Origin of the sequence: Streptomyces sp. 15-116A, from assembly GCF_025290915.1 — a bacterium.
Classification (GTDB): Bacteria; Actinomycetota; Actinomycetes; order Streptomycetales; family Streptomycetaceae; genus Streptomyces.
The window spans coordinates 1-55,235 of sequence record NZ_JAOCQE010000010.1 but is presented as its reverse complement, the minus strand read 5'-3'; the positions used below and the strand labels follow the sequence as shown (position 1 = coordinate 55,235).

The window sequence follows — 55,235 nt, the reverse complement described above, 5'->3', positions numbered from 1 at the left end:
GCGTCCGGAGACGACAGGCGGGCCAGGACGCGCCACGGCTGGTCGAGCCGCTGCCCGGTAGCACTCACCAGGTGGACCTCGGCGTACTCCCCGGTCGCCTCGTGCAGCCGCTCGGCGAGCCGTCGCGCGGCGATGTTGTAGAGCTTGCCCACGTGATACACGGGATTCTTGCCGTTGGCGCCCTCCAGGTTCATCGGCCGCAGCGGCGGGATGAGCCCGTTGACACGGTTGCCGCGGCCGACGACTCCTTCGTCGCCGGACTCGATCGAGCTGCCGGTGTAGGTCAGGTACAGCTCGTCCTTCTCGGGTACGTCGCGCGCATTGAGTCGGAATCGCGCCTCCGCACCGGCGAGCCGGAGGCCCGCGAGCCTGTGGCACTCGGCGAGCACGCTCTCCGCGTTCCGCACGTACTCGGCCCGGCTGGCGACGAACCGCGACTTCTGCGGGACGCAGAGCACGACGTCAGCCTGCTCACCATCCCAGTAGCCCATGAGCTTGACGTCCGACCCGCACCAAGCGTGTGTACGGGTGAACTCGCTGTCCCCGGAGAAGTGGTTCACCAGGTCGCGGACGAACGACTCGAAGGTGTTCTCCGGCGCCCAGCCCGTCCCCAACGAGGTGTCGTTGGACAGCCGCACCCGCCGCTCACGCAGGTCCTCGATCGACCGCGGATTGAACCAACGTGTCCGGTCGGGCACCTCGTCGCCGGTGAGAACGGCACCCGGGCTCGAATTGCTGGTGATGTTGAAGACGATATCGAGATGGTCCGAGACCTCGGGGAGCCGCTCGGCGAAGAACGCCCGCACCTCGGCCTCCACGATCTCCTCGACGGGAATCCGCTCCCCGCCGCACATGGGCGCGGCACGGCCATTGACGAGCACCCTGACCGCGGAGGTCATCCGGCCGGCGCCGTACCGGACCTCGCTCGCGCCGCCGAGGAGAGCGAGCTTGTCGAAATTGTGGTGCAGCACGGCACCAAAGCGCTCGACAGTGTGGTGGCTGTAGGCGCGGGAAAGCCGCTCGGCGAGGTGGTCGGCCAGGGTGTCCGGGTGACCGAGGCCCTTCCGTTCGACGATGGTCGTCGCGTCCGGTCTGGCCATGGCCGTGTCGATGACAAGGTTACTGTTGCCGATGATCGTGCTGGTACGAGGCATCACGAACTCCCGTTTGGCGTGGACGAAAGGTGGATGAGCGCAGGCGTCGACGCGCCTGGTCGATCAGTGAGCGAGGAGTCAGCGCGGGACGCCGGCGGCACGCAGGGCCGAGACAGCCCGAGCCAGCGACGCGTACGCGGCTGCGGCCTGGTCCTCGGCGGCAAGCCGGTCGACATCGCGGGCCGCGATGAGGTCGATGTCCTGAGGGCGACGGCGATCAAGCCAGAGCAGCAGGCGCCAGGCCAGAACAGGACCGCAGAACGGCAGCCGGGTGATGAGATCGATCGGGACAAGGCTGGGCTTCACGCCCGCGTAGAGCAGGTCGCGTACGAGGTGGAACACTACGTCGGCGTAGTCGACGACGGCAGGCCCGCGGGCACTGGCCTCCCAGTCAACGACGCTCAGCCGGTGGTCATCGACCAACAGGTGCTCGGGCTTGAGGTCACCGTGAAGGTAGACGACGGGATGCGATTGAAGAGGCTGGAGTGACGCGGCCAAGTCTGCCCACCACGGTTGTGGTCGGCAGCGAGGAGAGAGCTGGTTGAGCAGGAAGTGGTGCTGAAGCGCAGGGTGCCCTCCTTCATTGGTCCAGCCGGAACCAGGCGTGAGCCCGGGCGTAGGCCGGTGAAGCCTCTCCGCCAGACCAAGGACGTGGCCGACGTACTCCTCGACCGCCTGGCCCGTACGAACGCTGCATGGCACGCCAGGCAGCACGCGGAACACCGACCAAGATCCGGCGTCGCACCTGCCCGTGGCCAGGACTTCCGGTACTGACAGACCCCAGTGAGCCGCACGCCGGACCGTGTCTGCTTCCCGGCGCCGCCGGCCCTCGGGGTCGATCCCCACGTAGACCTTCAGCAGAGAACCGCCGTCGGCTGCCCGCTGCGTCCTGGAGTACGGCTTGACGGTTGCACAGCCGAAGGGGCCGTACCGGAGCTCGGCCGTCCGTAACGTCACGTCGCCCACGGGCACAGGTCGCCTCCTGTCAGGGGAGTCATTCCAACGGTCGGACGAGTGCGAATCCGCCGGCGCGCTCACAGCCTCAGCCCCGACAGCAGGTTCGCGACCGAAGCCGTGACGTCCTTCACGAACGGGCCGACGTTGCGGGTCCCAGCGAGGTAGAGGCCGAAGACCGCACACACCAAGGCGTGACCCGCCTTGAGCCCACCTCCTCGGCACAAGAAGACGATCACGATGCCGAGGAGCAGCAGGACAGCGACATCGACAGCCACCGCGGAGCCCCTTCCGACCTCGTACGGACACTGGAGACCGAGACGGACTCTGCGGTGACCGCGTCGGTGTGACCATGACAGCGGCTCGGAGCTGTGCGGAGTATCACAAGCTGTTGCCGAAGCTGCTCATCAGCAGCTCATGGCCGGTTGGTCTGACTTTTCAACATCCGCTTACACACGGGTTCATGACAGGCAGACTTAGGCTCCGGATCATGACCAGGGATGCGCAGGCGGTAGGAGCGGTGGGGAAGAGTCGCCCGGGGTGGCGCCCGGACAAGCCCGGTCATCGGTTCACCATGGCGTGCGGAGCGGGAAGCCTCCTGGCTCATCGCCGGACTGGCCAAGGCAGCACACACTGCCGTCTACGACCGGATGTTCCGGCACGAGGAAGCCGACCGGACCATGCTGCCCGCATGGCAGGCGCACACCACGGGTTTCCGGGACTGGGCCACTCCCCCTCCGCATGCACGCGCCTGGTCGAAGCCCCTGTGGTGGCTGCGCAAGGCCGTCTCCGGTCTGGCTGTGCGGATGGGGTTCCTCGACGTGGGGCTGAGGGTGCACGGCAGCAGGTCCGCTGTCCTTGCGCTTGCCCGAGGTATGACCGCACGCGACGACATCGACGTTCGCCCTCTTGACGGCCGAGGACGCCTGGGGACCGTACAGCACGGGGAAAACGCCCTCCACCGGGGGCTGACCCGCATCATGGGGTCGTGGTTCGCCACGATCGTCCTGGTGGACCTCGCGCAGAAGGCCGCACCTGCGGGGGCCGCCGTCTGCTGGCTCGCAGCCCTTGCCTGCACGTGTGTGGTCTGGTGGAACGCACTTGGCCTGCCGCTGGCAAACACCCGGCTTCGATCAGCGGCGATCTCTCTTGCGCTGACCGCGCTCGCGATGGTTGTCGCGCTGGGCATACCGGGATGGATCACCGGCATGACGACCATGCAGGCCGTCGTGACGGCAGCCGTCACCTACTACACAGTCGGTCTGGTGCTGCTCGGCCGCCGGTGGAAGTGGCAGGTCCTGATCGCCAGCGTGCTGCCTCTGATCGCCACCCTGGTGGTGGCCGCGCTTCCGCTGACCGATCGGTTGTTGCACGACGTCTACGCCGATGAACTCGATCTGACGTCCGCCGAGACAGAGGTCAGCAGCATCTGGCAGCTCGCCGCTGCGGTGAAGCTTCTCTCACTGCCGCTTGGAGCGATTTTGTTCGTCGCCGCCGGATGGGGAATCCTGCGGTACTTCCACTTCATACGCCCTCGCAGTGTGACAGCCGGCGTGGTCGCCACTCTCATTCTCACATTGGCCCTGATCACGGCCGCCTCGAAGACTCTGAATTCACCGGCAGCAGCAGCCGACAAGCTGAAGCATGCCGCCACCCGTGGGACCCCACCGCCTCCGTACTTCGGCATCAGCCCGGAATGGGCCTGCGTCATTCCCACTGTTCCAGCCGGCCGGCTGACCGAGGAGGGCGGGACCCTGAGGCGCGGCGTGCCGTACGTCTCGTTCGGCATCGCCGATGGCCAACTGGTTCTGTGGAATGGCCAGGCCGGGAAGCCCCTGCGGATCGACGCTGATCAGGTGAGAGTGGTTCCACAGCGAGACGGCGCCCGGGAATGCGCGTAGGCCACACTGGCACACGTCCGTGAGATTTCGGCCACTCACCGGTGGTGGCCGGCTGGGGCCGCGTAACCTCACGGACATGGGGGCATCAGCCGGCGCAGATCGCCGAGCACTACGGAGTGACCGAGGAAATGGCCCGGTACCGGTACAACACCACTGGCGTCGCCGAACAGGCCGGAAACCGCTGACGGTGCCGGAGGTACGCGCTTTCGGTCGGCCGCTTACCGCCGGGACGTGGAGCGGGAGCAAGCAAGTACTTCGGCTGGCGGACTCCGTGGCGCATGCTGGATGGCCACCAGCGATGCACGACGCGCGCGTACGAGCGGTGTGACGGTACGTCGATACTCAGCGGGACGCCGCACCACGGACAACGCGTAGGCCCGCAGAGGACAGGACACCCCCCTTCCCTGGGAGCCATCTGGGAGCCAACCCGCTCCCCGAGTCCCATCCCCGCCCCGCGCCACCAACCGAGCCCACTGCTCCGACCTGCGAAAACGCCATCGAAGCTGGCAGTCTCACCAACCGAACCTCATTCGGGACGATGAGGTTGTGGGTTCAAATCCCGCTACCCCGACAGAGAAACACAAGGTCAGAGATCAGCACCGGGCCTGGTGTGCTGTGCGGCCCTGTGGTGGAGCCGCACGGGAGCCAACTCCGGACTCCAGCTCCCAGGGCAGCTCCCGCGAGAAGCCGCACCAAGAGCGCGGACACCCCGAGTGGGCCCCTCTAAAGTGGCATGACCGCGTTCGACGGAGCAGAGATCAGAGATCAACGAGCCCCGGAGAACAGAGGGTGGCCGGCGCGTCGGATGCGAAGGGTGCCGGAGACGACGGAGTGGCAGCGTGACGAGGGGGGCCGGTGGCCAGGCGGAGGGGACGTGAAAGCGGCAACGCGGTGCGCATTGCTTTGCGTGCGGTGTTAGCCGGTGTCACGGGTAGCGTGATCGGTATTGCCGCGTACTCGATCAGTCAGACCGGCGGGCAGCGGCTGTCGGTCATCGTGGGGTGCCTCATCGGTGTCGCCGTGGCGCTCGGTCTGGAGCTGTACCGCAGGTCCGCTCAGCTGACCGAGGTCCGCCTCGTTCTTCTCGGCAACGAGATGTCGTTCACCACCAAGACGGACATGCGTCAGGCCGCTCAGCGGATGTTCTTCCAGGCCGCCACCCGGGTCGCCACTCGCCCACTGGAGGACGGCAGCGGAAACCTGCGCGAGGCCCTGACCTCCCTCAAGACGCTCTTCGACCTCTATCGCGAGCCACTGGAGGGCCACGCGACCCCTCCTCCCCCGGCCAAGGGGGACTCGGTCTACGAACTTGCCCTGGACATCCTCAACTTCGAGCTCGCTCCGTTCCTTGCCAAGTGGCACCCCAGACTGAAGGACTTCGAGGACCGGCACCCCGACCAGGACGAGTCCGAGTGGCCGCAGAACGCCGCTTTCCGGGCCGAGCTCCGCCAACTGCAGGAGCGGCTACGGCCGTACGTGATCGGGCTCGGGGAGATCGCCGGCATCCGTGATCCGGAGCGGCATCTGCGCCCTTCGGGCCGCTCTGCGCAGACCCGTCCCACGGTGCCGCAGCAGGACGGGACGAGACCCGGCCCGCGGGAATGACGTCCCCTGCGGTGAGGTCGGACAGCCGACGCGGTGTCGCATGATGGCAAGGTGACGATCTTCATCGTGCAGGCACGGGCACTTCGTGAGTCGGCCCCGGACGGCCCAGCAATCTACGCACCCCCCCCCCATCGGTTTTTCGGCCGTCGGGAGGGAGGGAAGGCCCCGTCGGCTGAGGTCCCCACGAGGAGGCGGACATGATCACGCCCGGCGCCTCCGTACGGGAATGGGACGTCTTCATCAGTTACAGCCGGGCCGACGCCGACAAGGTCAGCGCGCTGGTGTCCGCGCTCCAGGCACGCGATCTGCGTGTCTTCGTCGACGACACCGCCGTGGACGACTTCGCGTCCATCACCGCGACCATCACGGAAGCGTTGGCCCACTCCCGGATACTGCTCGCCCTGTACTCCGCTGACTACCCTCAGCGGCGAGCGTGCCAGTGGGAGCTGACCTACGCGTACCTGACCGGGCAGCGGGAGGGTGATCCCCGCCGGCGGACACTCGTACTCAACCCCGAGCCCGCTTCCGACCATGTGCACCCGGTCGAACTGCGAGATGCCCGTCACTGGCCCTGGCCCACCACTCCGGAGGGGCTCGACCGCCTCGCAGCACGCGTGGCGGACCACGTGGGCACCGTCACCACGTTCATGGGAGACGCGGCGGACACACCCGTCGTTCCGTGGCTGCCCGCGCCGGCCCGCACGGGCTCGTTCCGCTTCACCGGCCGCCTGCCCGAGCAGTGGCGCCTCCACACGGCCCTCCACCGTCACCGTGCTCCGCTGGTCGCCCAGACCGGCGGAGGACGCGGCGCACAGCTGCGCGGCATGCCCGGGCTGGGAAAGTCGCTGCTGGCCCAGGAGTACGCCCTCCACTTCAGTTCGGCCTTTCCCGGCGGCGTCTTCTGGTTCGACCTGCACCCGTACGAGGGGCAGCCCGCAGAGGCGATGCGGTCCTACGCGGAACAGGTCTCCACTGTGCTGGCGGCGCTACGGGTGACGGCCTCGACACCCTCGCTGCCCGGCCTGCTCAGCCACCTTGCGGTCGCGCTGGGCGAGCGCAACCTGCCCTGTCTCTGGGTGGTCGACGGCGTCCCCGACGGACTCACCGCGGACCAGCTCGCTCTCCTGCGCGGCCCGCATCTGCTCACGGCCACCCTGATCACGACACGGTCCCTCCGGTACACGGCTTTCGCCGAGTGCCTCGACATGGCCCCGTTGTCGGACGCCGACGGCTATCACCTCCTCACCTCGCGCCGCGTACCCGACGACGAGCTGGAACACGCTGCCGCTCTCGCGCTGGTCCGCGATGTCGGTGGGCATCCCGAGGCGCTGGATCTCCTCGCCGACCTCGCGGCCACCGGTTCCTTCGTCGACGTACGCAATCGGCTGCACGCCCACGGCCCGGACGTGCTGGCGACCCGCCGACCGGTGCCCGGTACCTCCGCGCCGGCACGCCGTCCCCTCGCGACGGCGTTGCTGCCACGACCGCTGTCCGGCGCTGACCCGGCTGATGACGTGCTGCGGCTGCTCGCTCTCGCTTGCCCGGCGCCGCTGTCCCAGACAGCCCTGGAGAACGTCCTGTCCTCCATCGGCCCCTACGACCCGTGGGACGTGGGAGCCCTCGTCTCGGAGGCCGTGGAGGCTCTTCGCGGATCCGGCGCGCTGCGCCACGAACCGCTGCGCGACCGGTCCTGGACCGTCCATCCGCTGCTCGCCCGCGCCGTACAGCGCCATGACACGAACGTGGCCCGCCAGGAAGACCTCCGGCGTGTGCTCCTGCACGCACTCATTCCGGACATCTCCCCCCAGGTCTCGGTTCCGGACCGGCCCGCGACGACGAGTCCCGTCAATGCCGGGCTCGCGTCCGCTGCCTCGGTCGGCACCCGCCCCAGCCCGCTGGAACGAGCAGCGGCCTTCGATCTCCAGGTCGAGCTGGTCACCCGGGTCGGCGTCCAGCCGCTTCCCCGGGACCACGGCTCGCTGCGGGAAGCGCTGACCTCCCTGCACTCACTGTTCGCCACGACACGCGAGCTGCTCCACCGGGTCGCGGCCGAGACCGCCGTCCCGCTGACCCTCCCCGCCATCGCCGCGCGGCTGACCAACACCCATCTGCGTCCCTTCCTCACCACGTGGCACCCGGCGCTTCAGGAACACGAAGCGACCCGACCGCCGGACGTCAGCCCCGTCGAGCACGAAAGGAACTGGAAACGCGCCCCCGACATGCGTGCGGACCTGGCCGAGCTACGAGGACCGCTCGTATCCGTCGCCGAAGAACTGGCAGCCCTGTGCGGCGTCGACCTCCTGACTCCGTCTTCACCACCTGAGTGAGCTGCAGGTACGGGGGATTCGCGCCCTGGGCTCGGCCCTCCCCGCGAAGAACACCTGGACCGCATCGGACGGTACGGGAAAGGCATCGCCCGACCGTGGGTCCCACAGGGTCACCTTGCCGTCGGTCACGCCGAAGGATCCGTACACCTGCTCCGGGTTCAAGCGGTGGCCGTACAGGGGGAGTTCGTCCAGGGGGCCGATCGGGCGGACGCAGACCGGGCGGGGGCCGGCGCCGAAGTAGGGGGCCGGTACCCGGCCGGACCGCCAGTCGCGCATCGCCTCGGCACCGGCCGCTCCAGCGGGGTCCGCCAGGACGGTCAGCCAGGCCAGGACGAGCACCAAGGCGTGGGTGAGGGCGGCGACCGGGACGAGGGGACGCAGCGCACGGCGCTGGAGGAATGGCCGGAGATAGCCCCAGCACGCCAGGAGAAGAAGGGTCAGCCCGGCCGAGATCGCCGCCGCGTGGAGGGCGGCCAGGAACTGCCACACCTGCGCCACGTCGATCTCCTCCGCACGGACGTGGAACACGGCGCCGTAGAACGTGAAGACAGCGGGGCTGAGACCGCCGAGCTGCGGCAGGAGCACGGGCAGCACAGCGACCAGCACTGCCACCCACAACGGCCTGCGGGCACCGGCACGGATCAGGCGGCGGATGCCGCCCGTGACGAACAGGGCGCCGGCCATGAGGAGATGGAAGACGAGGGCGGATGCAGCGCCCGCCTGCCACGTCAGCAAGGCGGTGGACGCGAACCACGTTCCGCCCATCAACAGGGCCGCGCCCCAGGGGCGACCGTCCCCGTCCCCGTCCCCGGGAGCACCGCTGGGGCGGCGTACCAGGGGAGGCATGATGGCCGTGCTCCCCCACGTCAGCAGCGACGCCATCACGATCGCGAGCAGCGCCGCCCACCACGGGCCGGTAACCACCGGAATACCGGGCACGCCCGCCGCCCAGCACAGGGCCGTGCCACGCATGAACCGTTCGCGGCTCTCGATCGCTCCGATACGGGGCAGGGTGCCGTGCACACCCACGGGGATCGGGAAGGGCGGACGCACACAGCCCGGGCCGGCCACCCGCTCCGCTTCCTCGAACGAGCCGGGCAGTGTCACGCCGGTGTCGTACCGTCCCAGGCGCCGCTCCAGATTGAATCGCCATCGCGCCCAGGTGCCGGGATCCGTGCGGCGTGGCGCGCATACCAACCAGTGCGGTTGCTGACGACGTTGCCGCCTTTGATGCCGCCCCGAGCCGGGCTGCAGATCGAGCTGAGCGGCGTCGGCCCGATCCTCGACCTCCTGGACCGCCCACCACTCCGGCCGGCGCCCGGCATCAGGCGGGACCGGGATGCGCAGCGTGTACACGGCACTCCGGACCGCGTCGTCCGGTTCGGCTCCGTCCGGACCGCGTTCGTCGGGGTACGCCTCCTCCTGAGCCGCCGATATCCTCCAGCCCTCCTTCGCGAACAGGGCGTGTGCTCTTGCGCGTTCCTCGGCGGTCCCCGTGAAAGCCGCCTCCACCCGCACGGTGGGCAGCGCAGGGTCTCGCAGCTGTGGCTCGTCTGTCTGCATCGCTTGCTTCCTGGAGGTGTGGTTGCCGTCAGGTCGACATCGTGACGACCGCGGAGCCACACTCTCTTGTGCGGGCTGCGGCAGTGTTCCGGCCTGCCACGCTGCCGTCCGCCTTTCGGAAGGGTCCACGAACGTGATCATCTTCGGCACCAAGGGTTACCTCTACCAGCTCGCCATACTCACCCTCGTGTGCGGCCAGTGCGGGAATCCCGCCGCGCACACGCTGCGCAAGCGGGTCACGAAGTTCACGCTGTTCTTCGTGCCGCTCTTCCCGGTCTCGACCAAGTACGCGACGCAGTGCACCTTCTGCGGTGCTGAGCAGCGGGTGACCGCGGAGCAGGCCACGCAGCTTCAGGCGCAGGCCGCCGCCGGCGGGCAGGGGCAGGGGTACGGGCAGCCGCATCAGCAGCAGCCGTACCAGTCCTGAGGCGGCCCTCGCGCGAGTCCCTCAGCCGTTCCACGTCTCGTACGGGTCACTCGGCGCCCGGACCGGTTTCGTCGACGTGACGTCGAAGTACGGGACCGGGCCCGCGTTGACCGGGTCCTTCGTGCGGCGCGGGGTGTACGTGCCGGAGACCTCCAGCCACGTGTCCGGCTGGAGGACCGGGGGGAGGTTGCCCGTCAGGGCCACCTTCAGGGGCTGGGCGTCGGCCGCGCAGCAGTTCAGGGTCATGCGGACCAGGTAGGGGCGGCCGGTTCCGTCCACCGTCAGGAAGCCGGTGAGGGTGAGGGGGCGGTCGCGCAGGTGGCGGCCCTTGTCGTAGACCGCTCGGGCCGCGTACTCGCCTACGCCCAGGCGCAGAGGGCCGTCGGCCGGAAGTTCCGGGAAGCCCAGGGGCTTCTGCAGCGCCGTGCCCGTGTGGCTCGCGCTGTAGGAGCCGAGGGCCGGCGGGGCGACCAGGATCAGCGCGAAGACGGGGAGGGCCAGCAGCCACGCGATACGAGGCTCGTGGTGCCCGCCATCTCTCGCCGGCTCCGTCCCGCCTTCGTCGTGCCCCCTCGTCCCTCGTGCCCTCCCGCGGTCGTACCAGACCGTCGCTCCCGCCGTCGCGATCAGTACCGCCCCCGACAGCAGCAGCAACGGGCGCAGGCCGGACTTGACGTACCGCAGGTGGAGGTCGGTCCATCCCGCGTGCAGCACGGTCGCGCCCAGGAGGAACAGCAGGGCCGCCTGGGCCTGGCGATCAAGTCGCGTTCTCACCGCAACCTCCTCACAGCACCACCATCCCCGTCAGCACCGACACCCCCACCGCCACCCCGAACGTCGCCGGCGCGAAGCGCAGCGCGAACGCTCGGCCGAATGTGCCCGCCTGCATCGCGAACAGCTTCAGGTCGATCATGGGGCCGACGACCAGGAACGTGAGCCGGGCCGTCAGCGAGAACTGGGTCAGGGACGCGGCCACGAACGCGTCCGCCTCCGAGCAGATCGACAGCAGGACGGCGAGGCCCGCGAGGGCGACGACCGACAGCACCGGGTTTCCGGCCGCCGCCCGCAGCCACTCGGCCGGGACCACCGCCTTCAGCGTCGCCGCCGCCATCGCGCCGACCACCAGGAAGCCGCCCGCGTGCAGCACGTCGTGCCGCACCGACCCCCAGAACGCGGCGCCCCGGCCGCCGGGACCGTCGTATGCCGTACGGGACGGCAGCCGCAGCCAGTCGGCGCGGCCGAGGCGCTGCCACAGCCAGCCCATCGCGCACGCCACCAGCAGGCTCGCCACGAAGCGGGCGAGGACCATCTCGGGGTCGTCCGGAAAGGCGACCGCGGTCGCCGTCAGCACGATCGGGTTGATCGCGGGCGCCGACAGCAGGAAGGCGAGCGCCGCCGCCGGGGCCACTCCCCTGCGTACCAGCGCTCCCGCCACCGGCACCGACGCGCACTCGCAGCCGGGCAGCACCGCGCCCGCCGCCCCCGCGACCGGCACGGCGAGGGCCGTTCGGCCGGGCAGGGCGCGGGCGAAGAAGGACGGCGGGACGAACACCCCGATCGCGGCGGACAGCAGCACGCCGAGCACCAGGAACGGCAGGGCCTGAACGATCACGGCCACGAACACCGTCATCCAGCTCTGCATCACCGGCGCGGCCAGGGCCCGGCGCGCCGGGTCCTGGAACATCACCGCGAGGAGCAGGACGAGGGTGAGGAGGAGGGGGGACGTGAGGCGCCGGGACTCCTCCTCGGTCTCCGTCTCCCGTCGGTGCTGCTCCGGCGGAGCCGGCTTCGTGCTGGCCACCCCCTTGGGTACGGGGGGAGGGCCGCCCGCGTTCAGCCCAGGTGCCGTTCCGCGAAGTCCAGCTCCAGCCGGACCTGCTTGATCCGCTCGTCCACCACCAGGGAGCCGTGGCCGGCGTCGTAGCGGTACACCTCGTGCACCGCGCCGCGCTCCTCCAGGCGCCGTACGTAGTTCTCGATCTGGCGGATCGGGCAGCGCGGGTCGTTGACGCCGGCCGAGATGTAGACGGGGGCCTTGACCTGGTCGACGTACGTGATCGGGGACGACGCCTCGAAGCGCTCCGGGACCTCCTCGGGGGTGCCGCCGAGCAGCGTGCGGTCCATCGCCTTCAGCGCCTCCATCTCGTCGTGGTACGCCGTGACGTAGTCGGCGACCGGCACCGCCGCGATGCCCAGGCTCCACGCGTCGGGCTGGGTGCCGAGGCCGAGGAGGGTGAGGTAGCCGCCCCAGGAGCCGCCGGTGAGGATCAGGCGGGCGGGGTCGGCGAGTCCGGAGGTGATCGCCCACTCGCGGACCGCCGCGATGTCCTCCAGCTCGATCAGGCCGACCCGGTGCTTGAGCGCGTCGGTCCAGGCGCGGCCGTAGCCGGTGGAACCGCGGTAGTTGACGCGGATCACCGCGTAGCCGTGGTCGACCCAGGCGGCGGGGCCCGCGGCGAAGGAGTCGCTGTCGTGCCAGGTGGGGCCGCCGTGGATGTCGAACACGGTGGGCAGGGGGCCGGTGGCGCCCTTCGGCTTCTGGACGAGGGCGTGGATGCGGCCGCCGGGGCCCTCCACCCACACGTCCTCCACCGGGACCGAGCCGGGCGACTTCATGCCGGGCGGGTCGAGGACGACCGCGCCGGCCGTGGAGCGGACCACCGGCGGTTCGGCCGCCGAGGACCACAGGTACTCCACGCTGCCGTCGGGGCGGGCGGTCGCGCCCGAGACCGTGCCGGGCGGGGTGGGCAGCTCCACCAGCTCGCGGGCGGCGAAGTCGTAGCGGAACAGCTCGCTGCGGGCCTCGAAGCTGTGCGCGATGAGCAGGCCGGTGCCGTCCGGGTACCACTCGGCGCTCACGTCGCCGGGCAGCTCCAGGGCGAGGTCCGTCTGCTCCCCCGTCGCCACGTCCCACACCATCGGCTCCCAGCGGCCGCGGCGCTGGTGCCCGATGAGCAGCCGGGTGTCCCCGGCGACGGGGGCGAAGCCCAGCACCTCCAGGCCCAGCTCGCGGGTGCCGCCCTCGGTGTCGTCGAGTTCGGCGACCGCCGAGCCGTCGGGGCGCAGGACGCGCAGCGCGGAGTGCATCGCGTCGCCGTGCTCGGTGTGCTCGATCGCGATCAGCGTGCCGTCGTGGGAGAGGTCGCCGACGCCCGCGGACTCGCGGTGCCGGTAGATCTCCACGGGCCGCTCGCCGATGCGGACCAGGTGGATCGTGGTGCCGTCCTCGTCGGTGGAGCGGCCCACGACGGCGGTACGGCCGTCTCTGCCGAGGGCGAGTCCGGCGGGGTAGGAGGGGTCGAGGCCGGGGGCGGCGAGTTCGTCCTCGCCGCCGGTGAAGCGCTGGCGGCGCCAGACGCCGAACTCGTCGCCGTCCTTGTCGTCGAACCACCAGATCCACTCGCCGTCCGGGGTGAGCACGCCGTCCGTGGTGCCGTTGGGGCGGTCCGTCACCTGGCGCTGCTCTCCGGTCGTGCGGTCCCAGGCGTACAGCTCGTACGTTCCTGTCGCGTTCGACACGAAGAGGGAGCGGGCCGGGGCGTCTTCCGCCCACTCGGGGAGGGAGACGCGGGGGGCTCTGAAGCGCTTCTCCCAGTCCGGCATCTCGGGGGCGGGGGCGTGTGGCTCAGTCATGCGCCCATACTGCCCGCTGGGGAGGGGTGCGTAGCGCCGTAGGGGGTGCGAGTTTGGGGGCGGGTGCGGCGCCGTCGTGGCTGGTCGCGCAGTTCCCCGCGCCCCTTTGGGTTGGCTGTTGTACCCCCTGCCAGATAGGCGCCCGTTCGCCACCCGTACCGTTGTGGTGTGTACCGGTTTCTGCTGACGCCCCGGTGGTGGGGGATCAACCTCTTCGTGGTGCTTGCCATTCCCTTCTGCATCTTCATGGGGTCCTGGCAGCTGGGGCGGTTCGAGGATCGGGTCGAGAATCATCGGGCGGCCGAGGAGCAGGTCGCGTCCGCCAAGCAGGAGGCCCCCCGGCCGCTGGACGCGCTGCTGCCGGTCACCAAGGAGACCTCCGGCAAGCAGGTCACCGCGCGCGGCCGGTACGACGAGCAGCTGCTCGTGCCGGACCGGGAGCTGGACGGCGAGCGGGGCACGTATGTGCTGACGCTGCTGCGCACCGACGGCGGCGAGGCGCTGCCCGTGGTGCGGGGCTGGCTGCCCGGCACCCCCGACGCCGACGACGTGCCCGCGCCGCCCGCCGGTGAGGTGAGCGTGACCGGGGCGCTGCAGGCGTCCGAGACGCCCGGCAACAACGGCGTCAGTGCCCGCGGCGGCCTGCCGGAGGGGCAGACGGCGGCGATCAGCGCGGCGTCCCTGGTGAATCTCGTGCCCTACGACGTGTACGACGCGTTCGTCACTCTCAACCGCGGCGACTCCGGGATGAAGGCGGTGCCCGCCACCGCGCCGGGCGGCACGGGGCTGGATCTGAAGGCGTTCCAGAACCTCGGGTACACCGCCGAGTGGTTCGCCTTCGTGGGCTTCGTGGTGTTCATGTGGTTCCGGCTGCTGCGCCGGGAGCTGGAGTTCGCGCGGGACGCGGAGCTGGGGCTGCTCCCGGACGAGGAGCAGCCCGAGGCGGCCCCGCAGGATCAGGTCGCCGTCAGCAGGCCCGTCCAGTAGACCGCGCCCGCGCAGGCGTTGGTCACCACGGCCGACGCCGAGCCGGTGCCGGTCTCCGGGGTGTAGGTGACCGTGACGCTGCCCTCGGCCGGGCCGTCCGCCGCGAGCAGTTGCGTGGAGGTGCCGGTGTCGCCGCCCGTGGACGTGCCGGCGGTGGTCGTCGGGTCCTCGGTGGGCGTGGGGTCGGGTGAGGGGCCGCCTGTGCCGCCGCCGTTCGTGTCACCCGGGGTGGGACAGGTCTCGGTGGGCACCCAGGCGAACTTCACCTCGTACGCCTCGCCCGGCTTGAGCACCAGCTGCGGCACCTCAAGGGAGGGGTCCGGCAGCGCGGCCGCCGGATCACCGGCCACATGCCGCTGCGAGCCGACCTTCGTGGCGTCGGCCGCGCCCGCCGGGGTCACGCCCACGCCGCCGGGGCCGGTGACGGTACAGGTCACGCCGGAGACGTTGCTGACCCGGAAGGAGCCGTAGACCGCGCCCGTGGAGTCGGGGGCGGCGCTGCTCGCGACCGCGGGGCCCAGCTCGGCGGCGGTGCAGGCGGGGGCCTCGGCGGTGATGCCGGAGGAGGGGTCGGCGCCCTCGGTGGCACCCGCGCTCGTGCCGGGGCCGGCGCCCTTGTCCTTGTCCTTGCCCTGCTCCTTGCCGCCGCCCTCGACCTTGTCGGAGGGGCCGCCGGCGGTGCTCTCGCCGGCGCCGGGCCCCTTGCCCTCGCCGGTGCCGCCCTGTGCCTGGGAGGCGTGGCCGATGGTGGAGGGGTCGGCGTTCGAGCCGGTGGTGTTGGAGACGTGGACGAGGGCCGGTACGGCGGTGCCGACGAAGAGGGCGGCGGCCGCCATGCCGACCAGGGCCTGCCGCTTGCGGGCCCGGCGGGCGGGGACCGCGCGGCGCAGATACTCCAGCGTGCCGTCGGTCGGTTCCACCTGCCGCACCGCCTGGTGCAGCATCGCGCGCAGATTCAGCTCGTCCGAGTCGAGCCCGTCGGGGCTCTGGTCGTCCAGGCCGTGGTTCACAGTTCCGTTCCCAGCGTGCGGTTGCTTCGTGCCGTGCCTGTGGGGCTCGGTGGGCTCGCGTGCCTGCTCGGGCCCCTGCGTCCCGGTGGGCTCGCGTGCCGGTTCGGGCCCATGCGTCCCGGCGGGCTCACGTACCTGCTCGGGCCCATGCGGCTCGGTCGGCTCACGTGCCTGTTCGGGCCCGTGTCCCTCGGGACGGGCGCCTGTGCCGTCGCTCATGCCGGCGCCTCCATGGCGAGCCGCAGCGCCGCGATGCCGCGCGAGCCGTACGCCTTGACCGAGCCCAGCGAGATGCCGAGGGTCTCGGCGACCTGCGCCTCGGTCATGTCGGCGAAGTAGCGCAGCACCAGCACCTCGCGCTGGCGGCGCTGCAGCCCCTTCATCGCGTGGATGAGGGAGTCGCGCTCCAGCTGGTCGTAGGCGCCTTCCTCCGCGCTCGCCATGTCCGGCATGGGCTTGGAGAGCAGCTTCAGGCCGAGGATGCGGCGGCGCAGCGCGGAGCGGGAGAGGTTGACGACCGTCTGGCGCAGATACGCCAGGGTCTTCTCCGGGTCGCGGACGCGTTTGCGGGCGGAGTGGACACGGATGAACGCCTCCTGGACGACGTCCTCGCAGGAGGCCGTGTCGTCGAGGAGGAGCGCGGCGAGACCGAGCAGCGAGCGGTAGTGCGCCCGGTAGGTCTCGGTGAGGTGATCGACGGTCGTTCCGGCCGCCACTGCCTCGTCGGCGCCGTCACGCTGGTTCGGGAGGCGGGCCGGCCGCGCTGCGGGCATGGGCGCGATCACCGGCATGCCACCGGGCGAGCCGGGCATGCGGGGTCGGAGTGCCTGGCGGGGAGGCCGGAAGGCCGTGCCACGCGGCGCTGTGAAGTCGAGTACCTCAGCCACGCAAGTTGGACACGCTTCCCCCCGTAAGGGTTGTACGTGCCGGGCGTCACTTTTGCGCCCACCACCAATGCACCCATGTGCCCCGCTCTTCCCCTATGTCCTGAACCAAACGGGCGTCCCCACGCCCGGTTCCAGGCGTCCCCACGCACCGGAAAGGGTGACCGCAAAGACGCTCCCCGCCCTCCACTTGGTTGCGGAGAGCGGGGAGGCAAATTTACACAGCACCTACATGAAAACTTAGTGCTGCTCTCAACTTTTTCACAGGGTTGTGGTCTAGGCCATACCCCTGAGCTCGGCGGCCACCAGCTCGGCGATCTGCGCGGTGTTGAGCGCGGCCCCCTTGCGCAGGTTGTCGCCGCACACGAAGAGCTCCAGCGCCGTCGGATCGTCCAGCGCCCGCCGCACGCGCCCCACCCAGGTCGGATCGGTGCCGACCACATCGGCGGGCGTGGGGAACTCGCCCGCGGCCGGGTTGTCGAACAGCACGACACCGGGCGCCGTGGCGAGGATCTCGCGGGCCCGGTCGACGGTGACCTCGTCCTCGAAGCGGGCGTGCACGGTGAGCGAGTGCGTGGTGATCACCGGAACACGTACGCAGGTGACCGCCACCGGGAGGTTCGGCAGGCCGAGAATCTTGCGGGACTCGTCCCGCACCTTCATCTCCTCCGAGGACCAGCCGTCCTCGCGCAGCGACCCGGCCCACGGCACGACGTTCAGCGCGACCGGCTCCGGGAACGGCCCGGTGTTGTCCCCCACGGCCCGCCGTACGTCACCGGGGCTGGTCCCCAGCTCCGTACCGGCGACCAGGGACAGCTGCTCGCGCAGCGTCGTCACCCCGGCGTGCCCGGCGCCGCTGACCGCCTGGTACGAGGAGACGACCAGCTCGCGCAGGCCGAACTCGGCGTGCAGCGCGCCCAGGGCGACGATCATCGACAGGGTGGTGCAGTTCGGGTTGGCGACGATCCCGCGCGGCCGCATCCGTACCGCGTGCGGATTGACCTCGGGCACGACGAGCGGCACTTCCGCGTCCATGCGGAAGGCGCCGGAGTTGTCGACCACCACCGCGCCGCGCGCGGCGGCGACGGGCGCCCACCGCGCGGCGACCTCGTCGGGCACGTCGAACATCGCGATGTCGACGCCGTCGAAGGCCTCCTCGGTGAGCGCCACGACCTCGACCTCCTCACCGCGCACGGCCAGCTTGCGGCCGGCCGAGCGCGGAGAGGCGATCAGTCGGATCTCGCCCCAGATGTCCGCCCGCTGGGACAGGATCTGGAGCATGACCGTGCCGACGGCGCCGGTCGCTCCCACGACCGCGAGCGTCGGACGCACGACCCGCGGGGGCCGTCCGGTTCCGGCCATCAGCGGCCGGTGCCTCCGTAGACCACGGCCTCGTCGCTGTCGGAGTCGAGACCGAAGGCGGAGTGCACGGCGCGCACGGCCTCCGGGACGTCGTCCTTGCGGGTCACGACCGAGATACGGATCTCGGAGGTCGAGATCAGCTCGATGTTCACCCCGGCGTCGCTGAGCGCGGTGAAGAAGTCGGCCGTCACGCCCGGGTTGGTCTTCATACCCGCGCCGACCAGGGAGATCTTGCCGATCTGGTCGTCGTAGCGCAGCGAGTCGAAGCCGATCGCCGTCTTCGCCCGCTCCAGGGCGTCGATGGCCTTGCGGCCCTCGGCCTTGGGCAGGGTGAAGGTGATGTCCGTCAGGCCGGTGGACGCGGCGGACACGTTCTGCACGACCATGTCGATGTTGATCTCGGCGTCGGCGATGGCGCGGAAGATCGAGGCCGCCTCGCCCGGCTTGTCCGGCACACCGACGACCGTGACCTTGGCCTCGGAGGTGTCGTGCGCGACACCGGAGATGATGGCCTGCTCCACCTGCTTGTCCCCTTGGTTGATCGGCTCGCTGCTGACCCACGTGCCCTGCAGCCCGCTGAAGCTGGACCGGACGTGGATCGGGATGTTGTACCGGCGGGCGTACTCCACACAGCGGTGGAGCAGCACCTTGGACCCGGAGGCGGCCAGTTCGAGCATGTCCTCGAACGAGATCCAGTCGATCTTCCGGGCCTTCTTCACCACGCGCGGGTCGGCGGTGAACACACCGTCGACGTCGGTGTAGATCTCGCACACCTCGGCGTTCAGCGCGGCGGCGAGCGCCACGGCCGTGGTGTCGGACCCGCCCCGCCCGAGGGTGGTGATGTCCTTGGTGTCCTGGCTGACGCCCTGGAACCCGGCGACGATGGCGATGTTGCCCTCGTCCACCGAGGCCTGGATCCGGCCCGGCGTGACATCGATGATGCGGGCTTTGTTGTGGACCGAGTCGGTGATGACACCTGCCTGGCTGCCGGTGAAGCTCTGGGCGTTGTGGCCCAGGTTTTTGATCGCCATGGCCAGCAGGGCCATGGAGATCCGCTCTCCGGCGGTCAGCAGCATGTCGAGCTCGCGCCCGGCAGGGATCGGGGAAACCTGCTCTGCGAGATCGATCAGCTCGTCCGTCGTGTCGCCCATCGCGGAAACCACGGCGACCACCTGGTGGCCGTTCTTCTTGGCTTCCACGATCCGCTTGGCGACGCGCTTGATGCCCTCGGCATCGGCTACGGAGGAGCCTCCGTACTTCTGCACGACAAGGCCCACGTGCGCTCCTCGCTCAGTCCGTCGTTTTCCACGGTCCGTACACATGTGTGCAGGCCGCGGTCGGCAGTCAGTCTATCGAGCGCCCGAAAATCCCCTCCGCGATATCGCATGGTGAGACATCCGGGCACTCGTGCAGGAGGGCTCATGCCCAGGGGCACGCGGACCACTCGGAAAAGCGACCCGTGTCACACGCAGGCTCAGTCGACGAACTCCTTGAGGGGTTCGGTGTCGAGGATGATGTTCACGGGGTCGGGGAGCTTCACAGAGGCGCCGAAGGGCAGTTTCTCCTGGTGGCGGTAGCGTCCGTCCTCCGGCTGGTTGAAGACGACGACCGAGCAGTCGTCCCGGTCGATGAGGAGGTAGACGGGGATGCCCGCGGCGGCATAACCGTCGGGCTTTTCGACCCGGTCGCGCTGATGGGTGTCGCAATCATGAGAGGTGACCTCCACCGCCATGAGCACGCCCTCCGACTCCGACCATTCGCCGTGCCCCCTCAACCCGCCCACTCGGACGAGAACGCCATCCGCGCGGGCACGCCCCTTGCGGTACCGCTCCGTCTGCAGGCCGCTCTCCGAGTGCAGCCACAGATCCGGCCGGTGCTGCATGCACACCCGTTGCAGCCACGCGATCATTTCGCGGTGGTTGCCGTCCGCCATGGGCTTGACGACGACCTTCCCGTTGATGAACTCCAGCCACACGGTCTCTGGGGCATGGCGTTCCAGCTCCTCGAACTCCTCGACGGACATCTGCGGCTGCTGCTCGGTCTTGGGGGTCATGGCGTCGCCTCCTCGACACCATGGTGCCCCGACCGGCATCTCCTGCACGCTCATTCGTTCCTCCACTCCGCGCGGTCCTCGGTACGAGGGCCTTCGTGCTTCTCCCCCTCGGCACTCAAGAGCCGGTCGATCCGCGCGTCGGCGGCCGCGATCTCGTCCTCCGTGAAGGGGCCGTGTTCCGCCTCGTACCTCCGCAGGGCCGCGAGACCGGCGGCCCGCAGCCGCTCATGGTCCGGATGCGCATCGAGGTATTCCTCCACCGCGTCCGCGACCACGACGTCGACGGGCCGTCGGCAGGCCACGGCAAAAGCCTTCACGCGCGCGGCGAGAGCGCCGACGATCCGCACAGGCAGGACACCGCCATCGCCCTGGACGGTCACCCGCGGCGTCCGTTCCGTGAGGTCAGTCCCGCCGCCTCGCGGAGGGCGTTGACACGGTCGGTGACGTCGATGACCTCGTCGGCGCCAGGGGGGAGGCCGCCGCCGGGCTCGCGGGGGCCGGGCAGGAAAGTGTCCGGGACGTACCCGTAGACCGGCCCTTCCGCCTCGATCGCATCCAGGCACTCACGGCACAGCCCGCTGACGATCTCCGTGGTCCGCTCGTCCGCGTCGCACAGACCGCAGGCCATGATCACGCGGGTCACCCGCGCACGGCGCACCGCCTTCTGCCGGATCTTCGCCTTCTTCGGGGGCATCTTGTTCTCCAATCGGTTGCGGGCGAGTCCGCCCGGGTTGGTGACGGTGGACGGGAGCCCGTCGGTCAGGGCCCTCGTGATGTCCTCGGGTGCGGCGCCACGGGCCAGCCACTCGGCGGCGAGCGACTCGAGGGCACGGCAGTCGCCGTCCGACAGCGGCATCCGGGCGTCGGCGGTGCGGAGATCGGCGAGGGTCTGGTAGGCGGTGCTGTACTGCTCGTCGGTCTCAGATGCAGGCTCCGACCGGGACTCCGACCGCGACTTCGATCCCTGCTGCGGCTGCGAAGGGGGCTGCGGCTGCGGCTCATGCGCAGGTTCCGCATCCTGTTCCGCCTCATGTTCCGCCTCGCCCGTGGCCTGTTCGGCCTCGTCGGCACGGGCGAGCCCTCCCATGTACTGCTCGGTGACGTCCTTGCCGTGGCGCGCCCGCACGAAGTCGTCCCACCACTCGTCCGACCTGCGGGTACGCGACCAGTACGTGCGCGTGACCCATCGCATCGAGTTGTCCTCGACGGTGATGTGCTCCTTGATCCAGCGCACATGGCCGGCGAGGGTGATCCGGCCCATCGCCGACCGCACGGCCTGCTGGCCGTAACGGGGATGCTCGGCGGCGATCGCCTTGTACCCCATCGCGTGGCCCTCGTCGAGGGCGTCGATGAAGACGGCGATCTCGCGCTCACGAGGGCTCAGATGTGCGAAGTCCGGGTCAGCGTGCGGGTCTTCGTCACCTGCGAGGCGTTTTCCGTACCCCGTTTTGGCCATCGGGTGGGACGGGGAGGGGAGGGCGGGGCTAGGGTAGGCGTAAGCCACGGTCGAACCTCTTCTTCGATCCGTAGGTCAGGCCCCGGAATGGTGTTGGCGCACCGCCGGGGCCGACTCATGTCTGTTGTTTGCCGCGAACCTAGAGCGGCTTTACGCAGCGACGCAAGCTGATCACGGAACGTCACACTAACGAGTTACGCCAGCTCAACTCACGTTCAGGCTTGGTTGGTTGGGTTTTTCAACCAGACCAGAAAACCCAGAAAACCATGGGGAAGAGCTCGGGTCCCGGGACCCGGGGCTCAAGCTCCGGGCTGAACTGCGGCGATGAACGCCGACCAGGCGGGGGCGGGAATGTGGAGCTGGGGGCCCGTGGGGTTCTTGGAGTCACGGAGGTGGATGGTGGGCGTTGCGAGGGCTACCTCTACGCAGTTGCCGCCCTCGTCGTCGCTGTAGCTCGACTTGCGCCACGTCAGCTGGTCAGTCATCGCGAACCACCATCCGTTCGATGAAGCGGGCCGACTCCTCAGGACTGAGAGCCTGCGCACGGATCATGCTAAGCCGCCCCGCAACACGGCTGACAACCTCGGGATCAGCCGACAATTCGCTGGCGAACGGCCCTTCGGCGAAGGCGAGTCGCTCATGGTCGCGCGTGTCCAGCAGCACCATGGCACCCATGAGCGCCGCCGCGATGGCCCGGTCGAACGGGAGCACTTGCAGGGTGACGTTGCGCAGGCCGGCGACCTCCAGCAGACGGCGCCGCTGCTCATCGTCCACGAACGGGGTGCTCAGCGTCGCCTCGTAGAGGATGAAGCTGAACGCCACCGGCGGGGTCCGGTCGGTGAGGATGGCCTGCCGTTCGAGGCGGGCCGCGATCCGCGCCTCGACCGTCTCATCGTCCAGGGGCGGATACCGGTTCTCGATCAGCGCCCGAGCGTATGCCTTCGTCTGCAACAGCCCCGGGATCAGCGTCGACTCGTACGACCAGTGGCCGACCGCCTCTCTCTCGCGCTCCATGAACTCCCGCGCCCTCGGCGGGAATTTTTCCCTGCTCAGGTAGTCCTTGGCCGCACTGAGCATCCCTTCCGCCCGGCACAACTCGTCGGCGACATCCAGCACCCTGGGCGTGGCCATCCGCACCCCCTGCTCCATCGCCTTGATCGTGTCCGGCGAGTAATTGCTCGCCGCGGCCAACTGCTCACGGCTCACGTTCGCTTTCGTGCGCCAGCGCTTCAACTGGTTGCCGCAGAAGCGCCACATCACCGGCGACTGGGACACAGCACGCACCTCCGACCGGTACACCTCGGCCTGTCACCCACGCGTCACTACCGACCGTAGCCTCGCGGGCACCACCGTGTGACCATGACGAGCGCAATTCACCGCCCCGGATGGGTCCCCCTCGCCGGTCACCAACTCCACCTCACCGGCGTGTACTTCGACGCCGTACGCATCGAGGGCTTACGCGGGGAGCTGGTCGCCGAGCAGCTGATCGAGGCGACGGACGACGACGCGGGACCGATCGTGTGCGAGGCGGCACGGGGACGCTGGGTGTACTTCCTGCTGCCGCCCGGCACCGTGCACGCGTACGACTGGCCCCTCGGCGTCCAGCAGTTCGGCGGCCGGGGCGAGCACACCGTCACCTACATCGGCATCCCCGCCCTGGACGGCAACACCTGGCCCCTGCGCTGGTACAGCGCCCCCACCGCCACCGCGCCCCACGTCGTGCCGGAAGTCCTGGCGCGGGCGCTGGGGGTCAGCCCTTCGGGGACGTCACGGTGAGCATCAGCGAGGTGCGCCGGGGGACGGCCGCGTCGTCGGTGGCCTGCTCCGGGGCGGAGGTGTCGACGAGCCGGATGAGGAACGGAGTGGAGCCCGTCGGGGCCTCGTCCAGGGCGCGCAGCCGGTAGCGCTCGACGCGGGCGGCCTCACGGGCCAGCGGGGTGCCGTCCGGGTACAGGTAGTGCGGGAACACGTCGTTGGCCACCCGCATGTCGGCCCGCCGCCAGGCGCCCGTCGCCGGGTCGCGGCGTTCCAGGACGAGGCCGCCCGACTCCAGGACCGGGCCCGTGTCCCTCATGATCTCGATCTGGCAGGCGACGTACAGCTGCGGGTACGCGCGCGTGTTGCCGTTGTGGATGGTGACGCTGAACTCCTGGGCAGCGCCGCCCCGTTCGAGGGTGAGCCGGCCGCCCTCGGTGGAGGCGAACATGCTGAGGGTGGTGGGCGCGGCGGGCCGCGTCGAGCGGTGGGGCGTCGGTTCGGCCGGCCGGTTCGTCGCGCTCGGCTTGCGCGACGCGGACGGCGTGGCGCTGGGGGTGGCCGTCGGCGTGGCAGAGGGGGTGGTGGTCGCGGTGTCCGTCGGCGTGGCGGTCGACGGGGACGGCTGCGGCGTCGACGCCGAGGACGCGTTGTTCTCGGGACCGCAGCCCACGAGCAGGGCCGCCGCTGCCGCCGCCACCAGGACCGTCACTCCCGCCCGTGCACGCCCGTGTTCCATGGCCCCCCGCTCCCGCCCCTGATCAAGAGCCGTCACGCTAGCGGGAAGCCCGACGCGGCAGCGCAACGGCACCGCGTCGCTTGGGACACGAACCGGCAACTCCCGGCCGCGGTGGCCGGTTACTGCACCGGGCGCATCCCCAGCGGGCCCGCGATCTCCTCCGCCATGACCTTGCCCGCCTCGAACTCCAGGGTGTCGTCGCCCATGCCCTGGTCGGTGTCCAGGCCGTCCAGCTCCGCCAGGGGCTGGTTCAGGCGGACGTGGGCCACCACCGACTGGAGTGCGCGCAGGGTCGCGGACGCGGTGCTGCCCCAGTTGGAGAAGTACGAGAACTGCCACCACCACAGGGCCTCCGTGGTGCGGCCCGCGCGGTAGTGGGCCATGCCGTGGCGGAGGTCGGTGATGACGTCGGTCAGGTCGTCCGAGATGCGGGCGGGAACCGGCGCCTTGCGGGGCTCGTAGGGGTCGAAGACCTCGGAGTAGACGTCGATCGGGTCCAGCATGCGGGCGAGGTTCTCGCGGAGCTCGTCCACGTCCGGCTCCGGGCCGGGGTCGGGCTCGTAGCGCTCGTCGGGGACGATGTCCTCGTGGGCTCCGAGACGGCCGCCGGCCAGGAGGAGCTGGGAGACCTCCAGGAGGAGGAAGGGGACCGCCGAGTCCGGCTCGTCGCCCTTCGCCACCTCCGTGACGGCGACCAGGAAGCTCTCGATCTGATCCGCGATCTGGACCGCGAAGTCGTCGGGGTTCTGGTCGGTCGCGTGCAGCGTGGCATCAGACATCTAGGAGTCGTCTCCCCTCGAAGGCGCGGCCGAGCGTGACCTCGTCCGCGTATTCCAGGTCGCCACCCACCGGGAGGCCGCTGGCCAGGCGGGTGACCTTCAGGCCCATGGGCTTGATCATGCGGGCGAGGTACGTGGCCGTGGCCTCGCCTTCCAGATTCGGGTCCGTGGCCAGGATCAGCTCGGTGACCGTCCCGTCGGCCAACCGCGCGAGAAGTTCCCGTATACGCAGGTCGTCGGGACCCACCCCGTCGATCGGGCTGATCGCGCCGCCGAGGACGTGGTAGCGGCCCCGGAACTCACGGGTCCGCTCGATCGCCACGACGTCCTTCGGTTCCTCCACGACACAGATGACGGCCGGGTCGCGGCGGGCGTCGCGGCAGATCCCGCACTGCTCCTCCTGCGCCACGTTCCCGCAGGTCGCACAGAAGCGGACCTTCGCCTTCACTTCCATGAGGGCGTGCGCGAGGCGCCGTACGTCGGCCGGTTCCGCCTGAAGGATGTGGAAGGCGATCCGCTGGGCGCTCTTGGGACCGACGCCGGGCAGCCGCCCGAGTTCGTCGATGAGGTCCTGCACCACGCCTTCGTACAACGGACTGCCGTCCTTCCTGGGGTTCCTTCACTACGTACGGTAGAGGGCTTCGGCCTGTCTTAGAAAGGCAGGCCGGGGATGCCGCTGCCGCCGCCCAGGCCCTGGGCGAGCGGGCCGAGCTTCTGCTGCTGGAGCGTCTGCGCGTTCTCGTTGGCCGCCTGGACCGCCGCGACGATCAGGTCGGCGAGGGTCTCGGTGTCCTCCGGGTCCACCGCCTTCGGGTCGATCTTCAGCGCGCGCAGCTCTCCGGAGCCGGTCACGGTGGCCCTCACCAGGCCGCCGCCGGCCTGGCCGTCCACCTCCGTGCGCGCGAGCTCCTCCTGCGCCTTGGCCAGGTCCTGCTGCATCTTCTGGGCCTGCTGGAGCAACTGCTGCATGTTCGGCTGGCCACCACCGGGGATCACGATCAGCTCCCATCGTCACTGCGTCGCTCGGGTGATTTTCCCGTTCGGCACGAGCCTACGTGGTCGGGGCAGCCGTCGCCCCAGCACTCTTTCGAGTGAGTCCGGCCGGGGCCCTATACCTGATCAAGGCCCCCTTACGGGCGGAAAAGCGGCTGAACCTCCGTCATCGCCACCCATTGGGCGGTAGGAAGGGTCCGCCACATCGACACCAGGCGTCACGCTTCGTGCACGGCGTGAACGGTACGTGCCGACCGGGGGCGGTCGGGGATCAGTCGGATCAGTCGGGCCCGTAACGGGTCGGGCACGGTCCGTGCGGTCAGTTCGGTCAGTGCGGTCAGTTGGGAGTACCGGGTGGGTCAGCCGGAGATGCAGCCCGAGGGTCGGCCTCAGGACGGACGCGGTGAGCTGCGCGGCGAGGGGGCGGGCGGGTCCCGGCCGGGGGCTTCCGGGCCGAGAGCGTTCGGGCCGGGGGATCTGAGCGGGCGGGTCTTTCCGCTCGGCGACTGGGGCGAGCCCGCGGCCCGGCTCGACGAGCTGTACCGGTGGGTGGAGCGCGGGGCGCTGGACACGGCCGCCTGGTATCTCGCGGACCGGGTGTGGAAACGGCGGTGCGCGCGGGCGCTGCGCGGCGGGGCGGCGGCGGGGGCGGTGACCGGGGCGGCGCTGCCGCTGCTGGATCTGACCGGGGTGGTCGGCGGGGTCGCGCCCTGGGGGTATCTGGCGCTGCTGCTCGGCGTGGCGTGCGTGGCCGGTGACCGGTTCTTCGGGGTGACGTCCGGGTGGATAAGGGACGTGGCGACGGCGCAGGCGGTGCAGCGGCGGCTGCAGGCGCTGCAGTTCGACTGGGCGGCGGAGTGCGTGCGGGAGGTGCTGGGGCCGGCGGAGGGGACGGCGAGCGAGGCGGCGGAACGGTGCCTGAATGTGCTGCGCCGCTTCTCGGAGGACGTCACGGAGCTGGTGCGGGTGGAGACGGCCGACTGGATGGTGGAGTTCCGGACGGGGGGCGCGCCGCTGGGCATCCAGACGGCGGTGGCGAACGGGGGTCGGCAGGAGTCGGGGCTGTCGAACGGCCGGTTTCCGTCCCCGCAGGGCCAGCCGCGCCCGAACATGCCGAGGCAGCGGCCGCCGGAGCCGAGGTAGGTGGACCGCTGGTCGGCCCGTGTCAGTCGCGTTCGTACGTCAGCTCGTCGCCGTTGCTGGTGTTCACGCGTCTCAGGGAGCCGTCCGGGAGGAGGGTGATCTCGCTGGCGGAGCCCGGGGTGCAGGCGGAGCGGGGCTGGCCGACGGTGACCGTGGACGGGCCGATGCGGAGGCTGTCGCCGGAGGCCGAGGTCAGGTCGGCCTCGAAGACGCAGTGGTAGGTGCCGTTCCCGGTGGGGCCGTCCGCGACGAGGGACAGGACCGTGTCGCCGGTCTCGCCCTGCTGGATGGTGAGTTCGCGGCTGTGCACACCGCTGGCGTTGTCGATGGTGGTGGACCACGTCCCCAGGTACGCGGTGGGGATCGCCCCGTCGGACGGGGGTGCGGTGGTGCTCGGCTGTTTCGGGTCGGTGGTGGGGCCCGTGGTGGTATGGGGTGCGGTGGTGGACGGCTGAGGCGGTGTTGTGGGGTCCTCGGCCTGGTTGTTCTTCTCGCCGCCGCTCATCAGGGCGTACACCGTGCCGCCCGCCATGAGCGCGACGACCAGGGCGATCAGTACGAGGACGGCGGTGGAGGACCGGCCGTCACGGCGGGGGTCCTGGCCGGGGCCGGGAGGCCCGTAGAAGGGCGGGGGGCCGTACGGCGGGGTGGCGCCGGCGCCCGCGTGGTGGCCGTTGTAGGGGTAGCCGTACGCGGAGGGCTGAGGGTGCTGTTGCGGGTGGCCGTAGCCGCCGGCCGGGGTGGCGGGGCTCGGTGGCGGCGTGGGGCTGCTGGGGCCGCTCTGCCCACCGACGACCACCGTGGGCAGGTGATTCACCGGGCCCCCGCTGCCGGGCTGCCCGGGCGGAGGCGGGCCGGCGCTGTCGGCTGACGCGGCCGAGTCGTCGTCGGCGGGGGCGTGTTCGGGCGTGGCGGCGGGGGCGGCACCCGCGCTGCCGGAGGGACCCGCGTTGCCGGACGGTGTCGCCGCGGCTGGCGTACCGGATACGGCCGTCGGCGTCGGTGCCGGCGCTTCCGGGTCCTCCGTGTCCAGCAACTGCACGGCATGACGGCCGAGTTGAGCGACCAGGGCGCTCGGGAGCCACGGGTCGCGGGAGCGGCCCTCGGTGACCGTGTCCTCGGCGCCGGTGCGGGTCAGGACCTCGTCGAGGCTCGGGCGCGCGGCCGGGTCCTTCTTCAGGCAGTCGCGGACCAGATCCGCGAGCCCCTCGGGGATCTGCTCCAGGTCCGGCTCCTCCTGCGCGATCCGGAACATCAGCGCGTGCACACCGCTGTTGGCGGTGCCGAAGGGGAGCTTGCCGGTGGCGGCGTAGGCGAGGACGGAGCCGAGGCAGAAGACGTCGCAGGCCGGGGTGATGCGGTCGCCGCGCACCTGCTCGGGCGCCATGAAGCCGGGCGAGCCGACGAGCGCGCCGGTGCGGGTGAGGCCGCCGTCGGTCACCGTCTGCAGGGCGCGTGCGATGCCGAAGTCGATGACGCGCGGCCCGTCGATGGTGACGAGCACGTTGGAGGGTTTGAGGTCGCGGTGGACGATGCCGGCCGCGTGGATGTCCTTCAGCGCGTGCGCGAGCCCGGCGGCGAGGATGCGGACCGAACGCTCCGGCAGCGCCCCGTGGTCGTGCCCGACGACCTGCTGGAGGCTCGGCCCGGCGACGTACCCGGTGGCCACCCACGGCACGGCGGCCTCGGTGTCCGCGTCCAGGACGGGCGCCGTCCAGTGGCCGCCGACCTGCCGCGCGGCCTGCACCTCCTGGCGGAAGCGCGCCCGGAACTCCTCCTGCCGGGCCAGCTCCTCCCGTACGAGCTTCACGGCGACCGTGCGCCCCCGTTCGGAACGGGCCAGATAGACGTGCCCCATCCCCCCGGCCCCGAGCCGCGCGAGCAGCCGGTACGCCCCGATCCTCTGCGGATCCCCCGGCCCGAGCTTCTCCATCGCTGCGCCGCCTTCCCCCCAGTGAGCAACATCCCGAGGATAGTGCGGGGCGGGTGCGGGGTGAGCTGGGCTATCTCTACGGTTCCGTAACAGGCCCGTCCAGTTCGTCGAGGGCCTCGGACAGGCGTTCCAACGCCGTCACCGCGCGGGCGAGTTCCGCCTCTCCGTACGCCTTCGCCAGGCGCTCCGCGAAGGCCGCGTGCCCGGGGTCTATCCGGGCGATCGCGGCCCGGCCCTCCTCGGTCGGCGCGAGGAGTTTGGCGCGGCGGTGCGCGGGGTTGGGGCGGTACTCGGCGAGGCCCCGGTCGACCAGCAGGTCGGCGATGCGCTGGACGCTCTGCCGGGTGATGCCCATGGTCCTGGCTATGCCGGACACCGGAAGCGGTTCGGTGAGGACCGCGCCGAGCACCTGCCACCAGGCGGCGGTGAGCCCGGCGGGCCGGGCCAGTTCCTCGGCGATGGCGAGGAACTGGCCGTTGAGGCGGAAGACACCGAGGGCGCCGCGGCTGAGCAGGTCCTGTCGCTGTCTGCTCACGCCAGTGCCTCTTGCAGCTCGGCGTACGCGTCCGCGTCCGAGTCGTGGAACAGCCGGTACCAGGCGTCGGTCGCCTTCTCGTCGTAGGCGTCGAGCAGCCGGAAGATCTCGCGGGCGAAGGCGACCGGCTCGGTCGGCCCGGCGGTGACCAGCCCGTCGTCGGTGACGGCGTCCGTCTCGGCGTACCGCTCGCCGCCCGCGTATCCGGTCGCGGCGAGGTAGTAGGGCGAGCCGCTGGTGTGCGCCCGGTCGTCGAGCAGGCCCTCGCGGGCGAGCCCGGCGGTGGCGCCGCAGATCGCGGCGACGGGCACCCCGGCGTCGAGGAAGGCGCGGGCGGCACGCGTGAAGGGGGCGAGGCTGTCGCCCTCGTCCCACAGGGCGGCGCCGACGAGGATCAGCAGCGAGCTGTCCTCGGGGCGCAGCGCGTCGAGCGCGAGGTCGGGGACGACGCGGAGTCCGCCCATGCTGGTCACGGGGTCGGCGGTGGGGCCGACGGTGCGGACCTCGTAGCCGGCCTGGACGAGGTGTGCGGTGGCGTGGCCGGTCTCCCAGTCGGCGAAGGTGTCGTAGACGGCGAGGTGGACGGGCTTGCGAGTCGCCATGACCGCTCCCTGGGGGTGAGTGGGGGTGACGCCTCCCGACGCCTCCTGATGACAGAATCCTGTCATGACGACAGCTTGCTGTCAAGTGACTTCATGGGCGGCCCCGGCCCCCGGCCCCCCTCGGCTGTCGACAACCTGTCGCGGAAACCTCCCGACCGCAGACAGGCCGCCGATGTCCCCGCCCCCCGGCCGCCGCCTACGCTCGGGCGCATGACCCCTCAGACCCCTCAGCCGAACCCCGAGGTCGGGGCCGCCGTGAAGGCCGCCGACCGTGCGCACGTCTTCCACTCCTGGTCCGCGCAGGAGCTCATCGACCCGCTCGCCGTCGCCGGAGCGGAGGGGTCGTACTTCTGGGACTACGACGGGCGCCGCTACCTCGACTTCACCAGCGGCCTCGTCTACACCAACATCGGCTACCAGCACCCGAAGGTCGTCGCCGCGATCCAGGAGCAGGCGGCGAAGATGACCACCTTCGCGCCCGCGTTCGCCGTGGAGGCGCGCTCGGAGGCGGCCCGGCTGATAGCCGAGCGGACCCCGGGCGACCTGGACAAGATCTTCTTCACCAACGGCGGCGCCGACGCCAACGAGCACGCGGTGCGCATGGCCCGGCTGCACACGGGCCGCCCGAAGGTGCTCTCCGCGTACCGCTCGTACCACGGCGGCACCCAGCAGGCGATCAACCTCACCGGCGACCCGCGCCGCTGGGCCTCGGACAGCGCCTCGAACGGCGTCGTGCACTTCTGGACGCCCTTCCTGTACCGCTCCCGTTTCTACGCCGAGACCGAGGAGCAGGAGTGCGCGCGGGCGCTGGAGCACCTGGAGACCACGATCGTCTTCGAGGGGCCCGCCACCATCGCCGCGATCGTCCTGGAGACCATCCCGGGCACGGCGGGGATCATGGTGCCGCCGGCCGGTTATCTCGCGGGTGTGCGGGAGCTGTGCGACACGTACGGGATCGTGCTGATCCTGGACGAGGTGATGGCCGGGTTCGGGCGGACCGGCAAGTGGTTCGCGGCGGAGCTGTACGACGTCGTGCCCGACCTGATGACCTTCGCCAAGGGTGTGAACTCCGGCTATGTGCCGCTGGGCGGGGTCGCCATCTCCGGGGAGATCGCCGAGACCTTCGGCAAGCGGGCCTACCCGGGCGGGCTCACGTACTCCGGGCACCCGCTGGCCTGTGCCGCCGCCGTCGCGACGATCAACGTGATGGAGGAGGAGGGCGTCGTCGAGAACGCGGCGCGCCTCGGTGAGACCGTCCTCGGCCCGGGGCTGCGTGAGCTGGCCGAGCGGCACCCGAGCGTGGGCGAGGTGCGGGGCGTCGGCATGTTCTGGGCGGTGGAGCTGGTGCGCGACCGTGCCACGCGCGAGCCGCTGGTGCCGTACAACGCGGCCGGTGAGGCGAACGCCCCGATGGCCGCGTTCGCCGCCGCCGCGAAGAAGGGCGGCCTGTGGCCCTTCGTGAACATGAACCGCACCCACGCGGTGCCGCCGTGCAACGCGAGCGAGGCGGAGCTGAAGGAGGGGCTGGCGGTGCTGGACGCGGCACTGTCGGTGGCGGACGCGCACGTGGAGTAGCGGCGCCGGTAAGGGCATGGGGTGCCCGGCTCGAACGCATGAGTGGGGGTGCCGGGCCCGAACGCGTAAGGTGACGTGCTCGTAGGGACCGCCCGGTCCTGAACGGACCTGTGTGCTCCGGTACGAGCACGTCACCGGCTTTGCGACGAGGGAGACGCCCGACCATGCCCGGCATCAGCGGCAACGTCGCCGTGACCCGCAGCACCCTGCGGCAGCAGATCGCCGACGCGCTCCGTGACGAGGTGCTGGCCGGGCGGCTGCAGCCGGGGCAGGAGTTCACCGTCAAGGAGATCGCCGACCAGTACGGAGTGTCCGCGACGCCCGTGCGGGAGGCGCTGGTCGATCTGTCGGCGCAGGGGCTGCTGGACGCCGACCAGCATCGCGGGTTCCGCGTGCACGAGTACTCCGTGGACGACTTCCGCGGCATGATCGAGGCGCGCAGCATGGTGACCGACGGCATGTTCCACGCGCTGACCGACGGACGCCTCGCCCACCTCATGCCGGACGAGCCGCGGGTCGCCGCCGCCCTCGCCGGGGTGCGGCGGCGCGGCGAGGAGGCCCAGCGGGCGGCCCTCGCCGGGGACCTCACCGTCCTGATCGGCTACGACCTGCGGTTCTGGCGTGAGCTCGGGGCGCTGTTCGGCAATCCGTACCTGAGCGATTTCCTGCACCGGTTGCGGGTGCAGACCTGGGTGTGTGTGGTGCAGCAGCTGCGGCGGCTGCCCGATCTGCGGGGCCGGCTGTGGTCCGGACACACCGATCTGGTCGATGCGCTGTCGCGCCGTGACATCGATGCCGCCCGCGCGATCGTCGAGTCGTACAACGCGCACGGGCTCGCGCTGATCGAGCGTCTGACGGGTGAGTGAGCGGTCGCGGGAAGGCGGGTACGAGCGAGGCTGCGTCGTCTTTGTCCGTATGGGTATGGGACCTGCACGAAGACGCCGTACCCTTCCCTGACCACTCTCGTCCACCGTGCTGTGTGAGGAGCCCTCTTTGGCCTGTGACCTGTGGCTGGTACCGCTCGTCGACGTGTTGTGCCACACGCCCGACAATCCGTTCGCCGAGGAACTCGCGCAGTACAACACCGTGCTCGCCGAGGCGGGGCTGCCGCCGGTGCCGGTGTACCAGTACATGCCGGGCCTGTCCGGCGAGGTCGCCCCGGTCGCGGGATTCGACTACGACGCACTGCACTTCCTGCGGCGCGCGTATCTGCTCCAGGTGTGCGGGCTGCCGGTGACGCCGGTGGACGAACTCGGCGGCGACTACGAGCAGTTGCTGGAGATGTTCGAGTCGACGGCCCAGCAGTCCCACCTGGTCTGGCACTACGACCACGCGGGCGCGTACGTCCCCGTCGACTTCCCGGCGCCGCTGTCCAGCGACGAACTCCTCGCGGGCGGCGGCCCCTTGGGCTCCGCCCAGTCCCTCCTGCGGGAACTGGAGTACGTCGCCCCCACCCTCGGCATCGACCCGGCCAACCCCCCGGCCGCACCGGAACCCCCGCGCGGCCCCACGGAACTCGAGGAACCGGCCGTCCCCGCCCCGTACGACCCCAGCCCCTTCGCCCGCGAACGCCACGTCTGGCTGGGCCTGCACGCGGCGGCGACACGGAGCCTGGCGCAGGGGTCGATGATCGTGTTCAGCTGAGGATCAGCGTCCCAGCTGGGCGAGCCCCTTCTGCACGTCCTCCATGTTCATCACCGGCGTGTAGGTGATCTCCGCCCCGAGCTGCATGAAGAACGGCTCGCTGATCACCGGCATCTGCGAGCTGTCCTGCATGTCGAAGACCAGGTAGGCCGTGCGCTTGCCGTGCTCGGAGGTGAAATAGGCCGCCTCGGGCTTGATCTGCTCCACCGATTCCTGGATCAGTTTCGGCAGCGTGCCGTTCCTGATGGCCTCGTTGGCCTTCTCGGTGTCCATGGACGCCTTGAGCATCACGCGCATCGCACTCACCTTCTTCTGGCCGACGCACGCGGGGATACGGTTTCAGGCTATGCCCGTGACGGTTGACCGGCGAGCGAGGGGTAGGGCGATCTATCCGGTGATGCCCCCGATGACGCGGTAGACGACGTACAGCCCGTACAGCGCGAGAAGCAGCCCGAGGAAGCGGGTCCATGTGGGCAGGATGCGGCGTCGGTGCGTGTTCCACATGCGCTTCAGGCGTACGACGGCGGACAGAACACCAAGCGCGGCGATGGCAGTGAACAGACAAAACAGCACGGGCCGTTCGCCGGCGGGCGCGTTCTGCACCCCGGCGTTGCCGATGATGAGCAGCAGATATGGGGCAACGTACTGGGCCGGGCTGAACTCCCGTACCTGCTCAGGGCTACCGGTTTCGGTCATGGAGGCCTCCGTGGCGTGGTAGGTGTCGGCAAGGATGTGCGCCCCACGGCAGGAGGAAAGACCGTGGGGCGCACATGGGTGTTCCAGCCCCCGGGGAGGGGCGCCATCAGGAGATCAGGTACATCACAGGGTGATGTCGATGAGCCACTCGATGGCGGTCTTGACGGAGATCGCGCCACCCAGGGTCAGCGCCTTCTTCACCCAGCCCGGGAGGGAGTTCCACTTCTCCTTGAAGTAGCCCTTGCCCTTCTTCGCCCAGTCGGTCAGCTTCTTCTGCCAGGAGTCGGGCAGCGCGTTGAAGGCCTTCTTCAAGGCCTTCTTCTTCAGCTTGTCCAGAAACCCCTTGGCGGCGAAGCCGTCAGTGCCGGCGGCGGAGACCACCTGCTGCTTGGTGAGGCCTTCCTCCCTGAGGAGCTCCTTGCCTTCGGGGGTGTCGAGGTAGCTGGCCCAGGCCTCGGGCGAGGAGAACTCGAAGGCCGCATCGAACTCCGGGGCGGCGGAAGCGGAAGCGGCAGCGGCCGTCTCGCGGTGGGTGGTGGCCTGGGCCGCCGTGGTACCGGTGACACCGAGGGTGAGAGCGGCCAGAGCGGCAATCGCACCCATGCGGATATGCCGACGATTCACTATCGTGGTCCTTCGGGTAAGACGGTGCGGGCGCTGCCGACCGGTGCACTCATGGCCTGGAAACCGTGTGCGTCGGAAGTGGCGGTGCCCGCACCCCCGGGCTTCTCTGCCGGGGGCGGTGAAGAACCTAACCCCGTGTTGATCAAGAGTTCCAGATCTTGATGCGGATATGCCCTGAAATTTTCGTTGATCCAGGACGCGCAGACGGGATGTTTTTCGCAAGTCCGGCGGACAGAAGCGGACGATCTATCGCAAGCCGTGCGCGGGAAGGCGTAAACCGGACTGGCCACTACCGCCACCCCGAAACCTCAGGTTCCGCTCAACTCGCCAGGAACCGAGGTGGATCGACCCCTGCACACCACAGCGTCGACCCCCGCGAAAACGTCACACCGTCAGGTCTGCACCCCTATAGGGCCCCGGCAGCCGCCTGAGCGATGTCCGGAAAGGACGCAAGGCATCCGCCCGTGGGCTGACAGGCATTCCTGCTGAGGGCGGATTTTTCGACCACCTGCGGTTGCCATGCTGCCGATCATGACCACTGCATCCCCGGATCCCGCCGGCTTCGCCTATCACCGCATGGGCCGGCGCACCGGTCGTCACCGCTGGTGGCGGCCGCTGCTCGGCGCTGTGCTGTTCCTGCTGAGCTGGCTCGTGACCGTGCTCATGCTCTACCTCTTCTCCTACGCGCTGGGGACGGCAGCCGGATACCCGGAACTCCCCGACGGTGGCGTGGACTTAGGGCCGCTGCGCAATACGGCACTGGACCTGACGTACATCGCCGTTGCCCTGCCCTTCATCCTGCTGGCCGTACGGTCCACCGAGCGGCGGCCCGCCGGCACACTGTCGTCGGTCACTGGACGGCTGCGGAAGGGCTGGCTGGCCCGGTGCCTGCTGGCCGCTCTCGCCCCGGTGGCCCTGCTCACGTCAACCTCCCTCTTCCTGCCGGGCGACGGTTCGGCCTCCGAGGACTCCGCGGCATGGGTCGGCTTGTCACCCTTCCTTACGTCTCTCGCCGTCCTGGCCGTCTTCGTCCCAGTGCAGGCCGCTGCCGAGGAGTACCTCTTCCGGGGCTGGCTCACCCAAGCGGTCGGGGCCTTCCTGCGCTCCCGGTGGCTCGTAGTGCTCCCCCAGGCCGCACTGTTTGCCACCGCCCACGGCTGGGGCACCACCTGGGGCTTTCTCGATCTGCTGGTCTTCGGCCTCGTGGCGGGATGGCTGACCCTCCGCACAGGCGGCCTGGAAGCCGCCATCGCCTTGCACGCCCTGAACAACCTGCTCGCTTTCGGCGTATCCGCCGCCACAGTCGGCGGGCTGTCCTCCGACGACACCGCAGCGGACGCACCCTGGCAACTGGCCCTGGCGGATATGACAGCCGCCCTGCTCTACGCCGCGATCATCATCTGCATCGCCCGCAACCAACGCCCCCAGCGCCTGGCACCTCCTGAGGTCGCACCTCCCCCACCACCTGCACCGAACCCCTGTGTCCCGCCGCCTACGACCGGCATGGCCCGCTCACACAACACCGCTTCTGATTGACGGTCATCCCGCGTGGCCGCGGGCGGCCACGGGCCCGGGACGGTGATCCGTAAGGAACGCATGGTGACCACTGGGGCGACACACGCCCAGAAACCCGTACGCCGGGGGGAGGTTGACGCACGGGTTTCGGCCAGCGGCCGAACGGCGACCGCGGGCAAGCAGCCGGGTTCGGTCCCTACGGGCCTGGCTTACAGGTTCCTGCGACGGGTGGACACCCCGTTGCGGCATGCGGGCCGCTTGCTCTCCACGATGAGGGCGGCAGTGTCGTCGTCGAGGGCGTAGCAGAGCTGGGCGTGCAGCACGGGGGGCCTCCGCGGAGGCGAGGTGCAGCGCCGCATCCGAGTCGAAGACTCCGTCCCGGCACAGCCAGAGGTCGATGGCGATGGTCCGGTCGTCCTGGCGGCGGACGGGCTTTCTGGGTACGCGGTTCACCTGGACCCGCGCGTTCGGCGTCCCGCCCATCAAGCTGCCACCCCCATCGACGCAACGGGGGTACCAGTCGGCGACGGGGGTCAGGCTCGTGGCTCCAGCATCCCGCTTCCTCCACGACGGACGCAGTGGTCACCCTCCCGAGCGGGACGGCCGGCCGGATTCACCGCACCGGCCGCCCCATCAGATCTTCAGGTCCCCGGGAGGAGAACTCACAGGAACGAGTTGATCTCGATCGTCTCGTCGCGGCCCGGGCCCACGCCGATCGCGGAGATCGGGGCGCCGGACATCTCCTCCAGGGCCTTGACGTAGGCCTGGGCGTTCTTCGGGAGGTCGGAGAACGACTTGGCCTTCGAGATGTCCTCCGACCAGCCCGGCAGCATCTCGTAGACGGGCTTCGCGTGGTGGAAGTCGGTCTGCGAGTAGGGCAGTTCCTCGACGCGCTTGCCGTCGATCTCGTAGGCGACGCAGACCGGGATCTGCTCCCAGCCGGTGAGGACGTCGAGCTTGGTGAGGAAGAAGTCGGTCAGGCCGTTCACGCGGGTCGCGTAGCGGGCGATGACCGCGTCGAACCAGCCGCAGCGGCGGTCACGGCCGGTGGTGACGCCCCGCTCGCCGCCGATGCGGCGCAGCGCCTCGCCGTCCTCGTCGAACAGCTCCGTCGGGAACGGGCCGGCGCCGACACGGGTGGTGTACGCCTTCAGGATGCCGATGACCCGGCTGATCTTCGTCGGGCCCACGCCCGCGCCCGTGCAGGCGCCGCCCGCGGTCGGGTTGGAGGAGGTGACGAAGGGGTACGTGCCGTGGTCGATGTCCAGCAGCGTGCCCTGGCCGCCCTCGAAGAGGACCACCTTGTCCTGCTCCAGCGCCTGGTTCAGGATCAGCACGGTGTCGGCGACGTACGGCGCGAGCTTGTCCGCGTAGCCCAGCAGCTCCTCGACCACCTGGTCCACGGCGATCGCGCGGCGGTTGTAGAGCTTGGTGAGGATCTGGTTCTTGACGTCGAGGGCCGCCTCGACCTTCTGCGTCAGGATCGACTCGTCGTACAGGTCCTGGACGCGGATGCCGACGCGGTTGATCTTGTCGGCGTAGGTCGGGCCGATGCCGCGCCCGGTGGTGCCGATCTTGCGCTTGCCGAGGAAGCGCTCGGTCACCTTGTCCACCGTCACGTTGTACGGCGTGATGATGTGCGCGTTGCCGCTGATCAGGAGCTTGGACGTGTCGACGCCGCGCTCGTTCAGCCCGCTCAGCTCGGAGAACAGGACCGACGGGTCGACGACGACGCCGTTGCCGATGACCGGCGTGCAGCCGGGGGACAGGATTCCGGAAGGGAGCAGGTGCAGGGCGTACTTCTGATCGCCCACGACCACCGTGTGGCCGGCGTTGTTGCCGCCCTGGTAGCGCACCACATAATCGACGGATCCGCCGAGCAGGTCCGTCGCCTTTCCCTTGCCTTCGTCACCCCACTGAGCACCGAGCAGCACAAGTGCGGGCACGCGCGTACACCCCTTCCGGGCGGGGCATGTCCATGGTCGAGGGCGTACACGGAGGATCACCGCCGCGTGCACCGCGACCGTCGTTGGCCGCCAACCGTCGGACCGGATGCCCCGGAATAGACGAAGCCCCTGGCGCAATAGCGCAAGGGGCTCTTGCACAAAGATGCTACCCGAGGAAGCGAGGCAGGGCCGAGGTGGCGACTTCCGCGACATCATCCGCGACGTCTTCGTCCACTCCCGATCAGCTCCTGGTGGTCGTGGATCCTGTCGCCCGCCGCACCGACGGCGAGTCCGTACGGATCGCGAAGGACGTGCTCAGCGCGGGTGCGGCCGGGACGAAGGTGTGTCTGCCGGACGGCCCGGAGGAGTTCGCGCGGGCGCTGCGGCGGCGGGGTTCGCGGCGGCCGGTGCTCGTCGGGGACGACCGGGCGCTGGTGCGGGCGGTGAGCCTGCTGCACCGGCAGCGGGAGCTGGCCGGATGTGCGCTGTCGCTGGTGCCGGTGGGCGGCGCGTCGGCGCTCGCGCGGTCGCTGGGGGTGCCGACGAGCGCGGTGGCGGCGGCGCGGGCCGTGCTGGACGGGGCGGAGCGGCGGATGGACCTGCTGGTGGACGACAGCGACGGGGTGGTGCTCGGCGCGCTGCGGATCCCGCCGCTCGGTGCGGTGCGGGAGCGGGGGGCGGTGGACGGGGAGCCGGCCCCTCCGTGGCCCTGGCTGCACACCTGCAGGTCCCTCGTCCGCACGCTGCTCCCGGCCCGCCCCTCCCCTCTCACCCCGGTCCCCGAGGCGGGCCCCGCCCGGCTGCGCGTCGAGGTGGACGGCGAGACCCTGATCGACCTGCGCCAGCCGGTGGAGTCCGTATCGGTGACGCCCACGGCCGCGGGAACGGCCCGCGTCGAGGTCCGCCCCCTCTCGGTCGGCGCGGAGGCGTCCCCCCTGCTCGCCGAGGCCCGCACGGTCACCGTCTCGGGCGCCCACTTCCGCTACCGCGCGGACGCGACGATCTCGGGCCCGGTGCGGACCCGGACGTGGGTGGTACGGGCGGGGGCTTGGGGGTTGACGGTTCCGGTGGGGTAGCGGCTGGGTCAGGGGGCCTTGAAGCCGGAGGTGTCGAGTGTGCAGTTGAGAGGCTCCGGGATGTCCAGCCTCTCGCCGAACGACTTGGTCAGGCGCCCCTCGTATCCGCTGCCGCTCGGGGACCAGAAGACGGTGGCCTGCTCGTTCTGCATGTCGAGGACCAGGTAGACCGGGACGCCCGCCTTGGCGTAGACCTCGACCTTGCCGGTCAGGTCGTCCTTCCGCGTCGAGTCCGAGGTCAGCTCGGCGACGAAGGACAAGCCCTCGCCGTCCAGGCGGTTGCTGACGGTCTTGTGCGTCCGCCGGTCGGCCGCGTGGATGTCCGGGCCGTAGGCGCTCTCGGAACCCGGGAACACGTACAGGAAAGGCCCGTAGCTGATGCGGTGCCCTTCAGGAAGATGCGGCCGTAGCTGATCACAGACCAGCTCCATGACCTCGAGGTAGTACCCCTTCGACCACGGCGACACGACGATGCTCCCCCTCACGATCTCGGCCTGGTAGCCGTCGGGCACGTTCAGCTCGTCGAGGACGTCAAGGAGCTCCTCGAAGTCGCTGTGGGGCTCGGTGCCGCTTATCGTCGGTCGCTCTGCCATGACTGTCATGATGCGCCCTCCCCGGAATGCGGACCAGCCACCACTCAGCGTAGCCGACCGGTCACCCTCACCCGAACAGCTCCTCCCGGCGCACTCGCCAGCGTTCCATCATGGCCGCGATCTCACCGTCGACGAACTCGAAGAAGGCGAGCGTCTCCGCCATGCGGCAGCCCGCTGGGGTGTCCGCACCGAGGCTCGCGACCCCCTCCCTCAGGGCCGCTTCCCAGCGCTTGATGACGGCCTCGCGGTTGGTGAGCGCCTCGTACCACTGGTTGCTGTGCACCCGGTACCGCTCGCGCCGTGAGCCGGGTTCGCGCTCCCGCGACACCATGTGCTGCTGGGACAGATAGCGCACCGCGCCGGAGACGGCGGCGGGGCTGACCTGGAGCTGTTCGCCCAGTTCGGCGGAGGTGAGCGCACCCGAGTCGGAGGCGAGCAGCGCGGCGAAGACACGGGCCGGCATCCGCTGCATCCCCGCCTCGACGAGCTGCGCCGCGAATCCCTCCACGAACTTCGACACCGCCTCCGGGTCGCGCCCCGGATCACCCTGCCCCACTGCTTCGCTCATGATCCGATCATGCCTCACAGCCTTGACGCTTCCTTAACTTCACAAATTTCTGAAAGAAGCGTACGTTCTGAAACATGACGAAGGCAATCAGCGTCTCCGGGCTCCACAAGGCGTTCGGCCGCACCCACGCGCTCGACGGTCTCGACCTGGACGTCGAGTCCGGCGAGGTCCACGGCTTCCTCGGCCCCAACGGCTCCGGGAAGTCCACCACCATCCGCGTCCTGCTCGGCCTGCTGCGCGCCGACTCCGGCGCCGCCCAGGTCCTCGGCCGGGACCCGTGGCGGGACGCCGTCGAGATCCACCGCCGTATCGCCTACGTCCCCGGCGACGTGACGCTGTGGCGCAACCTCTCCGGCGGCGAGGTCATCGACCTGTACGGCCGTCTGCGCGGCGGCCTGGACGCGCGGCGCCGCGCCGAGCTGATCGAGCGCTTCGAGCTGGACCCGACGAAGAAGGGCCGCACCTACTCCAAGGGCAACCGGCAGAAGGTCGCCCTCGTCGCCGCGTTCGCCTCCGACGTCGACCTGCTGATCCTCGACGAACCGACCTCCGGACTCGACCCGCTGATGGAGGAGGTCTTCCAGAGCTGCGTCGCCGAGGAGCGCGAGCGCGGGCGTACGGTCCTGCTGTCCTCGCACATCCTCAGCGAGGTGGAGGAGCTGTGCGACCGGGTGAGCATCATCCGCAAGGGCCGCACGGTGGAGAGCGGCACGCTCGCCGACCTGCGCCACCTGACCCGCACCAGCGTGAGCGCGGAACTCGCCGGACCGCCCAACGGGCTCGCCTCCCTGCCCGGCGTCCACGACCTCGACGTGCAGGGCAACCGGGTCCGGCTCCAGGTCGACACCGACAAGCTGAACGCCGTACTGCGCTCGCTCAGCGAGTCGGGCGTGCGGTCGCTGACGTCGACGCCGCCGACGCTGGAGGAGCTGTTCCTGCGCCACTACCAGGAGGACGTGACGACGACGCCCGAGGCGGTGACCCGATGACCGCGGCGACCACGAACGCCTTCGCCGTACGCCCCGCCGGCTCGCGCCAACTCGCGGGCACCGGAACACTGTTGCGCTTCGCCCTGCGCCGGGACCGGGTGCTGATCCCCGTCTGGGTCGCGGTGAACGCCCTGATGGTGCTGTCCATGCCGGGCACCCTGGCGAGCCTGTACGGCACGGCGGCCGAACGGGCCGATCTGATGCGGCAGATGGAGACCAACTCCTCCCTGCGCGCGATGGTCGGCCCCGTCTTCGACGACTCGCTCGGCGCGCTCACCGCCTGGCGGGCCGGGGTGTACGCGGCCGCGCTCGCCGCCGTGATGAGCCTGCTGATCGTCGTACGCCACACGCGCGACGAGGAGGAGAGCGGCCGGCAGGAACTGGTGGCGTCCGGCATGGTCGGCCGCAGGGCCCCCCTCACGGCCGCCCTGCTGACGGCGGCCGTCGCCGACGGCCTGCTGGCGCTGCTGCTGTTCGCGGGCCTGTCCGCCCAGGGCGCGACCGGGGCGCTCGCCTTCGCGCTCGGCATCGCCGGCGTCGGCATGCTCTTCGCGACGACGGCGGCGATCGTCGCCCAGCTGACGGAGAGCGCGCGGCTGGCGCGGGGGCTGACGGCGGGAGTGCTGGGCGCGGCGTTCGTGCTGCGCGCGGCGGGCGACTCGGCGACGGCTGATGGTTCGTCCGTCCTGACCTGGCTGTCCCCCTTGGGCTGGCTGGAGAATGTCCGCGCCTTCGCCGACGAACGCTGGTGGGTGCTGCTGCTGATCGCCGGGGCGGTGCTGGCGCAGGGCGCGGTGGCGTACGAGCTCACCGGGCGCCGCGATCTGGGCATGAGCTTCCTGCCGACCCGGCCAGGACCGGCGCACGGCCGCCTGGGCACGGCGGGCGCGCTGGCCTGGCGGCTGCAGCGGGGCAGCGTGCTCGGCTGGAGCATCGGCTTCTTCCTCGCCGGGGTCGTCTACGGCGGGATGACGGAGGGCGCGGCGGATCTGGTCGGGGACAACGAGCAGGCGCGGCAGATCATCGAGCGGATGGGCGGGCAGGCGGCTCTGACGGACGCGTTCGTGGCGGCGATGATCGGGATGCTGGGCCTGATCGCCGCGCTGTACGTCGTGAGCTCGGTGCTGCGCCTCACCGGCGAGGAGACCTCCGGCCGGGCGGAACCGGTGCTGGCGGGCGCGGTCGGCCGGCTCCGCTGGGCGGCCGGCCACCTGGTGATCGCCTTCGGTGGGGCCGCCTGGATCATGCTGCTCGCCGGTGCCGGGTACGCCCTGGCCTACGGCAAGGACGTGGGCGGAGTGCTGGGCGCGTGCCTGGTCCAGATCCCCGCGGTGTGGGTGATCGGCGGCGCGGCGGTCCTGCTGCACGGGCTGCTGCCGCGTGCCGCGGTGGGGACGGCGTGGGGAGTCGCCGGGGCGGTGCTGCTGCTGGGCTGGGTGGGCCCGGCCCTGGACGTCCCCGCCACCGTCCTGGACCTCTCCCCCTTCGGCCACCTGCCGAAGCTGCCGGGCGCGGAGATGAGCTGGGGGACGGTGCTGGTGCTGTGCGGGATCGCGGGGGCGTTGGTGGCGGTGGGACTGGCGGGGGTGCGGCGGCGGGACATGACGACGTGACGTGACGGCGTGACGTGACGGCGTGACGTGGGCTGAGGACTCGGGCGGGGCCCCCAGGGCGGCGTCGTTCAGGGATTCTGTCCGGTTTGATCACGTGATGCCGAGGGTGGCCAGCGGTCGGGCAGCGTCTCGGCTGTGTTTTGCGCGGCCGGTGCGATGCTGTCGCAGCCGGTCAGGCGGAGAGCGCCGATGGCAAGGTTGCGCAGTGCCGCCATGGCCCGGGGCGCGGTCCCGCGTCAGCTGCCTGAATCCGCATCAAGAGGGACACATCGCCTGAACGACGCCGCCGTGGGCGGGGCCCCTTTCACGTTGAGCACGTTTTGAGGTTTCCGGGGACTGAAACAAGCCGTCGTCAGTTCTGCGCGGTGAGGCCGCCGAAGGCTTCACCGCGCCACTCGGGGGGACATTGGGTTCACCTCAGGCCACGTACGCGGCAGTTTTCAGCCATCAGTTGGCGCCTCAACCACATCGGCGGCCATTCATACAGTTAGTTTTTCGCCGACCCGGTGATCACCCTGGGGGACACCGACGAAAGACCAGCACAGTCGTCGGTGAATCGGGGTGCTCACCCATTACGCGAGAAAGACGAACAAACGTGAGCGCGACCATCACGGGTACTTCCGTGCGCAGGACGGTGACGGCTGCCGTCGCCGTTGCCAGCATCGTCGGCACCGCCTTTTCGGGGACTGCCGCAGCCGCTGAATCGCCCGTCAGCAGCGCGGAGTTGACTGCCTCCATAGTCGAGAAGGCAACGGGAACCGCAGATGTGGCCTCGCCCGGCTCGTCGACGGGGCAGGTCACGGTCACCACACCTGCGACGGCAAACGGCGCCGTTACCGCCCGCGCGAAGGACGGGGGCGCGCTGAGCCTCGGACTGCCGGCCAGCAGCGACGTCACCGGCACCGAAGCGGGTAAGGGCACAGTGGTCTACCCGAACGCGTCCAAGTCCACCGACCTGGCCATCCAGCCCACCACCGACGGGGGAGCCCGCACCCTTGTCGTCCTCAAGGACGCCAACGCATCCTCCACCCAGCGCTTCGCCTTGAATCTGCCCCAGGGCGCCTCGCTGATCGAGGACGAGGCGGGCGGCTACGAGATCACCCGCGAGACCGCTGACGGTGTTCACACGACCATCGGCACCATCGACGCCCCGTGGGCCAAAGACGCCAACGGCAAGCCGGTGCCGACGCGCTACGAGCTCGAGGGCTCGTCCCTCGTTCAGACAGTCGACGTGAACAAGGACACCGCCTTCCCGGTTGTCGCCGATCCGAAGTTCACGTGGGGCATCGTGACGGGTACCGCCTACTTCAAGAAGAGCGAAACGAAGAAGATCGCCCAGAACGGGGCTCTGACCGCAATGGCGGCGTGGGCTCTCCCGCCCGGCCTGAACGCGTACGTGACCATGCACTCCGCAGCCATCACGGCAACCGCCTACAAGGCCGACGTCGCCAAGAAGTGCTTGAAGCTCAAGTTCGCGGCCGGCCTCTTCATTCCTGGCCAGTACTCTGGCGGCTACTGCAAGTAATCAGCGAAAAGGCATCGACTGGTGGACGATATGTGGTTCGTGTACTCCGGTGCGGCGGTGGTTGTGCTCTCCGTCGTCGCCGTACTGACTATCGGGAAGCCGGGGAACAGGGTGTGGAACGATCTTCCCGCGGTCGTCATGGGACTTGTCTCCGCGGTGCTCGCCTACCTTCTGGCGGTCGCAAGCGGCATTGATCAGTCCTACGCATGGGGCGGCGCCCTGCTGTGGTGTGCCGGTGTGGGCCAAGGGGCGCACATCATACGAGCACGTATGGCGGGCCGTCCGAGCCACCTGCGTCACTGATCTCAGCGGGCGTCCACCCGGTTGACTCTGTTGAATGGCCCAGCCCACGAACCTGGGCTGGGCCATTCGCGTCTCCGCGCCCCCGGCACACCGATCACGCCTCGACGACCAGCCCCTCCAGCCCCCGGATCACGAAGTTCGGCTTGCGCTTCGGGTCCTCCGTGAGGGTCAGGTTCGGGGCCTTCTTCAGCAGCGCGCCCATCGATGCCGCCAGCTCGATGCGGGCCAGGGGGGCGCCGATGCAGTAGTGGATGCCGGCGCTGAAGGAGATGTGGGGGTTGTCGCGGCGGGTGAGATCGAGGCGGGCGGGGTCGGCGAAGACCGCGGGATCGTGGTTGGCGGAGCCGAAGAGCATCGCGATCTCCGCGCCGCGCGGGATGACGGTGCCGTCGATCTCGATCTCGTCCAGCACCCAGCGCTCGAAGAGCTGGAGCGGGGTGTCGTAGCGCATCAGCTCCTCCACGGCGGAGGGGATGAGGGAGTGGTCCGCGCGCAGGGCCGCCAGCTGGTCCGGGTTGCGGAACAGCGCCCACCACCCATTGACCGTGGCGTTCACCGTCGCCTCGTGACCGGCGTTCAGCAGCAGCACGCAGGTGGAGATCATCTCCTGCTCGGTGAGGCGATCGTCCTCGTCGTGCGCAGCGATGAGCCCCGAGATCAGATCATCACCGGGCTCCTTGCGCCGCTCGGCGATCAGCTCACGCAGGTAGTCGGAGAACTCCACCGACGCCCGCACCGCCTTCGCCGCCGCCTCCTGCGACGGGTTGAGCTCGTACATCCCGCAGATGTCCGCCGACCAGGGCCTCAGCGGCCCCCGGTCCGCCTCCGGAATGCCCAGCATCTCCGCGATCACGGCGACGGGCAGCGGCTCGGCGACGTCCCGGAGCAGATCACCGCCGCCCGCCTCCACCAGCCCGTCGACCAGCTCACCGGCCAGCCGCTCCACGTACGGCTTCAGCCGCTCCACCGTGCGCGGCGTGAACGCCTTCGACACCAGGCGCCGGATGCGGGTGTGGTCCGGCGGCTCCAGGTCCAGCATCCCGTGATCGTTCAGGGTGTGGAACGGCTCGTGCTCCGGCGGGGGCGGGGTGCGGCCGAACTCCTCGTGCGTGAAGCGGTGCAGATACGTCCGCCCCAGCCTCCGGTCCCGCAGCAGCGCCGAGACGTCCGCGTGATGCGGGACCAGCCACTGGTTCGTCGGCTCGAAGTAGTGCACGCGGCCCCGCGCCCGCAGCTCGGCGTAGGCGGGGTACGGGTCGGCGAGGAACGCCGGGTCCCACGGATCGAAGGCGAGGTCTTCCGGTACGGCCATGCGCGGACGCTAGCCCGGCGAACCCTCCCCTGACCAGAGGGTCCGGAAATGCCCGCTCGGGTGGCGAGGACGGCGGGGACTGCGGGGGGGCGGGGACGGCGAGGGTAGCGGGAACTCCGGGCAGCGTTTCCGGTCCCGCGGTCGTCGGGCTCAGCCGTTCAGGATGCCGCTGACCTTGGTGACCGGAACCGTTTCGTCGGGCCGCGGGACGGTCACGCGGACCGGCTTGCCGATGTCCGACAGGGTCATGGTGAGCGTTACCCGCACACCGGCCAGGTCGGCGTCCGTGCGGGCCTGCACCAGGCGTCCCCGGCTGTCGACCCACGCGTCCGCGAAGACCGGCAGGTCGCTGCCCAGGGCGTCGCGGGCTTCGTCCATCTTCGTGCGGGTCTCCGGGGCCATACGCAGCGTGAGGGTCCGGTGGTCGAGGATGCCGCGATAGCGCACCGCGCGCACGCCCTGGACGGTCTCCTCGCCCTCCCGGGAGACCTCGCGCATGGCGGCGATCTGCAGCAGGACGTGCTCGGGGTCGTTGAGCGGCGACCGCAGCAGGTAGTGGGCCCGGGCCTCGTCCCGGAGTACGACCCCCCAGGTGTCCTCGCCGAACCCTTCGACGCCACGGATGTAGATCTTTCCGTCCGCGAAGACCTGGTCGCTGTGGTCGATGGCACCGCCGGGAAGGTCGACCGCCACGTGCCCCTTGTCCGCGGCGAAGTCGAACCCGCCGGACACGGTGAGGTCGTACACCCGGCCCCCACCCTCCAGTTCGATCTCCTGGCGGAACCCGGCGCTGTCCTCGCGCAGAGCCGCGACGGCCTCGCGTACGGCGGAGCGGTGACCGGACGACGACGCGGAGGGCGGTGACGCCGCCGTGGGCTTGTCACCGCTTCCGGCGTCGGCCGTGGAGCAGCCGGCGCACAGCAGCGCGGCGGCGATGGCGGGCACGAGGGGACGGCGCATGGACTCTCCGGGTTCTAGGGCGAGCACGCGGCCGTGGCGGCACCGCCTCGCGCGACGATCTTACGAAGAGATGCGCGTGCGCGGAGTGTGGCATAGGAAGGGAGGAGATCTGCCGTCACCGTGCTCATCGCGTCTTCGGCGGGCGGCGGAAAGGACGGGCCATGTTCGACAAGCGCAGGGACCGCCGGCGGGCCAATCGCGCCTTCGACCACGACGTGGGTGTGACGCGCTACCGGATGCGCCAGCGGGCGATCTCCCTCGGTGACGACTACTGGATCGACGACGACTCGGGCCGGCACCGGTACAAGGTCAACGGCAAGGTGCTCCGCGCCCGCCGGACCTACCGCATCGAGGACCAGCACGGTGAGCGCGTCGCCACCGTGCAGAGCCGTCCCCTGCGGATCAAGGACTCGATGGCCATCGAGGACGCCTCGGGCGACCGCGTGGCCCTCGTCAAGAAGGCCATCGTCGGCCCGCTGCGCGACCGGTGGCGGATCAAACAGGAGGACGGCGACGACCTGACCGTGCGCGGCAACATCCTCGACCACGAGTACACGATCGAGCGGGATGGCTACAAGATCGCCGAGGTCTCGAAGAAGTGGTTCCGGCTGCGGGACACCTACGGCGTGGACATCGGCCCGGGAGCCGACCACACCACGGTGGTGGCGGCGGTCATCGCCATCGACGCGATGGCACACCCCGGCGACTGACGTCCAGTCAGGCTCGTGATTCTGAGCCCCGCTTGACGTCTTCGATGAAGTCGACGAAGGAGGATGCGGGGAAGGACAGGGCGGCGCGAGTGGGTGCCTTGGAGTCGCGGATGGCTATGCGGCCAGGCAGCTCGGCGATCTCGACACAGGTGTCGCCGTCGCCGCCGTCGGAGTACGTGGACTTACGCCAGTTCATCAGAGTTCCTTCGCCAATCGATAAATGAAGTCACGGGACGCCGTGGCGTCCAGCGCGGCATCCTCGACCCTACGGAACAGCCCCCGCAGTCGGTCCAGCTGAGATTCGGCATCGATGAACGCCACGCCGGTGGGCGAGTCCCGTAGCACGGTGTCCAGCCGAGGCAGGGGGCCTCCCACGTACGTCATCGAGGCTCCCGAACCCGCAAAGCCGTCCCGGTCGATGGGGATCACGCGTACGGTCGCCTGCCGCTTCTCGATCAGGTCCAGGATCTGCTGGAGTTGGACACGCATGGACTCACGGGTGGAGACGCGGAGCCGCAGGGCCACCTCGTGGATGATCGCCTCGTAGGGGGTGGGACGGGCACCCTCGATGACCGTGCGGCGCCGCATCCGGTGCTCCACCCTGGGATCCAGCTCGCTCGCGGGCAACTCCGGGTTCATGTAGGCGAAGACCGCGCGCGCATAGTCGGGGGTCTGGAGAAGCCCAGGGACGCGGGTGATCACGATCTCGCGCAGGTACGTGGCATGGTGCTCGGCCTCGGCGGAGTCCATGAACACCGGAGGCAGCACTCCTCGGTACTCCTCCCACCACCCCCGTGTGCGGTCTGTCGCCATGGTCACGAGTGCGTCGATCAACGCCTCGTCCGTACAGGCGCAGTGAGCCGCGAGACGACGTACGCGTTCCTCACTGACCCCGGCGAAGCCCAGCTCCATCTGGCTTATCTGCGCAGAGGTCGAGTGCAACAAGGCGGCCAGCTCACGGGCCTTCAGCCCAGCCGCCTCCCGCAGTCGGCGCAGTTCGGTGCCCAACCGGACCTGCCGAGCGGTGGCGTGACTCCTCAGGGGCATCCGCCCTCCCTAACAGCCGTGCTGTCGCGCCTCGTTCGGGTGTCAGATTACGCCAAGCGGTTGCAGCGGCAATAAATGTCGCCCTACCGTTAGTGACGCGCCGCACACGCTGCGAAACCCCGGGGCGCCGGAAGCGCACCGCTCCGTCCTGCCATGACGGATGCGGCAATGACACCGTCCCCGGCCACCGCGCGCTTCTCCACACGTCACCGAACCTCGCCGAACGGAGCTGACGCATGCCCGAGACCGAGCCCTGGGAGTACTCCCTCCACATCCCCAACGACCCCCGCGCCGTCACCGTCAGTCGCCGTACCCTCCGTCTGATCCTCACGATGCACGGCCTCATCCGCCTCGCCGACGTCGCCGAGCTGCTGGCGTCAGAGCTGATCAGCAACGCCGTACTGCACACGAAGGGGCCGGCCGCACTGCGGGTGCGCTGGTCGGCCGGTGTGCTGCGGATCGGCGCGTGGGACGCGAATCCCGAACCCCCGGACCCACCCGCCCGGTTGACGGACCTCATGTCCGACGAGAGCGGACGCGGACTCGCCCTCGTCCGCTCCTGCTCCGACGTATGGGGCTGGCACCCGCTCTCGAGATTCGGCAATCGGGGCAAGTACGTGTGGTGCGAACTCGCCGCGGCTTGAGCAGGGCGCCGGGTGCCTCTGGCAGCCTCACCCCGGCGTAACCAGTCGTGCCTCGTACGCGAAGACCGCTGCCTGGGTGCGGTCGCGCAGGCCCAGTTTGACGAGGATTCTGCTCACATGGGTCTTGATGGTCGACTCGGCGACCACCAGGCGTTCCGCGATCTCCACGTTCGACAGGCCCTGGGCGATCAAGGTCAGGACCTCCGTCTCGCGTTCGGTGAGGTCGCCGTAGGCCGCCTGGGCGGAGGGCATCAGGCGGGGGGTCTCGGAGAGTTTCGAGAATTCCGTGATCAGGCGTCTCGTCACCGAGGGGGCCAGGAGGGCCTCGCCGGAGGCCACGACTCGTACACCCTCCGCCAACTGCCGTGCCGACGCGTCCTTCAGGAGGAAGCCCGAGGCGCCGGCGCGCAGGGCCTGGTAGACGTACTCGTCGAGGTCGAAGGTGGTGAGGACCAGCACCTTCGACGTGCCGTCCGCCGCGACGATCTCCCTCGTCGCCTCGATGCCGTTCAGCTCCGGCATGCGGATGTCCATCAGGACGACGTCCGGGGCCAGTTCGCGGACCTTCGTCACCGCTTCCCGGCCGTTCACCGCTTCTCCGACCACCTCGATGTCCGGCATCGCGTTCAGCAGCACCGAGAAGCCCTCGCGGACCATCATCTGGTCGTCGGCGATCAGTACGCGGATGGTCATACGTCGTCACCCATGAGGTCCGTCGCCGGGACCGGCAGGAACACCGCCACCTCGTAGCCGCCGTCGGCCGTCGGGCCCGCCGTCATCTCGCCGTTCAGCATCGACACCCGCTCCCGCATCCCGGTGATGCCGTGCCCCGCGCCGGGTGAGGGCTTGATCAGTGCTGGGTTCGGCGGCGGGCCGTTCAGCACCCGCAGGCCAAGCCCGCCGAGGACGTAGCCGATCTCCACGCGCGCACCCGCCCCGGGCGCGTGGCGCAGGCTGTTGCTCAGGGCCTCCTGCACGATCCGGTACGCCGACAGCTCCACCCCCTGCGGCAGTTCGCGTACCGCGCCCGTCACGACCTTCTCCACGTCCAGGCCCGCGTCGCGCACATTGGCGAGCAGCCTGTCCAGGTCGGCGAGGGTGGGCTGCGGGGCGTCCGGGGCCTCGTAGTCCTCGGCGCGGACCACGCCAAGGACCCGGCGCAGCTCAGTCAGCGCCGCCACCGCGTTCTCGCGGATCGTGGCGAAGGCCCGCTCCAGCTCCGGCGGCGGGTTCTCCACCCGGTACGGCGCGGCCTCCGCCTGGATGGCGACCACCGACATGTGGTGGGCCACCACGTCGTGCAGTTCACGGGCGATGGTGGTGCGCTCCTCCAGCAGTGTGCGCCGGGAGCGTTCGTGCGCGGTGACCGTCTGCTGGGCGGTCACCTCCTGCTCCGCCGCGCGCCGGATGTGCCAGACGGACACGGAGAGCAGCGCCAGCGCCGAGACGAACAGCATGGGTGCGCTGTTGGTGGCGTAGTGGCCGCCGCCGAAACCCGTCTCGGCGACGAAGCCGTAGAGCGCCGTCAGGGCCCACATCCAGGCCGCCGTGCGCGGCCGGGTTCGTATCGCCACGAAGAACAGCACCGACAGATGGCAGATGAACGCCCCCGGCAGCCAGGGCCAGTCGCCCCAGCTGCTGCCGAGGACCGAGACCACCGGGGTCGCCGCCATGGACAGCCAGAAGGCGCCGACCGGCCGGATCAGCGTCACCAGCACCGGCACCGCGCACATCACACCGGTCAGCAGCGCCAGTACGCCCTCGCCGTCGAGGCTCTCCACCGCGCCCGCCCAGAACGCCAGCAGCGCGGCCCCCGCCACCACGGCGTGCGGCAGGTAGCCCGCGTACCGCCGCAGCGGGCGCGGCAGCAGCCGGGACAGCGGCCCGGTACCGGCCGTGCGCGGCAGCGGGCGGTAGGCGAACGCGTCGTGGAACAGGTCCTGGCGCAATCCGCGCAGGGCGTTCTGGGCCAGCCGGAACTCCGGGCTGCGGTCCCCGCCCCCGGGGCCCGGGGACTGCATCTGGGTCGTCGTCTCGGTCACGGTGCCACCGTAGGCCGACCGGGTCCCCGCGGTCGTCCCCGGTGAGAGGGGTTCTCCGGCGTCCGTCTCAAGTACTACCTCAGGTCGAGGCAGGCCTTCAGTAGCCCGACGGCCGGACCAGCCCCGACTCGTACGCGAACACCGCCGCCTGCGTACGGTCCCGCAGCCCCAGCTTCACCAGGATCCGGCCCACATGCGTCTTCACCGTCTGCTCGGCGACCACCAGCCGTACCGCGATCTCCGCGTTCGACAGGCCCTGTGCGATCAGCGCCAGCACCTCCGTCTCCCGTTCGGTGAGGGTGCCGACGCGCTCCTTCAGCGGGGAGCGCGGCCGGGCGTCCAGCCGGGAGAACTCGGCGATCAGCCGGCGCGTGATGCCCGGCGCGAGCAGCGCGTCCCCGGCGGCGACGACCCGCACCGCCTCGGCGAGCTGCTCGGCGGAGGCGTCCTTCAGCAGGAAGCCGGAGGCGCCGGCGCGCAGCGCGTCGTAGACGTACTCGTCGAGGTCGAAGGTGGTCAGCACCAGCACCCTGATCTCCGGGGTGGCGGCGGTGATGCGGCGGGTGGCCTCGATCCCGCCCAGCTCGGGCATGCGGATGTCCATGAGCACGACATCGGGGGCGAGCTCGGCCACCTGCGCGACCGCGTCCAGTCCGTCCACCGCCTGGCCGATCACCTCGATGTCCGGCTGGGTGTTCAGCAGCACGGTGAAGCCCTGTCGGACCATCTGCTGGTCGTCGGCTATCAGTACGCGGATGGTGCCGGTGGTCATACGGGGGTGTCCTTGGGTAGCAGGGCGGTGATCGTGTAGCCGCCGTCGGCCGAGGGTCCGGCGGTGAGGCTGCCGCCGAGCATCACGGCGCGCTCGCGCATGCCGAGCAGCCCGTGCCCGGCGCCGGAGGACGGCGGTGCCTGGCGGGTGGGCCGGGTGTTGGCCACCTCCACCCGCAGCGCGTGCGGCTCGTAGGCGAGGGCGACGCGGACGGTGGCGCCGGGTGCGTGCCGCAGTACGTTGCTCAGCGCCTCCTGCACGATCCGGTACGCCGACAGCTCCACGCCGGGCGGCAGCGGGCGCCGCTCCCCGGTGATCTCGGTGGTCACGGTGAGTCCGGCGGCCCTGGTGTTCTCCACCAGCGCCTCCAGCCGGTCGAGGGTGGGCTGCGGGGCGTGCGGGACGCCGTCCGCGTCGGCCTCGTGCCGGTCGGGGCCGGGGTGCTCGGAGCGCAGGACGTCCAGCACGCGGCGCAGTTCGGTGAGCGCCTCGACGGCGTTCTGGCGTATGCCGGCGAGGTTCTCCCGCAGCTCGTCGGGCGGGTCCTTCACGAGGTGCGGGGCGACCTGGGCCTGGATGGAGATGACCGACATGTGGTGGGCGACCACGTCGTGCAACTCCCGTGCGATACGGCTGCGTTCCTCCAGCAGGGTGCGCCGGGCGCGTTCCTCGGCGGTGAGCGTGGTCTGCTGCACCAGCTCGGCGCGGGCCTCGCGGCGGCCGCGCAGGGCGGTGCCGAGGAGGACGACGACGGAGCAGAGGATCACGGCCAGTTGGCCGGTGGGCTGATAGTTCGGCCCGCCGACCAGGCCCTGGACGACGTACGTGACCAGCGCGGTCAGCCCCAGGGCCGCCACGGCGGCCCGCGTGCGGACGCGCAGGGCCAGCAGCAGCATGACGAACAGGTGCGCGATGAGAGCGGCCGAGGTCCAGGGCCAGGTGAACGCGTGCCCGTCGGTGGCCATCCCGGCCCGCACCGCGGACGCGCTGACCATCATGGCCGCCGTCGACAGCCACCACGCCGGAACCGGCCGCCACAGCGCGAGCACCATCGCGCCCGCCTCGGCGACAGCGATCAGGAAGGCGGTCCCCTGGTCCAGCCTGCCGTAGTCGCCGAGCTGGGCGGCGTCCCCGATCAGCACCCCGAGCGCGGCCAGGCACACCACGCCGTGCGGCAGCCACCGCACCCACACCGAGGGCGGCAAGGGGTCGGCCCGCCAGGTCCACAGATCGTCCCGCAGCACCCCCAGCCACCGCCGGACGAGCTCCGCCCCCTTGTTCGTCACGCGGTCCAGCCTAGACATGGTGTACGCCCTTCACCGGCCGGTTCTCCCGCACCACCCGGGACCGCCCGCGCGGCCCGCCACCGCCCTGTTCCCAGGTCCGGAAGGCGGCCCAGCAGACGCCGAGGGCGAGGACGAGGACGGGCAGCCAGGCGAAGCGGGCGGCGACCCAGCCGAGGTCGTCGGGGCGGGTGTGCAGGCCGGGCATCCGGCCGAGGAGCAGTGCGGTGGCGGTGGTCGCCATCAGCGCGGTCTGGTGCCACAGGAAGAGCGTCATCGCGGAGAGGTTCACCAGCGCCACCGCCGCCCACGCGAGGGGCCGGCGCATGGCGTGGGCGAGCCGTGCGCGCAGGAGCAGCGCCAGTCCGCACTGGGCGAGCCCGAAGGTGACGGCGGCGAGCGTCGGCGGGTCGAGGTCGGAGACCTCGGCGCCCGGCACGCCGACCATCGACGCCGGGTAGCCCGCCCAAGCGACGAGCGCCGCCGTCACCGCCGTACCGCCGAGGAGGAGGATCCATCCCGAGCGGCGCCGGGCCAGTTCGCCCCGGGTCCAGGCGGCGCCCAGGCAGTACGGCACCAGCCAGCCGGCCGCCACATTGATCCAGCCGAGCTCCTCGGGCGCGCCGAACCCGAACCGCAGCAGGTCCACGTGCAGGACGACCGCGAGCGGCCACAGCGGATGCAGCCGGGTCAGGGCCGGGGTGGCCGCGGTGAGCACGGCGAAGACCAGCAGGAACCACAGCGGGGACAGGGCGAGTTTCACCAGTGTGCGGGTGGTGGTGAGGTCCGCGCCGGACAGCAGCAGGGTGACCGCGACGACCGTCCACAGGGTGAGGACGGCGGCGACGGGTGTGAACAGCCGGGCGAGGCGGGCGCGCAGCCAGTGGCGGTACGGGATGCCGCGGGTGCGAGCGGAGGCGTAGGAGCGGGTCGCCACGTGGCCGCCGACCAGGAAGAACACGGCCAGCGTCTGGAACATCCAGGAGACGGGGGCCAGCCACGGCAGGTGCTGGAGCGGGCTCGCGGTGCGCAGCGTGCGGCCGTCGGCGACGAGGGCGGTGACCAGCCAGTGGCCGAGGACGACACCGAGGACGGCGAGGGCGCGCAGCGCGTCGACGGCGCGGTCGCGGTGGGCGGGGGTGGCGGCGTCGATACGGGCGATCAGGTCACGCAGGGGCATGGGTCACCGCCTCGGTGTCGCCCAGGACGATCCTGGTCAGGTTGGTGAGGGAGAGGGAGCCGGGTGCGAAGTAGTCGCTGTGGCCGCCCTCTCCGGCCGCGAAGACGCGGGCGCCGAAGGCCGGGGTGACGGGGTCGGTGCCGAAGCCGACGGTGGTGCCGAAGAGGTCGGCGCTGAGGTGGGGGACGTTCTCGACCCAGTCGTCGGCACCACGGGCCGCCCAGATACGGGCGGGGGTGCGGAGGGCGGCGGCGGTGTCGGTGCCGGTGCCGGGGCTGCCGAGGAGGGCGATGTCCTGCACGGCGTCGGCGGTGGTGGGGGCGGCCTCGGCGCAGACGACGGAGCCGTAGGAGTGGCAGAGGAGGGAGATGTGGGGGTGGGGGGCGGTGGTGGCTCTCCGTACGTCCCGTATCAGCGCGCCGAGTTGGGGCGCCGCTTGGTCCGCTCGGTCCGTCGAAGCGACCGTCGTGCTGATCGTGCCGGGGGTTTCGTAGCCGAGCCAGGCGATGACGGCGGTGTGGGGTGCTGCGCGGGTGAGGCGCTGGTGCAGGGACTGGGCGGCGGTGCGGAAACGGCCGTAGGTGTCGAGGCTGGTGTCCGAGCCGGGGACGAGGACGGCGATGTGGGTCGCTTGGGCGAGGTCGCCGAGTACTTCCGTGACCAGGCCGGGGCCTCGGCCGTCGAAGGTGAGGAGTTGGCCGGTGGTGAGGGTGCGGAGGGCTGCCGCCCGCTTGGCGGCGCCGTGGGCTGCCGCCATCTGTGCGGCTTGCGTGGCGTTGGTGCGGTTGGCTGCGTAGATCTCGTCGAGCGTGGTGGGGGTGGG

At 70.5% G+C, this 55,235-nt stretch carries 57 protein-coding genes (1 of these 57 running past the window's edge); 18 read left to right on the top strand and 39 right to left on the bottom strand.

The window, feature by feature from the left end; translation table 11 throughout:
* The 3 genes from N4P33_RS03730 to N4P33_RS03720 all read right to left on the bottom strand — a co-directional run.
* Positions 1-1,154: the 5' portion of a methionine adenosyltransferase gene (locus tag N4P33_RS03730; RefSeq protein ID WP_260824701.1), read on the bottom strand. It extends 97 nt beyond the left edge of the window; the window shows 1,154 of its 1,251 coding nt (coding positions 1-1,154); it begins with the start codon at positions 1,152-1,154; its stop codon lies beyond the left edge, outside the window.
* 78 nt (positions 1,155-1,232) lie between these two features.
* Positions 1,233-2,000: a phosphotransferase gene (locus N4P33_RS03725; protein ID WP_260824716.1), complete on the bottom strand. Its 768-nt coding sequence runs from the start codon at positions 1,998-2,000 to the stop codon at positions 1,233-1,235.
* 188 nt (positions 2,001-2,188) lie between these two features.
* A complete protein-coding gene (locus N4P33_RS03720) occupies positions 2,189-2,386 on the bottom strand; it encodes a hypothetical protein (protein ID WP_260824699.1) in 198 nt (65 codons plus the stop codon).
* A gap of 372 nt (positions 2,387-2,758) precedes the next feature.
* On the opposite strand from N4P33_RS03720, the gene N4P33_RS03715 reads away from it, so the two are divergent.
* The 3 genes from N4P33_RS03715 to N4P33_RS03705 all read left to right on the top strand — a co-directional run bounded on the left by N4P33_RS03715 (position 2,759) and on the right by N4P33_RS03705 (position 7,941).
* Complete coding sequence (locus N4P33_RS03715) at positions 2,759-4,009, top strand: hypothetical protein (RefSeq protein WP_260824698.1); 1,251 nt, start codon at positions 2,759-2,761, stop codon at positions 4,007-4,009.
* 936 nt (positions 4,010-4,945) lie between these two features.
* Positions 4,946-5,614, top strand: a complete 669-nt coding sequence (locus tag N4P33_RS03710) for a hypothetical protein (RefSeq protein ID WP_260824697.1) — start codon at positions 4,946-4,948, stop codon at positions 5,612-5,614.
* A gap of 197 nt (positions 5,615-5,811) precedes the next feature.
* Positions 5,812-7,941, top strand: a complete 2,130-nt coding sequence (locus N4P33_RS03705) for a toll/interleukin-1 receptor domain-containing protein (protein ID WP_260824696.1) — start codon at positions 5,812-5,814, stop codon at positions 7,939-7,941.
* Here N4P33_RS03705 and N4P33_RS35525 read toward each other — a convergent pair.
* The gene (locus N4P33_RS35525; protein WP_313904436.1) at positions 7,927-9,504 is read right to left on the bottom strand and encodes a hypothetical protein; all 1,578 of its coding nucleotides are present in this window, start codon (positions 9,502-9,504) and stop codon (positions 7,927-7,929) included. The genes N4P33_RS03705 and N4P33_RS35525 overlap by 15 nt on opposite strands.
* Positions 9,505-9,637: 133 nt before the next feature.
* On the opposite strand from N4P33_RS35525, the gene N4P33_RS03695 reads away from it, so the two are divergent.
* On the top strand, positions 9,638-9,931 hold the full coding sequence (locus N4P33_RS03695; RefSeq protein ID WP_260824695.1) for a zinc ribbon domain-containing protein: 294 nt from the start codon (positions 9,638-9,640) through the stop codon (positions 9,929-9,931).
* Between the two features lie 21 nt (positions 9,932-9,952).
* Here N4P33_RS03695 and N4P33_RS03690 read toward each other — a convergent pair whose 3' ends face one another.
* The 3 genes from N4P33_RS03690 to N4P33_RS03680 are packed head-to-tail and all read right to left on the bottom strand — an operon-like array spanning position 9,953 to position 13,564.
* Positions 9,953-10,705 (bottom strand): TIGR03943 family putative permease subunit, encoded by a 753-nt coding sequence (locus N4P33_RS03690; RefSeq protein ID WP_260824694.1) that lies wholly within the window; start codon positions 10,703-10,705, stop codon positions 9,953-9,955.
* 10 nt (positions 10,706-10,715) lie between these two features.
* Positions 10,716-11,732 carry a permease gene (locus tag N4P33_RS03685; protein WP_260824693.1) on the bottom strand — a complete coding sequence of 339 codons (1,017 nt, stop codon included), beginning with the start codon at positions 11,730-11,732 and terminating at the stop codon, positions 10,716-10,718.
* A gap of 32 nt (positions 11,733-11,764) precedes the next feature.
* The gene (locus N4P33_RS03680; RefSeq protein ID WP_260824692.1) at positions 11,765-13,564 is read right to left on the bottom strand and encodes a prolyl oligopeptidase family serine peptidase; all 1,800 of its coding nucleotides are present in this window, start codon (positions 13,562-13,564) and stop codon (positions 11,765-11,767) included.
* A gap of 168 nt (positions 13,565-13,732) precedes the next feature.
* Between N4P33_RS03680 and N4P33_RS03675 the strand changes: the two genes are divergently transcribed.
* Positions 13,733-14,551, top strand: a complete 819-nt coding sequence (locus tag N4P33_RS03675) for an SURF1 family protein (protein ID WP_260824691.1) — start codon at positions 13,733-13,735, stop codon at positions 14,549-14,551.
* On the opposite strand, the gene N4P33_RS03670 is transcribed toward N4P33_RS03675, so the two are convergent.
* The 9 genes from N4P33_RS03670 to N4P33_RS03630 all read right to left on the bottom strand — a co-directional run bounded on the left by N4P33_RS03670 (position 14,521) and on the right by N4P33_RS03630 (position 22,573).
* Entirely contained in the window at positions 14,521-15,561 is a 1,041-nt protein-coding gene (locus N4P33_RS03670) for a hypothetical protein (protein ID WP_313904435.1), read from the bottom strand. The two genes, N4P33_RS03675 and N4P33_RS03670, sit on opposite strands and share 31 nt — an antisense overlap.
* A gap of 215 nt (positions 15,562-15,776) precedes the next feature.
* Complete coding sequence (locus tag N4P33_RS03665) at positions 15,777-16,352, bottom strand: SigE family RNA polymerase sigma factor (RefSeq protein WP_260824715.1); 576 nt, start codon at positions 16,350-16,352, stop codon at positions 15,777-15,779.
* Between the two features lie 369 nt (positions 16,353-16,721).
* Complete coding sequence (locus tag N4P33_RS03660) at positions 16,722-17,807, bottom strand: aspartate-semialdehyde dehydrogenase (protein WP_260824689.1); 1,086 nt, start codon at positions 17,805-17,807, stop codon at positions 16,722-16,724.
* Positions 17,807-19,084 carry an aspartate kinase gene (locus N4P33_RS03655; protein ID WP_260824688.1) on the bottom strand — a complete coding sequence of 426 codons (1,278 nt, stop codon included), beginning with the start codon at positions 19,082-19,084 and terminating at the stop codon, positions 17,807-17,809. The genes N4P33_RS03660 and N4P33_RS03655 overlap by 1 nt, the downstream gene beginning before the upstream one ends.
* 197 nt (positions 19,085-19,281) lie before the next feature.
* On the bottom strand, positions 19,282-19,860 hold the full coding sequence (locus tag N4P33_RS03650) for a Uma2 family endonuclease (RefSeq protein ID WP_260824687.1): 579 nt from the start codon (positions 19,858-19,860) through the stop codon (positions 19,282-19,284).
* A 50-nt stretch (positions 19,861-19,910) separates the two neighbouring features.
* The gene (locus tag N4P33_RS03645) at positions 19,911-20,240 is read right to left on the bottom strand and encodes a hypothetical protein (protein WP_260824686.1); all 330 of its coding nucleotides are present in this window, start codon (positions 20,238-20,240) and stop codon (positions 19,911-19,913) included.
* Positions 20,237-21,316 (bottom strand): hypothetical protein, encoded by a 1,080-nt coding sequence (locus N4P33_RS03640; RefSeq protein WP_260824685.1) that lies wholly within the window; start codon positions 21,314-21,316, stop codon positions 20,237-20,239. Before N4P33_RS03640 ends, N4P33_RS03645 begins: the two co-directional genes overlap by 4 nt.
* A gap of 299 nt (positions 21,317-21,615) precedes the next feature.
* Positions 21,616-21,801, bottom strand: coding sequence for a DUF397 domain-containing protein (locus N4P33_RS03635; RefSeq protein ID WP_260824684.1), 186 nt, complete (start codon positions 21,799-21,801; stop codon positions 21,616-21,618).
* Positions 21,794-22,573 carry a helix-turn-helix transcriptional regulator gene (locus tag N4P33_RS03630; RefSeq protein WP_260824714.1) on the bottom strand — a complete coding sequence of 260 codons (780 nt, stop codon included), beginning with the start codon at positions 22,571-22,573 and terminating at the stop codon, positions 21,794-21,796. The genes N4P33_RS03635 and N4P33_RS03630 overlap by 8 nt, the downstream gene beginning before the upstream one ends.
* Positions 22,574-22,675: 102 nt before the next feature.
* On the opposite strand from N4P33_RS03630, the gene N4P33_RS03625 reads away from it, so the two are divergent.
* The gene (locus tag N4P33_RS03625) at positions 22,676-23,092 is read left to right on the top strand and encodes a hypothetical protein (RefSeq protein ID WP_260824683.1); all 417 of its coding nucleotides are present in this window, start codon (positions 22,676-22,678) and stop codon (positions 23,090-23,092) included.
* Here N4P33_RS03625 and N4P33_RS03620 read toward each other — a convergent pair.
* Positions 23,067-23,522: a hypothetical protein gene (locus tag N4P33_RS03620; RefSeq protein WP_260824682.1), complete on the bottom strand. Its 456-nt coding sequence runs from the start codon at positions 23,520-23,522 to the stop codon at positions 23,067-23,069. The genes N4P33_RS03625 and N4P33_RS03620 overlap by 26 nt on opposite strands.
* Here N4P33_RS03620 and N4P33_RS03615 point away from each other — a divergent pair.
* Positions 23,521-23,832, top strand: a complete 312-nt coding sequence (locus N4P33_RS03615) for a hypothetical protein (RefSeq protein ID WP_260824681.1) — start codon at positions 23,521-23,523, stop codon at positions 23,830-23,832. The genes N4P33_RS03620 and N4P33_RS03615 overlap by 2 nt on opposite strands.
* Positions 23,833-23,929: 97 nt before the next feature.
* Here N4P33_RS03615 and N4P33_RS03610 read toward each other — a convergent pair whose 3' ends face one another.
* Genes N4P33_RS03610 through N4P33_RS03600 form a run of 3 tightly spaced genes read right to left on the bottom strand, consistent with a single transcriptional unit; the run spans position 23,930 to position 25,585 of the window.
* Entirely contained in the window at positions 23,930-24,589 is a 660-nt protein-coding gene (locus N4P33_RS03610) for a DUF5063 domain-containing protein (protein ID WP_260824680.1), read from the bottom strand.
* Entirely contained in the window at positions 24,582-25,181 is a 600-nt protein-coding gene (gene recR, locus N4P33_RS03605; protein WP_142194070.1) for a recombination mediator RecR, read from the bottom strand. Before recR ends, N4P33_RS03610 begins: the two co-directional genes overlap by 8 nt.
* Positions 25,182-25,240: 59 nt before the next feature.
* Entirely contained in the window at positions 25,241-25,585 is a 345-nt protein-coding gene (locus tag N4P33_RS03600; RefSeq protein ID WP_260824679.1) for a YbaB/EbfC family nucleoid-associated protein, read from the bottom strand.
* A 351-nt stretch (positions 25,586-25,936) separates the two neighbouring features.
* Here N4P33_RS03600 and N4P33_RS03595 point away from each other — a divergent pair, with 351 nt between their 5' ends.
* Positions 25,937-26,725 carry an SLATT domain-containing protein gene (locus N4P33_RS03595; protein WP_260824678.1) on the top strand — a complete coding sequence of 263 codons (789 nt, stop codon included), beginning with the start codon at positions 25,937-25,939 and terminating at the stop codon, positions 26,723-26,725.
* 22 nt (positions 26,726-26,747) lie between these two features.
* On the opposite strand, the gene N4P33_RS03590 is transcribed toward N4P33_RS03595, so the two are convergent.
* The 3 genes from N4P33_RS03590 to N4P33_RS03580 form a co-directional block, all read right to left on the bottom strand.
* Positions 26,748-28,658 carry a serine/threonine-protein kinase gene (locus N4P33_RS03590; protein WP_260824677.1) on the bottom strand — a complete coding sequence of 637 codons (1,911 nt, stop codon included), beginning with the start codon at positions 28,656-28,658 and terminating at the stop codon, positions 26,748-26,750.
* Between the two features lie 76 nt (positions 28,659-28,734).
* A complete protein-coding gene (locus tag N4P33_RS03585) occupies positions 28,735-29,193 on the bottom strand; it encodes a MarR family winged helix-turn-helix transcriptional regulator (protein ID WP_260824676.1) in 459 nt (152 codons plus the stop codon).
* Entirely contained in the window at positions 29,190-29,795 is a 606-nt protein-coding gene (locus N4P33_RS03580) for a type 1 glutamine amidotransferase family protein (protein WP_260824675.1), read from the bottom strand. Before N4P33_RS03580 ends, N4P33_RS03585 begins: the two co-directional genes overlap by 4 nt.
* A 210-nt stretch (positions 29,796-30,005) precedes the next feature.
* Between N4P33_RS03580 and N4P33_RS03575 the strand changes: the two genes are divergently transcribed.
* The 3 genes from N4P33_RS03575 to N4P33_RS03565 all read left to right on the top strand — a co-directional run bounded on the left by N4P33_RS03575 (position 30,006) and on the right by N4P33_RS03565 (position 33,014).
* Positions 30,006-31,370: an aspartate aminotransferase family protein gene (locus N4P33_RS03575; protein WP_260824674.1), complete on the top strand. Its 1,365-nt coding sequence runs from the start codon at positions 30,006-30,008 to the stop codon at positions 31,368-31,370.
* A gap of 164 nt (positions 31,371-31,534) precedes the next feature.
* Positions 31,535-32,236, top strand: a complete 702-nt coding sequence (locus tag N4P33_RS03570; protein ID WP_260824673.1) for a GntR family transcriptional regulator — start codon at positions 31,535-31,537, stop codon at positions 32,234-32,236.
* A gap of 127 nt (positions 32,237-32,363) precedes the next feature.
* Positions 32,364-33,014, top strand: a complete 651-nt coding sequence (locus tag N4P33_RS03565; protein WP_260824672.1) for a hypothetical protein — start codon at positions 32,364-32,366, stop codon at positions 33,012-33,014.
* 3 nt (positions 33,015-33,017) lie between these two features.
* Here N4P33_RS03565 and N4P33_RS03560 read toward each other — a convergent pair whose 3' ends face one another.
* The 3 genes from N4P33_RS03560 to N4P33_RS03550 all read right to left on the bottom strand — a co-directional run bounded on the left by N4P33_RS03560 (position 33,018) and on the right by N4P33_RS03550 (position 34,313).
* Positions 33,018-33,311 (bottom strand): DUF3303 family protein, encoded by a 294-nt coding sequence (locus tag N4P33_RS03560; RefSeq protein ID WP_260824671.1) that lies wholly within the window; start codon positions 33,309-33,311, stop codon positions 33,018-33,020.
* A gap of 90 nt (positions 33,312-33,401) precedes the next feature.
* Complete coding sequence (locus N4P33_RS03555; protein ID WP_260824670.1) at positions 33,402-33,710, bottom strand: hypothetical protein; 309 nt, start codon at positions 33,708-33,710, stop codon at positions 33,402-33,404.
* 123 nt (positions 33,711-33,833) lie between these two features.
* Positions 33,834-34,313: a hypothetical protein gene (locus N4P33_RS03550; protein WP_260824669.1), complete on the bottom strand. Its 480-nt coding sequence runs from the start codon at positions 34,311-34,313 to the stop codon at positions 33,834-33,836.
* Positions 34,314-34,865: 552 nt separating this feature from the next.
* Between N4P33_RS03550 and N4P33_RS03545 the strand changes: the two genes are divergently transcribed.
* Positions 34,866-35,870, top strand: coding sequence for a CPBP family intramembrane glutamic endopeptidase (locus N4P33_RS03545; RefSeq protein WP_260824668.1), 1,005 nt, complete (start codon positions 34,866-34,868; stop codon positions 35,868-35,870).
* Positions 35,871-36,511: 641 nt separating this feature from the next.
* On the opposite strand, the gene N4P33_RS03540 is transcribed toward N4P33_RS03545, so the two are convergent.
* On the bottom strand, positions 36,512-37,795 hold the full coding sequence (locus tag N4P33_RS03540; RefSeq protein WP_260824667.1) for an adenylosuccinate synthase: 1,284 nt from the start codon (positions 37,793-37,795) through the stop codon (positions 36,512-36,514).
* 137 nt (positions 37,796-37,932) lie between these two features.
* Here N4P33_RS03540 and N4P33_RS03535 point away from each other — a divergent pair, with 137 nt between their 5' ends.
* A complete protein-coding gene (locus N4P33_RS03535; RefSeq protein ID WP_399028411.1) occupies positions 37,933-38,871 on the top strand; it encodes a diacylglycerol kinase family protein in 939 nt (312 codons plus the stop codon).
* 8 nt (positions 38,872-38,879) lie between these two features.
* Here the strand turns inward: N4P33_RS03535 and N4P33_RS03530 are convergent, their stop codons facing one another.
* Both N4P33_RS03530 and N4P33_RS03525 read right to left on the bottom strand, forming a co-directional pair.
* Entirely contained in the window at positions 38,880-39,473 is a 594-nt protein-coding gene (locus N4P33_RS03530; protein WP_260824666.1) for a Uma2 family endonuclease, read from the bottom strand.
* Positions 39,474-39,531: 58 nt separating this feature from the next.
* A complete protein-coding gene (locus tag N4P33_RS03525) occupies positions 39,532-40,032 on the bottom strand; it encodes a GbsR/MarR family transcriptional regulator (protein WP_260824665.1) in 501 nt (166 codons plus the stop codon).
* Between the two features lie 74 nt (positions 40,033-40,106).
* Between N4P33_RS03525 and N4P33_RS03520 the strand changes: the two genes are divergently transcribed.
* The 3 genes from N4P33_RS03520 (at position 40,107) to N4P33_RS03510 (ending at position 44,159) form a co-directional block, all read left to right on the top strand.
* On the top strand, positions 40,107-41,021 hold the full coding sequence (locus N4P33_RS03520; protein WP_260824664.1) for an ABC transporter ATP-binding protein: 915 nt from the start codon (positions 40,107-40,109) through the stop codon (positions 41,019-41,021).
* Positions 41,018-42,634 (top strand): ABC transporter permease, encoded by a 1,617-nt coding sequence (locus tag N4P33_RS03515; protein ID WP_260824663.1) that lies wholly within the window; start codon positions 41,018-41,020, stop codon positions 42,632-42,634. Before N4P33_RS03520 ends, N4P33_RS03515 begins: the two co-directional genes overlap by 4 nt.
* 595 nt (positions 42,635-43,229) lie before the next feature.
* Entirely contained in the window at positions 43,230-44,159 is a 930-nt protein-coding gene (locus tag N4P33_RS03510; RefSeq protein WP_260824662.1) for a hypothetical protein, read from the top strand.
* 397 nt (positions 44,160-44,556) lie between these two features.
* Here N4P33_RS03510 and N4P33_RS03505 read toward each other — a convergent pair whose 3' ends face one another.
* Both N4P33_RS03505 and N4P33_RS03500 read right to left on the bottom strand, forming a co-directional pair.
* Positions 44,557-45,774, bottom strand: coding sequence for a cytochrome P450 (locus N4P33_RS03505; protein ID WP_260824661.1), 1,218 nt, complete (start codon positions 45,772-45,774; stop codon positions 44,557-44,559).
* Positions 45,775-45,924: 150 nt separating this feature from the next.
* Complete coding sequence (locus N4P33_RS03500) at positions 45,925-46,734, bottom strand: hypothetical protein (protein WP_260824660.1); 810 nt, start codon at positions 46,732-46,734, stop codon at positions 45,925-45,927.
* A 161-nt stretch (positions 46,735-46,895) separates the two neighbouring features.
* Between N4P33_RS03500 and N4P33_RS03495 the strand changes: the two genes are divergently transcribed.
* Positions 46,896-47,444, top strand: a complete 549-nt coding sequence (locus N4P33_RS03495) for an LURP-one-related/scramblase family protein (RefSeq protein WP_260824659.1) — start codon at positions 46,896-46,898, stop codon at positions 47,442-47,444.
* Between the two features lie 7 nt (positions 47,445-47,451).
* Here the strand turns inward: N4P33_RS03495 and N4P33_RS03490 are convergent, their stop codons facing one another.
* Entirely contained in the window at positions 47,452-47,640 is a 189-nt protein-coding gene (locus tag N4P33_RS03490; protein ID WP_260824658.1) for a DUF397 domain-containing protein, read from the bottom strand.
* The gene (locus N4P33_RS03485) at positions 47,640-48,491 is read right to left on the bottom strand and encodes a helix-turn-helix transcriptional regulator (protein ID WP_260824657.1); all 852 of its coding nucleotides are present in this window, start codon (positions 48,489-48,491) and stop codon (positions 47,640-47,642) included. The genes N4P33_RS03490 and N4P33_RS03485 overlap by 1 nt, the downstream gene beginning before the upstream one ends.
* Before the next feature lie 236 nt (positions 48,492-48,727).
* Between N4P33_RS03485 and N4P33_RS03480 the strand changes: the two genes are divergently transcribed.
* Positions 48,728-49,135 (top strand): ATP-binding protein, encoded by a 408-nt coding sequence (locus N4P33_RS03480; protein ID WP_260824656.1) that lies wholly within the window; start codon positions 48,728-48,730, stop codon positions 49,133-49,135.
* A gap of 27 nt (positions 49,136-49,162) precedes the next feature.
* Here N4P33_RS03480 and N4P33_RS03475 read toward each other — a convergent pair whose 3' ends face one another.
* From N4P33_RS03475 to N4P33_RS03450, 6 genes are all read right to left on the bottom strand, one after another.
* The gene (locus tag N4P33_RS03475; RefSeq protein ID WP_260824655.1) at positions 49,163-49,828 is read right to left on the bottom strand and encodes a response regulator transcription factor; all 666 of its coding nucleotides are present in this window, start codon (positions 49,826-49,828) and stop codon (positions 49,163-49,165) included.
* Positions 49,825-51,177 (bottom strand): sensor histidine kinase, encoded by a 1,353-nt coding sequence (locus tag N4P33_RS03470; RefSeq protein ID WP_260824654.1) that lies wholly within the window; start codon positions 51,175-51,177, stop codon positions 49,825-49,827. Before N4P33_RS03470 ends, N4P33_RS03475 begins: the two co-directional genes overlap by 4 nt.
* Positions 51,178-51,274: 97 nt before the next feature.
* Entirely contained in the window at positions 51,275-51,949 is a 675-nt protein-coding gene (locus tag N4P33_RS03465; protein WP_260824653.1) for a response regulator transcription factor, read from the bottom strand.
* Positions 51,946-53,253, bottom strand: a complete 1,308-nt coding sequence (locus N4P33_RS03460; RefSeq protein ID WP_260824652.1) for a sensor histidine kinase — start codon at positions 53,251-53,253, stop codon at positions 51,946-51,948. The genes N4P33_RS03465 and N4P33_RS03460 overlap by 4 nt, the downstream gene beginning before the upstream one ends.
* Positions 53,246-54,412 carry an acyltransferase gene (locus N4P33_RS03455; protein WP_260824651.1) on the bottom strand — a complete coding sequence of 389 codons (1,167 nt, stop codon included), beginning with the start codon at positions 54,410-54,412 and terminating at the stop codon, positions 53,246-53,248. Before N4P33_RS03455 ends, N4P33_RS03460 begins: the two co-directional genes overlap by 8 nt.
* On the bottom strand, positions 54,399-55,235 hold an 837-nt coding region (locus tag N4P33_RS03450; RefSeq protein ID WP_260824650.1), incomplete at its 5' end, for an alpha/beta hydrolase family protein. The genes N4P33_RS03450 and N4P33_RS03455, both read right to left, overlap by 14 nt.

Excerpts from the sequence above, each read along its gene's own strand:
- N4P33_RS03550 (WP_260824669.1), bottom strand. The coding sequence starts at position 34,313 with ATGGGTGCGATTGCCGCTCTGGCCGCTCTCACCCTCGGTGTCACCGGT.
- N4P33_RS03460 (WP_260824652.1), bottom strand. The coding sequence starts at position 53,253 with ATGTCTAGGCTGGACCGCGTGACGAACAAGGGGGCGGAGCTCGTCCGG.
- N4P33_RS03650 (WP_260824687.1), bottom strand. The coding sequence starts at position 19,860 with ATGACCCCCAAGACCGAGCAGCAGCCGCAGATGTCCGTCGAGGAGTTC.
- N4P33_RS03505 (WP_260824661.1), bottom strand. The coding sequence starts at position 45,774 with ATGGCCGTACCGGAAGACCTCGCCTTCGATCCGTGGGACCCGGCGTTC.
- N4P33_RS03620 (WP_260824682.1), bottom strand. The coding sequence starts at position 23,522 with ATGTTCGCCTCCACCGAGGGCGGCCGGCTCACCCTCGAACGGGGCGGC.
- N4P33_RS03515 (WP_260824663.1), top strand. The coding sequence starts at position 41,018 with ATGACCGCGGCGACCACGAACGCCTTCGCCGTACGCCCCGCCGGCTCG.
- N4P33_RS03465 (WP_260824653.1), bottom strand. The coding sequence starts at position 51,949 with ATGACCACCGGCACCATCCGCGTACTGATAGCCGACGACCAGCAGATG.
- N4P33_RS03630 (WP_260824714.1), bottom strand. The coding sequence starts at position 22,573 with ATGTGGCGCTTCTGCGGCAACCAGTTGAAGCGCTGGCGCACGAAAGCG.
- N4P33_RS03640 (WP_260824685.1), bottom strand. The coding sequence starts at position 21,316 with ATGGCCAAAACGGGGTACGGAAAACGCCTCGCAGGTGACGAAGACCCG.
- N4P33_RS03705 (WP_260824696.1), top strand. The coding sequence starts at position 5,812 with ATGATCACGCCCGGCGCCTCCGTACGGGAATGGGACGTCTTCATCAGT.
- N4P33_RS03490 (WP_260824658.1), bottom strand. The coding sequence starts at position 47,640 with ATGAACTGGCGTAAGTCCACGTACTCCGACGGCGGCGACGGCGACACC.
- N4P33_RS03475 (WP_260824655.1), bottom strand. The coding sequence starts at position 49,828 with ATGACCATCCGCGTACTGATCGCCGACGACCAGATGATGGTCCGCGAG.
- N4P33_RS03455 (WP_260824651.1), bottom strand. The coding sequence starts at position 54,412 with ATGCCCCTGCGTGACCTGATCGCCCGTATCGACGCCGCCACCCCCGCC.
- N4P33_RS03570 (WP_260824673.1), top strand. The coding sequence starts at position 31,535 with ATGCCCGGCATCAGCGGCAACGTCGCCGTGACCCGCAGCACCCTGCGG.
- N4P33_RS03485 (WP_260824657.1), bottom strand. The coding sequence starts at position 48,491 with ATGCCCCTGAGGAGTCACGCCACCGCTCGGCAGGTCCGGTTGGGCACC.
- N4P33_RS03545 (WP_260824668.1), top strand. The coding sequence starts at position 34,866 with ATGACCACTGCATCCCCGGATCCCGCCGGCTTCGCCTATCACCGCATG.
- N4P33_RS03480 (WP_260824656.1), top strand. The coding sequence starts at position 48,728 with ATGCCCGAGACCGAGCCCTGGGAGTACTCCCTCCACATCCCCAACGAC.
- N4P33_RS03520 (WP_260824664.1), top strand. The coding sequence starts at position 40,107 with ATGACGAAGGCAATCAGCGTCTCCGGGCTCCACAAGGCGTTCGGCCGC.
- N4P33_RS03560 (WP_260824671.1), bottom strand. The coding sequence starts at position 33,311 with ATGCGCGTGATGCTCAAGGCGTCCATGGACACCGAGAAGGCCAACGAG.
- N4P33_RS03530 (WP_260824666.1), bottom strand. The coding sequence starts at position 39,473 with ATGACAGTCATGGCAGAGCGACCGACGATAAGCGGCACCGAGCCCCAC.
- N4P33_RS03715 (WP_260824698.1), top strand. The coding sequence starts at position 2,759 with ATGTTCCGGCACGAGGAAGCCGACCGGACCATGCTGCCCGCATGGCAG.
- N4P33_RS03610 (WP_260824680.1), bottom strand. The coding sequence starts at position 24,589 with ATGTCTGATGCCACGCTGCACGCGACCGACCAGAACCCCGACGACTTC.
- N4P33_RS03555 (WP_260824670.1), bottom strand. The coding sequence starts at position 33,710 with ATGACCGAAACCGGTAGCCCTGAGCAGGTACGGGAGTTCAGCCCGGCC.
- N4P33_RS03665 (WP_260824715.1), bottom strand. The coding sequence starts at position 16,352 with ATGCCGGTGATCGCGCCCATGCCCGCAGCGCGGCCGGCCCGCCTCCCG.
- N4P33_RS03625 (WP_260824683.1), top strand. The coding sequence starts at position 22,676 with ATGACGAGCGCAATTCACCGCCCCGGATGGGTCCCCCTCGCCGGTCAC.
- N4P33_RS35525 (WP_313904436.1), bottom strand. The coding sequence starts at position 9,504 with ATGCAGACAGACGAGCCACAGCTGCGAGACCCTGCGCTGCCCACCGTG.
- N4P33_RS03495 (WP_260824659.1), top strand. The coding sequence starts at position 46,896 with ATGTTCGACAAGCGCAGGGACCGCCGGCGGGCCAATCGCGCCTTCGAC.
- N4P33_RS03525 (WP_260824665.1), bottom strand. The coding sequence starts at position 40,032 with ATGAGCGAAGCAGTGGGGCAGGGTGATCCGGGGCGCGACCCGGAGGCG.
- N4P33_RS03575 (WP_260824674.1), top strand. The coding sequence starts at position 30,006 with ATGACCCCTCAGACCCCTCAGCCGAACCCCGAGGTCGGGGCCGCCGTG.
- N4P33_RS03680 (WP_260824692.1), bottom strand. The coding sequence starts at position 13,564 with ATGACTGAGCCACACGCCCCCGCCCCCGAGATGCCGGACTGGGAGAAG.
- N4P33_RS03660 (WP_260824689.1), bottom strand. The coding sequence starts at position 17,807 with ATGGCCGGAACCGGACGGCCCCCGCGGGTCGTGCGTCCGACGCTCGCG.
- N4P33_RS03615 (WP_260824681.1), top strand. The coding sequence starts at position 23,521 with ATGCTGAGGGTGGTGGGCGCGGCGGGCCGCGTCGAGCGGTGGGGCGTC.
- N4P33_RS03635 (WP_260824684.1), bottom strand. The coding sequence starts at position 21,801 with ATGACTGACCAGCTGACGTGGCGCAAGTCGAGCTACAGCGACGACGAG.
- N4P33_RS03580 (WP_260824675.1), bottom strand. The coding sequence starts at position 29,795 with ATGGCGACTCGCAAGCCCGTCCACCTCGCCGTCTACGACACCTTCGCC.
- N4P33_RS03500 (WP_260824660.1), bottom strand. The coding sequence starts at position 46,734 with ATGCGCCGTCCCCTCGTGCCCGCCATCGCCGCCGCGCTGCTGTGCGCC.
- N4P33_RS03590 (WP_260824677.1), bottom strand. The coding sequence starts at position 28,658 with ATGGAGAAGCTCGGGCCGGGGGATCCGCAGAGGATCGGGGCGTACCGG.